At 72.1% G+C, this 57,084-nt stretch carries 49 protein-coding genes (2 of these 49 running past the window's edge); 25 read left to right on the top strand and 24 right to left on the bottom strand.

Annotated elements, in window-relative coordinates; translation table 11 throughout:
• Positions 1-567, bottom strand: partial view of a serine hydrolase gene (locus ACIBSV_RS38470; protein ID WP_395871585.1) — the 5' portion only. It extends 336 nt beyond the left edge of the window; the window shows 567 of its 903 coding nt (coding positions 1-567); its start codon is at positions 565-567; its stop codon lies off the left edge, out of view.
• Between the two features lie 52 nt (positions 568-619).
• Entirely contained in the window at positions 620-1,468 is an 849-nt protein-coding gene (locus ACIBSV_RS38465) for a M55 family metallopeptidase (protein WP_395871583.1), read from the bottom strand.
• Positions 1,469-1,720: 252 nt separating this feature from the next.
• Between ACIBSV_RS38465 and ACIBSV_RS38460 the strand changes: the two genes are divergently transcribed.
• The 7 genes from ACIBSV_RS38460 (at position 1,721) to ACIBSV_RS38430 (ending at position 11,297) form a co-directional block, all read left to right on the top strand.
• Entirely contained in the window at positions 1,721-3,181 is a 1,461-nt protein-coding gene (locus ACIBSV_RS38460; protein WP_395871581.1) for a serine hydrolase domain-containing protein, read from the top strand.
• Positions 3,178-4,749, top strand: coding sequence for an ABC transporter substrate-binding protein (locus ACIBSV_RS38455; protein ID WP_395871579.1), 1,572 nt, complete (start codon positions 3,178-3,180; stop codon positions 4,747-4,749). Before ACIBSV_RS38460 ends, ACIBSV_RS38455 begins: the two co-directional genes overlap by 4 nt.
• The gene (locus ACIBSV_RS38450) at positions 4,746-5,747 is read left to right on the top strand and encodes an ABC transporter permease (RefSeq protein ID WP_395871577.1); all 1,002 of its coding nucleotides are present in this window, start codon (positions 4,746-4,748) and stop codon (positions 5,745-5,747) included. The genes ACIBSV_RS38455 and ACIBSV_RS38450 overlap by 4 nt, the downstream gene beginning before the upstream one ends.
• A 2-nt stretch (positions 5,748-5,749) precedes the next feature.
• Positions 5,750-7,606 carry a dipeptide/oligopeptide/nickel ABC transporter permease/ATP-binding protein gene (locus ACIBSV_RS38445; protein ID WP_395871575.1) on the top strand — a complete coding sequence of 619 codons (1,857 nt, stop codon included), beginning with the start codon at positions 5,750-5,752 and terminating at the stop codon, positions 7,604-7,606.
• Positions 7,603-8,475: an ABC transporter ATP-binding protein gene (locus ACIBSV_RS38440; protein WP_395871573.1), complete on the top strand. Its 873-nt coding sequence runs from the start codon at positions 7,603-7,605 to the stop codon at positions 8,473-8,475. Before ACIBSV_RS38445 ends, ACIBSV_RS38440 begins: the two co-directional genes overlap by 4 nt.
• On the top strand, positions 8,472-9,389 hold the full coding sequence (locus ACIBSV_RS38435) for a GNAT family N-acetyltransferase (RefSeq protein ID WP_395871571.1): 918 nt from the start codon (positions 8,472-8,474) through the stop codon (positions 9,387-9,389). The genes ACIBSV_RS38440 and ACIBSV_RS38435 overlap by 4 nt, the downstream gene beginning before the upstream one ends.
• A gap of 240 nt (positions 9,390-9,629) precedes the next feature.
• Positions 9,630-11,297, top strand: a complete 1,668-nt coding sequence (locus ACIBSV_RS38430) for a PucR family transcriptional regulator (RefSeq protein WP_395871568.1) — start codon at positions 9,630-9,632, stop codon at positions 11,295-11,297.
• Between the two features lie 27 nt (positions 11,298-11,324).
• Here the strand turns inward: ACIBSV_RS38430 and ACIBSV_RS38425 are convergent, their stop codons facing one another.
• The 7 genes from ACIBSV_RS38425 to ACIBSV_RS38395 form a co-directional block, all read right to left on the bottom strand.
• Entirely contained in the window at positions 11,325-11,564 is a 240-nt protein-coding gene (locus ACIBSV_RS38425) for a lipopolysaccharide assembly protein LapA domain-containing protein (protein ID WP_395871566.1), read from the bottom strand.
• A 76-nt stretch (positions 11,565-11,640) separates the two neighbouring features.
• Complete coding sequence (locus ACIBSV_RS38420) at positions 11,641-12,420, bottom strand: SpoIIE family protein phosphatase (RefSeq protein WP_395871563.1); 780 nt, start codon at positions 12,418-12,420, stop codon at positions 11,641-11,643.
• Between the two features lie 264 nt (positions 12,421-12,684).
• A complete protein-coding gene (locus tag ACIBSV_RS38415) occupies positions 12,685-13,317 on the bottom strand; it encodes an AAA family ATPase (protein ID WP_395871561.1) in 633 nt (210 codons plus the stop codon).
• 109 nt (positions 13,318-13,426) lie between these two features.
• Complete coding sequence (locus ACIBSV_RS38410) at positions 13,427-14,623, bottom strand: type III PLP-dependent enzyme (RefSeq protein ID WP_395871559.1); 1,197 nt, start codon at positions 14,621-14,623, stop codon at positions 13,427-13,429.
• Positions 14,620-16,356, bottom strand: a complete 1,737-nt coding sequence (locus ACIBSV_RS38405; protein ID WP_395871556.1) for an IucA/IucC family protein — start codon at positions 16,354-16,356, stop codon at positions 14,620-14,622. Before ACIBSV_RS38405 ends, ACIBSV_RS38410 begins: the two co-directional genes overlap by 4 nt.
• 76 nt (positions 16,357-16,432) lie before the next feature.
• Entirely contained in the window at positions 16,433-18,217 is a 1,785-nt protein-coding gene (locus ACIBSV_RS38400; RefSeq protein WP_395871554.1) for an IucA/IucC family protein, read from the bottom strand.
• Positions 18,214-19,422 (bottom strand): ATP-grasp domain-containing protein, encoded by a 1,209-nt coding sequence (locus ACIBSV_RS38395; RefSeq protein WP_395871552.1) that lies wholly within the window; start codon positions 19,420-19,422, stop codon positions 18,214-18,216. Before ACIBSV_RS38395 ends, ACIBSV_RS38400 begins: the two co-directional genes overlap by 4 nt.
• Before the next feature lie 364 nt (positions 19,423-19,786).
• On the opposite strand from ACIBSV_RS38395, the gene ACIBSV_RS38390 reads away from it, so the two are divergent.
• Complete coding sequence (locus ACIBSV_RS38390) at positions 19,787-20,602, top strand: siderophore-interacting protein (protein WP_395871550.1); 816 nt, start codon at positions 19,787-19,789, stop codon at positions 20,600-20,602.
• A gap of 145 nt (positions 20,603-20,747) precedes the next feature.
• On the opposite strand, the gene ACIBSV_RS38385 is transcribed toward ACIBSV_RS38390, so the two are convergent.
• Entirely contained in the window at positions 20,748-21,041 is a 294-nt protein-coding gene (locus ACIBSV_RS38385) for a hypothetical protein (protein WP_395871548.1), read from the bottom strand.
• Positions 21,042-21,212: 171 nt separating this feature from the next.
• Here ACIBSV_RS38385 and ACIBSV_RS38380 point away from each other — a divergent pair, with 171 nt between their 5' ends.
• Positions 21,213-21,512: a hypothetical protein gene (locus ACIBSV_RS38380; protein ID WP_395871546.1), complete on the top strand. Its 300-nt coding sequence runs from the start codon at positions 21,213-21,215 to the stop codon at positions 21,510-21,512.
• 66 nt (positions 21,513-21,578) lie between these two features.
• Positions 21,579-22,526 (top strand): D-2-hydroxyacid dehydrogenase family protein, encoded by a 948-nt coding sequence (locus ACIBSV_RS38375; RefSeq protein WP_395871544.1) that lies wholly within the window; start codon positions 21,579-21,581, stop codon positions 22,524-22,526.
• A 158-nt stretch (positions 22,527-22,684) separates the two neighbouring features.
• On the opposite strand, the gene ACIBSV_RS38370 is transcribed toward ACIBSV_RS38375, so the two are convergent.
• The 4 genes from ACIBSV_RS38370 to ACIBSV_RS38355 all read right to left on the bottom strand — a co-directional run bounded on the left by ACIBSV_RS38370 (position 22,685) and on the right by ACIBSV_RS38355 (position 27,902).
• Positions 22,685-23,476 (bottom strand): class I SAM-dependent methyltransferase, encoded by a 792-nt coding sequence (locus ACIBSV_RS38370; RefSeq protein ID WP_395871542.1) that lies wholly within the window; start codon positions 23,474-23,476, stop codon positions 22,685-22,687.
• A 47-nt stretch (positions 23,477-23,523) separates the two neighbouring features.
• A complete protein-coding gene (locus tag ACIBSV_RS38365) occupies positions 23,524-24,759 on the bottom strand; it encodes an ABC transporter substrate-binding protein (protein WP_395871540.1) in 1,236 nt (411 codons plus the stop codon).
• A 219-nt stretch (positions 24,760-24,978) separates the two neighbouring features.
• Positions 24,979-25,491 carry a hypothetical protein gene (locus ACIBSV_RS38360; protein ID WP_395871538.1) on the bottom strand — a complete coding sequence of 171 codons (513 nt, stop codon included), beginning with the start codon at positions 25,489-25,491 and terminating at the stop codon, positions 24,979-24,981.
• Entirely contained in the window at positions 25,488-27,902 is a 2,415-nt protein-coding gene (locus tag ACIBSV_RS38355; protein ID WP_395871536.1) for a nitrate- and nitrite sensing domain-containing protein, read from the bottom strand. The genes ACIBSV_RS38360 and ACIBSV_RS38355 overlap by 4 nt, the downstream gene beginning before the upstream one ends.
• Before the next feature lie 1,067 nt (positions 27,903-28,969).
• On the opposite strand from ACIBSV_RS38355, the gene ACIBSV_RS38350 reads away from it, so the two are divergent.
• Entirely contained in the window at positions 28,970-29,437 is a 468-nt protein-coding gene (locus tag ACIBSV_RS38350) for a DoxX family protein (RefSeq protein ID WP_395871534.1), read from the top strand.
• A gap of 50 nt (positions 29,438-29,487) precedes the next feature.
• On the opposite strand, the gene ACIBSV_RS38345 is transcribed toward ACIBSV_RS38350, so the two are convergent.
• Positions 29,488-31,110, bottom strand: a complete 1,623-nt coding sequence (locus tag ACIBSV_RS38345) for a PucR family transcriptional regulator (RefSeq protein WP_395871532.1) — start codon at positions 31,108-31,110, stop codon at positions 29,488-29,490.
• Between the two features lie 163 nt (positions 31,111-31,273).
• On the opposite strand from ACIBSV_RS38345, the gene ACIBSV_RS38340 reads away from it, so the two are divergent.
• The 4 genes from ACIBSV_RS38340 to ACIBSV_RS38325 all read left to right on the top strand — a co-directional run bounded on the left by ACIBSV_RS38340 (position 31,274) and on the right by ACIBSV_RS38325 (position 35,832).
• Complete coding sequence (locus tag ACIBSV_RS38340; protein WP_395871530.1) at positions 31,274-32,803, top strand: purine-cytosine permease family protein; 1,530 nt, start codon at positions 31,274-31,276, stop codon at positions 32,801-32,803.
• 2 nt (positions 32,804-32,805) lie between these two features.
• On the top strand, positions 32,806-33,693 hold the full coding sequence (locus ACIBSV_RS38335) for a nitrilase-related carbon-nitrogen hydrolase (protein ID WP_395871528.1): 888 nt from the start codon (positions 32,806-32,808) through the stop codon (positions 33,691-33,693).
• Positions 33,690-34,652: an agmatinase gene (gene speB, locus ACIBSV_RS38330; RefSeq protein WP_395871526.1), complete on the top strand. Its 963-nt coding sequence runs from the start codon at positions 33,690-33,692 to the stop codon at positions 34,650-34,652. The genes ACIBSV_RS38335 and speB overlap by 4 nt, the downstream gene beginning before the upstream one ends.
• Before the next feature lie 208 nt (positions 34,653-34,860).
• Positions 34,861-35,832, top strand: coding sequence for an aldo/keto reductase (locus tag ACIBSV_RS38325; protein ID WP_395871524.1), 972 nt, complete (start codon positions 34,861-34,863; stop codon positions 35,830-35,832).
• A gap of 169 nt (positions 35,833-36,001) precedes the next feature.
• Here the strand turns inward: ACIBSV_RS38325 and ACIBSV_RS38320 are convergent, their stop codons facing one another.
• Positions 36,002-38,308: a glycosyl hydrolase family 18 protein gene (locus ACIBSV_RS38320; RefSeq protein WP_395871522.1), complete on the bottom strand. Its 2,307-nt coding sequence runs from the start codon at positions 38,306-38,308 to the stop codon at positions 36,002-36,004.
• A gap of 358 nt (positions 38,309-38,666) precedes the next feature.
• Between ACIBSV_RS38320 and ACIBSV_RS38315 the strand changes: the two genes are divergently transcribed.
• Complete coding sequence (locus ACIBSV_RS38315) at positions 38,667-39,191, top strand: hypothetical protein (protein WP_395871520.1); 525 nt, start codon at positions 38,667-38,669, stop codon at positions 39,189-39,191.
• A 41-nt stretch (positions 39,192-39,232) separates the two neighbouring features.
• On the opposite strand, the gene ACIBSV_RS38310 is transcribed toward ACIBSV_RS38315, so the two are convergent.
• Positions 39,233-40,411 (bottom strand): MalY/PatB family protein, encoded by a 1,179-nt coding sequence (locus ACIBSV_RS38310; RefSeq protein WP_395871518.1) that lies wholly within the window; start codon positions 40,409-40,411, stop codon positions 39,233-39,235.
• Between the two features lie 143 nt (positions 40,412-40,554).
• On the opposite strand from ACIBSV_RS38310, the gene ACIBSV_RS38305 reads away from it, so the two are divergent.
• The 3 genes from ACIBSV_RS38305 (at position 40,555) to ACIBSV_RS38295 (ending at position 45,133) form a co-directional block, all read left to right on the top strand.
• Complete coding sequence (locus ACIBSV_RS38305; protein ID WP_395871516.1) at positions 40,555-43,128, top strand: DEAD/DEAH box helicase; 2,574 nt, start codon at positions 40,555-40,557, stop codon at positions 43,126-43,128.
• Positions 43,129-43,384: 256 nt separating this feature from the next.
• Complete coding sequence (locus ACIBSV_RS38300; protein ID WP_395871513.1) at positions 43,385-43,864, top strand: hypothetical protein; 480 nt, start codon at positions 43,385-43,387, stop codon at positions 43,862-43,864.
• 36 nt (positions 43,865-43,900) lie between these two features.
• Positions 43,901-45,133, top strand: coding sequence for a styrene monooxygenase/indole monooxygenase family protein (locus ACIBSV_RS38295; protein WP_395871510.1), 1,233 nt, complete (start codon positions 43,901-43,903; stop codon positions 45,131-45,133).
• Here ACIBSV_RS38295 and ACIBSV_RS38290 read toward each other — a convergent pair.
• On the bottom strand, positions 45,103-46,734 hold the full coding sequence (locus tag ACIBSV_RS38290; protein ID WP_395871507.1) for a flavin-containing monooxygenase: 1,632 nt from the start codon (positions 46,732-46,734) through the stop codon (positions 45,103-45,105). The two genes, ACIBSV_RS38295 and ACIBSV_RS38290, sit on opposite strands and share 31 nt — an antisense overlap.
• Before the next feature lie 190 nt (positions 46,735-46,924).
• On the opposite strand from ACIBSV_RS38290, the gene ACIBSV_RS38285 reads away from it, so the two are divergent.
• The 4 genes from ACIBSV_RS38285 to ACIBSV_RS38270 all read left to right on the top strand — a co-directional run bounded on the left by ACIBSV_RS38285 (position 46,925) and on the right by ACIBSV_RS38270 (position 49,699).
• Positions 46,925-47,584 (top strand): TetR/AcrR family transcriptional regulator, encoded by a 660-nt coding sequence (locus ACIBSV_RS38285; RefSeq protein WP_395871505.1) that lies wholly within the window; start codon positions 46,925-46,927, stop codon positions 47,582-47,584.
• A gap of 260 nt (positions 47,585-47,844) precedes the next feature.
• Positions 47,845-48,939, top strand: coding sequence for a chitinase (locus ACIBSV_RS38280; protein ID WP_395871600.1), 1,095 nt, complete (start codon positions 47,845-47,847; stop codon positions 48,937-48,939).
• A gap of 19 nt (positions 48,940-48,958) precedes the next feature.
• Complete coding sequence (locus ACIBSV_RS38275; RefSeq protein WP_395871502.1) at positions 48,959-49,162, top strand: DUF6196 family protein; 204 nt, start codon at positions 48,959-48,961, stop codon at positions 49,160-49,162.
• Between the two features lie 78 nt (positions 49,163-49,240).
• Entirely contained in the window at positions 49,241-49,699 is a 459-nt protein-coding gene (locus ACIBSV_RS38270; RefSeq protein WP_395871598.1) for a MarR family winged helix-turn-helix transcriptional regulator, read from the top strand.
• Between the two features lie 146 nt (positions 49,700-49,845).
• Here ACIBSV_RS38270 and ACIBSV_RS38265 read toward each other — a convergent pair whose 3' ends face one another.
• Both ACIBSV_RS38265 and ACIBSV_RS38260 read right to left on the bottom strand, forming a co-directional pair.
• A complete protein-coding gene (locus ACIBSV_RS38265) occupies positions 49,846-50,625 on the bottom strand; it encodes an SDR family NAD(P)-dependent oxidoreductase (protein ID WP_395871499.1) in 780 nt (259 codons plus the stop codon).
• A 212-nt stretch (positions 50,626-50,837) separates the two neighbouring features.
• Positions 50,838-51,110, bottom strand: coding sequence for a hypothetical protein (locus tag ACIBSV_RS38260; protein WP_395871497.1), 273 nt, complete (start codon positions 51,108-51,110; stop codon positions 50,838-50,840).
• Between the two features lie 424 nt (positions 51,111-51,534).
• Here ACIBSV_RS38260 and ACIBSV_RS38255 point away from each other — a divergent pair, with 424 nt between their 5' ends.
• Positions 51,535-52,344: an alpha/beta hydrolase gene (locus tag ACIBSV_RS38255; protein WP_395871494.1), complete on the top strand. Its 810-nt coding sequence runs from the start codon at positions 51,535-51,537 to the stop codon at positions 52,342-52,344.
• Between the two features lie 38 nt (positions 52,345-52,382).
• Here the strand turns inward: ACIBSV_RS38255 and ACIBSV_RS38250 are convergent, their stop codons facing one another.
• Positions 52,383-53,588, bottom strand: coding sequence for a methyltransferase domain-containing protein (locus tag ACIBSV_RS38250; protein WP_395871492.1), 1,206 nt, complete (start codon positions 53,586-53,588; stop codon positions 52,383-52,385).
• 179 nt (positions 53,589-53,767) lie between these two features.
• Positions 53,768-54,082, bottom strand: coding sequence for a hypothetical protein (locus ACIBSV_RS38245; protein WP_395871490.1), 315 nt, complete (start codon positions 54,080-54,082; stop codon positions 53,768-53,770).
• An 11-nt stretch (positions 54,083-54,093) separates the two neighbouring features.
• Here ACIBSV_RS38245 and ACIBSV_RS38240 point away from each other — a divergent pair, with 11 nt between their 5' ends.
• Positions 54,094-54,777 carry a LysR substrate-binding domain-containing protein gene (locus tag ACIBSV_RS38240; protein WP_395871488.1) on the top strand — a complete coding sequence of 228 codons (684 nt, stop codon included), beginning with the start codon at positions 54,094-54,096 and terminating at the stop codon, positions 54,775-54,777.
• Between the two features lie 16 nt (positions 54,778-54,793).
• Here the strand turns inward: ACIBSV_RS38240 and nhaA are convergent, their stop codons facing one another.
• Together nhaA and ACIBSV_RS38230 are read right to left on the bottom strand one after the other, a co-directional pair.
• A complete protein-coding gene (gene nhaA / locus ACIBSV_RS38235) occupies positions 54,794-56,680 on the bottom strand; it encodes a Na+/H+ antiporter NhaA (protein WP_395871486.1) in 1,887 nt (628 codons plus the stop codon).
• A gap of 132 nt (positions 56,681-56,812) precedes the next feature.
• Positions 56,813-57,084: the final stretch of a cysteine hydrolase family protein gene (locus ACIBSV_RS38230; RefSeq protein ID WP_395871484.1), read on the bottom strand. Its footprint extends 292 nt past the window's final position; 272 of the gene's 564 nt are visible here — the last part of the coding sequence; its start codon lies off the right edge, out of view — the gene reads right to left on this strand; the stop codon is at positions 56,813-56,815.

The raw sequence follows: 57,084 nt of genomic DNA, 5'->3' as shown, positions 1-57,084 counted from the left end.
GGCGGTGCGCTCGGGGTCGCGCACGGTCACCATGCGCATGCGGTCCGGGGTGACCCGGGCGAGCTGCTCCTCGACGTCCTCGGCAGCCGGGTCGATGCCCAGGTCGGTCACCACGCTGGAGAGCAGTTCCTTGCAGCCGGTGACCGCGGTGGCGCGGCAGTCCAACTCGTCCAGCGTGGCTCGCACGTTCTCCCGGCCGACCAGGCCGAGCACGACGTCGGTGGCTGCGTTGTCGCTCATGGTCATCATCATGGCGGCGAGGTCGCGCGCGCTCATCTCCACGTCGTGCATGCAGCCGTCGGTGCCGATGCCGTCGCCTGCCTTGTCGGCGTCGGTGACCACGTGCCGCCCGGCCCGGTCCAGCCGGCCCGAGGCCGCCTGGCGCGCGTACTCCAAGGCGATCGGGATCTTGAAGACCGAGGCGAGCACGACCTTGTCGTCGGACCCGTAACAGACCTCGTCGTCGCCGTCGAGGTCGCGTACGTGCAGAAAGCCCTCGACCTCGGCCGCGTCGAAGACGGCGCGGATGCTCTTCGCCGGTTCGACCGGATCCTGGTCGGTGATCATGTTCGCTCCGTGAGGGTGGTCGGGTGGCCCCGAGGGGCTCGACGGGGTGTGTTCAGCGTTTGGCGGCGACGTTCGGCAGGTGGGTGGCGGCCGCGTGCGCGCCCACCGTGTACCAGAGGTTGATCAGGTCCATCACGACGTTGGGATCGGGTGCCGCGCATCGCACGGTCAACAGGTCCAGTCGTTCCGCGCCGGGCACGGCGGCGGCGAACTCGGCGGCCAGGGGGAGTTGGAAACCCACCTCCAGGACCAGTTCATCGGGCATCGGCAGGGCTTGCAGCCCGCTCGCGTTCCGGACCGCCAGCGCGGCCTTCTCCCGGATGAGGTCCCGAGCCAGGGAGGGGTGCATGGTGTCCGCCGCGGTCCATCCCTCGGCGGACTTGACCTGCGCGGTGACCACGCCGGGGAATACCCCCTCGGCCACCGAGCAGACGTGGTTGTCACCGGTGACCAGTCCGATCGGCACCCCGTGCTGGGCGGCCAGCAGTGCGATCACCTCGGCCTCGGTGACGTGGCGGTCGCCCAGTTTCACCGAGGTGAAGTTGCCGGAGAAGGTGTGCGAGAGCACGCCGGGCTTGCCGGCCGCCGCGTGGTAGCCGACGAACAGCGCCACCGCGTGCTGCGGGCCCAGGCCGTGCGCCATGCACTGGGCCTTGGGGGTGCCCAGGATCATCCGGGCGCGGGGGTCCAGGTCCTCCGCGATCAGGTTGTCCATCGTGCCGTGGCTGTCGTTGATCAGTACGCGCTCGGCGCCCGCCGCGAACGCGCCTTCGATCGCCGCGTTCGCCTCACCCGTCATCAAGTGTTGCGCCCGGGGGTAGCCGCTGCCCCCGCGCCAGATCTGATCCAGGGTGGCGATGCCCGCCACACCTTCCATGTCGATCGAGATGTACACGTCCATCGGTCGCTCCCGTTCGTCGCGCTGCCCGTGAGCGACCCGACGCGCGCGTCGCCCGACGCCGGGCCGGGCGGTGTGCCGACCGTCGGCCGCCTCTGCCGAGGATTGCCGAGGCGGCCGGGGCTCGGCGTCGGTGATTCGGACAGGTTCGGCGGCGGTTCTTCGTCCACGAGGACGATTCGAGGTTTTCGGGGGCTGCCTACCGTGATCGTCCTCTGCGGCACTCGCCGCCGCCTTCCGAGGAGGTATCCCACGATGGGACGATCCGACGTGCCCGGGTCTGCTGCCCGGACACTGCCGACGCCCGAGTACCTAGCGACCCGACTCGGCGAACTGGCCAAGCGCGGCAACATTCCCGGGGCGAGTGTCGCGGTACGGATGGGCGACGAGACGGTCGTGGCCGCCACGGGCGTGCTCGACGTGGAGATCGGGTACCCGGCGACCCCGGACTCGATCTTCCAGATCGGGTCGATCACCAAGGTCTGGACGGCGACGCTGATCATGCAGCTCGTCGACGAGGGCGTGCTCGACCTCGACGCCCCCGTGCGCACCTACCTGCCGGAATTCAAGCTCGTCGACGAGGCCGCCGCACAGGTGGTGACGACGCGTCAACTGCTGTGCCACACCGCGGGTTTCGAGGGCGACCTGTTCGACGACCACGGTCCCGGGGACGACGCGGTGGCCAAGCTGGTCGCGGACCTGGCCGCGAAGGCCGGGCAACTGTTCGCACCCGGCGAGATGTTCTCGTACTGCAACAGCGGGTTCGTCGTGCTGGGTCGGATCATCGAGGTGCTCACCGGACAGACCTGGGAGGCGACGCTGCGTGAGCGCATAGCGGTGCCCCTGGGGCTGGGCCGGTTGGCCACCAGCGCGAACGAGGCGATCCTGCACCGGGTGGCGATCGGGCACGTGTCCGGGCCGGACGGGACCGCGGTGCGGGTGCCGGGGTGGGAGATGCCGCGCTCCAACGCGCCCGCCGGCTCGACGCTGACCACCACGGCGACCGACCTGCTCGCGTTCGCCGCCGCGCACATCGCCCGGGGACTGCTCCCGGACGGCACCCGCCTGCTGTCGGAGGCGTCCGCGCTCGCGATGCGCGAGCCGCAGGTCCAGGTGCCCGACATCGAGGCGGTCGGCGGCGCGTGGGGGTTGGGCTGGAACCTGTTCGACTGGGTCGGCGGCCCGATCATCGGTCACGACGGCGGCACCATGGGCCAGGCCGCGATCCTGCGGGTGGCCCCCGAGAGCGACGTCTCGATCGCGATCCTCACCAACGGCGGCGATCTGGCCGTGATGTACGACCTGGTCCGCGACGTGTTCGCGACGACCGCGGACGTGCGCGTACCGGAGCCCGTGGTACCGCCCGCCGAGCCCCCGGTGGTGGACCCGCGCTTCTTCGTCGGCCGCTACGCCTCGCAGGCGATGGCGTTGGACGTGGTCGAGTCCGAGGAGGGACTGGAACTGACCATGCGCACGCTCGGCGCCGCCGCCGAGATGCTCGGCGAACAGGTCAAGACCAGCAAGCTGGTGATCCGCGACGCCCGCACGCTGATCGAGGTCGAGGCGCAGGGTGGGCAGCACACGCAGTACGCCTTCCTCGGCGACGGCGACCGGGCCCGCTTCCTGCACATGACCCGCGCGGTTCCGCGCGTGACGGTCGGCGAGTCGGCCGCGGCGAACGGTGCCGTCGAGTGTTCCGCCGGCGGCGCGCGATGAGACGCGTCCCACGCGGGGCCGCAGCGGCCGTCGCGTTGGGTCTGTTCGCCGCCGGGTGCGGAGGGACCGCGAGCGATGGTGGTGCCGGCGACGGTGACACCGTCACGATCGCCATCGAAGGCGACCCCGGCAACATGAACCCGCTGACCGCGCTGACCTCGTCCGCGGTCACGATGAACCGCTACTCCTACGACTCGCTGATCCATGTCGCCAATGACGGGCGGATCGTCTCGGGTGTCGCCGAGAATTGGACCTCCGACGCGACCTCGGCGACCTTCACGCTCCGCCGCGACGTGATGTGCGACAGCGGCCGAGCACTGACCGCCTCCGACATCGCGGCCCAGTACGCCTACATCGCCGACCCGGCCAACAAGTCGCCGCTGTACGGCCTGATGGTGCCTCCCGGGACCGTCGCCACCGCCGACGACGCGGCCGGCACCCTGACGCTGAAGACCCCGGACCCGGCCCCGTTCCTGGTCCGCGGCACCGCGATGTTGCGACTGGTGTGCCCCACCGCCATGAAGTCCCCCGATGTCCTGAGCCACACGTCCGACGGGACCGGACCCTACCGACTGAGCCAGGTGGTCCCGGGCGACCACTTCACCTTCACCAAGCGCGCCGGCTACACCTGGGGGCCGAACGGCATCGGCAACACCGACCTGCCCGACCGAGTGGTCTTCAAGGTCCTCGCCAACGAATCCACCAGGGCGAACCTGGTGCTCGGCGGACAGATCGACATCGCGCCCATCGTCGGCGGCGACCGCGCCCGGCTGACCGCGGCCGGCGTCAAGTCCGTGGTCCAGCGCGACCCCTTGGGGATGCTGGTCTTCAACGAGGCCGCCAATCGGGTCACCGCCGATCCCCTGGTGCGTCGGGCGCTGATCGAGGCGCTCGACCTCAAGCAGATCGGTGCGGTGGCCACCGGCGGCAAGGGTCAACCCGCGACCCGCGTCGGTGTCACGGCGGCGCCGCCGTGCACCGAGGACGCGGTGACCGAGCACCTGCCACGGCACGACGTGGCTCGGGCCGCGGAGGCGCTGCGGTCGGCGGGGTGGAAGAAGTCCGGCGGGCGCTGGACCAAGGACGGCAAACAGCTGTCGATCTCCATGCCCTACCCCGGTGTGTTCGGCAACCAGCTCATCGCCGCCGTCGAGTTGGCGGTCAAGCAATGGAAGTCGTTCGGCGTCAAGGTCAACGCTCAGCCGACCACCGCCGCGACGAACGCCACGATCCTGATGGGCGGTCAGTGGGAAGTCGCGTGGGCACCGCTCTCGGTGACCACACCCGACCAGGCCCTCCCCTTCTTCATGGGAGCCACCCCACCGGACGGGCTCAACTTCGGTTCGTTGGACAACCCCGAATTCAAACGTCTCGTGGCTCTCGCAATGGCCAAGCCGGACACCTCGGGTTGCCCCGAGTGGACCGCGGCCGAATCCGAGTTGATCAAACGTCTCGATGTGGTGACCTTCATGGACTCGTTGACCCCCTATTTCGCTCGGGGCTACAGCTTCGAACTCGACGGTGGCGGTCCCATTCCGACCACCCTTCGCAAGGTCGGTGGCCGATGAGTACCGCAGCCGGTACCGCAACCACGGCCGGCCGGGTGATCGACTTCCGGCTCGGCCCCTGGACCTCCTTCCTCGTGCGCCGTACCGGGCGCCTGGTGGTCTCGCTCGCCGCACTGGTCACCGCCGCCTTCGCGATGATCCACTTCGTCCCCGGCGACCCGGTCCGCGGCGCCCTGGGACTCAACGCCACGCCCGAGGCGGTCGCCGCCCGCAAGGAGCAACTGGGCCTGGACGACTCGCTGATCTCCCAGTACAAGCACTTCGTCGGCGGACTCTTCCACGGCGACCTGGGCGAATCGATCACCGCCCGGGTCCCGGTGTCCCGGATGATCGGCGACCGACTCCCGGCGACCATGGAGATCGCGATCTACGCGTTCCTCCTGGTGATGCTGGTGGCCATCCCGCTGGGCATGGCCATGGCCGTGTGGACCCGCAACGGCCGGCGCCGGCGCGGCGAACTCGCCTTCGCCTCCTCGACCGGGGCGATCGTGGCCATCCCGGAATTCCTCCTCGCGGTCTGCCTGGCCTCGGTGTTCGGCGTCTCGCTGGGCTGGTTCCCGGTGGCGCTGCGCGAAGGCCCGGACTCCTACGTCCTGCCGGTACTCGCGCTGGCCATCACCCCGATCGCCGCACTCTCGCGGATCGTCCGGGTGGAGGCGCTGCGCGTGTTCGAGACCGACTACATGCGCACCGCCCGCGCCAAGCGGCTGCCCGGCCGACTGGTCTACCTGCGGCACGCGTTGCCGAACCTGCTGACCTCCTCGCTCACCCTGGGCGGCCTGCTCCTGAGCGGCCTGCTGGCCGGGACCGTACTGATCGAGAACGTCTTCGCCTGGCCCGGCCTGGGCATGACCATCGTCCAGGCGATCCTGCAGAAGGACTATCCGCTCGTCCAAGGCATCGTGCTGGTCTACGGAGCCGCCGCGCTCACGATCAACTTCGTGGTCGACCTCGCCGTCGCCGCCGCCGATCCCCAGTCCACGATTCGCGGGAGCTGAAGATGGCCAACGCACCAAGACTTCGCCTCGCACTGCGCACCCCGCTGGGGATCACCGCCGCCGTCGCGAGCACGATCATCGCCCTGGTGGCGATCTTCGGACCCATGCTGCTCGGCGACACCGCCGACCGGATCGACACCGACGAGATCGGCCGACACAGCGGCACCGAGCACCTGTTCGGTACCGACGCCCTGGGTCGCGACATCGCCGCCCGCGTGGTGGTGGCCACCCGGCTCACCGTGGAACTGACCCTGTTCGCCACGCTCATCGCGGTCGTCGGCGGCCTGGTCCTGGGCGTCCTGCCGGCCGTCCTCGGCCGCCGCGCCGGTCGCCTGATCACCGCGACGGTCAACCTGCTCGTCGCCTTCCCCGGTCTGCTGTTCGTGCTCTTCCTCGCGGTCATCTTCGGCGTCGGCACCTTCTCCGCCGCCTTCGCCATCGGCCTGGGCGCGGCCCCCAGCACCGCCCGACTCGTGCAGAACCTGACCGCCTCGGTCGCCGGCACCGACTATGTGGCCGCCGCGCGGATCCTGGGCGTCGGCCGCTTCCGGATCATCGTCCGGCACATCCTGCCCAACATCGCCGAACCCGTCGCGCTGTTCGTCTCCACGACCGCAGCCGGCATCCTGGTCGCCTTCTCCGGCCTGTCCTTCCTCGGTCTGGGCGTGCAACCGCCCGACTACGACTGGGGACGCCTGCTCAACGAGCAGCTCGACCGGGTCATGGTGGACCCGATGTCGGCGGTCGGGCCGGGTCTTGCGATCGTGCTCACCGGCATCACCTTCGGCCTGATCGGCGAGGTGGTCGCCAAGGCGAACGCCGGCCGTACCGCGCCGCAGGCCGAGGTCGGCGCGGCCGACCCGGTCACCGAACGGCCCGCCGAGGCGGCCGAGTCGGCGCTGCTGAACATCGACCACCTGCGGGTGCGCTTCCCCGGGCACACCGCCGTGCACGACGTCTGCCTCACCGTCGCCGAGGGTGAAGCGGTCGGCATCGTCGGCGAGTCCGGCTCGGGCAAGAGCCTGACCGCGCTCGCCGCAGCCGGACTCGTCCCGCACCCGGGCCGGGTCAGCGCGGGCACCCTGCGCTTCGGCGACCGGGACCTGAACAAGCAGGCCCCCAAGGGCACCTCGATGGCCATGGTCTTCCAGGACCCGATGGCCTCGCTCAACCCCGCGCTCACGGTCGGCCGGCAACTCGCCGAGGTGGCCGAGGTGCACCACAACGCCGGACGGGCGGCGGCCCTTTCCCGGGCCGTGTCCCGACTGGGCGCGGTGGGCATCATCAACCCCGAACAGCGGGTCCGCAAGCGTCCGCACGAGTTCTCCGGCGGCATGCGCCAACGCGTGATGATCGCGATGGGCCTGATGGGCGAACCCCGGCTGATCATCGCCGACGAGCCCACCACCGCCCTGGACGTGACCGTGCAGGCCCAGGTGCTGGCCCTGCTCCGGGACGTGCGGACCGAATCGGGCGCCGCACTGCTGCTCATCTCGCACGACATCGCCGTCGTCTCCCAGGTGTGCGACCGCGTCGTGGTGATGTACGCGGGACGGATCGTCGAGGAACTGCCCGTCGGGGACCTCGCCGACGGCGTCGCCCACCCGTACTCGGCCGCGCTGATCGGCGCGGTGCCCAGCATGACCACCGACCGGGACGTCCCGCTGGCGACCATCCCCGGCCGGCCGCCGGAGCCCGGCGAGGAGAGCGTCGGTTGCCCGTTCGCGCCGCGCTGCGCCCGGGCGACGGACCGCTGCCGTACCGAGGAGCCGGTCCTGGAATCGATCGGTTCCGGTCGCCGCGTCGCGTGCTGGGACCCGATCACCACCGTCACCCACGAACTGGAGGAGGCACGATGAAAGCCGCGAGCACGGTGGATCCCTCCGCCGCCGAAGCCGCCCCCGGCCCCGCCGGGAGCGCAACGTCCGGTTCGCTCGAACTGCGCAACATCACCGTGCGCTACGGCCGCGGCCGCGGCGCCTCCACCGCCGTCGACGACGTGTCCCTGGAGGTGCCCGCGGGCAGCGTGGTCGGCCTGGTCGGCGGCTCCGGGTCGGGCAAGTCCACCCTGGGTCGGGCCGCGGTCGGCCTGGTCCCCGTCTACTCGGGGCAGGTCCTGGTCGACGGCGTCGACCAGGGCCGCAAGCCCGGGCGCCGACCGATCCAACTGGTCTTCCAGGACCCGTTCGCCTCGCTCAACCCGCGCCTGACCATCGGCGGTTCGGTCGCCGAGGCGGTGCCGCGCACCGACCGGGCGACCCGGGCGAGCGAGGTGGCCCGCTACCTCGACCTGGTCGGCATCGACCCCGGCGTGGCCGGACGCCTGCCGCACGCGCTCTCCGGCGGCCAGCGCCAACGCGTGGCACTGGCCCGCGCGCTCGCCGCCCGGCCCGCCGTACTGGTCGCCGACGAGGTCACCTCCGCGTTGGACGTCTCCGTCCAGGGCGCGGTGCTCAACCTGATCCGCGACCTGCAACGCGAACTCGGCTTCGCGATGTTGTTCATCTCGCACAACCTGGCCGTCGTGCGCTATCTCGCGGACCGGATCGCGGTGATGGACCGCGGCGTCCTGGTGGAGTCCGGCCCCGCCGCCCAGGTCCTGGAGAACCCGGAACACGAGTACACCCGGGCGCTGCTGTCCGGCGTGCCCACGATCGGCGAGCCGCTGCCCGAACGCGCGACGGTCGACCCCGATACCGATGTGGAGACGGAGGCCGCGACCCGATGACCCCGACACCGGCGGGGGCGCGTACCGGCGGCGACCTGTACCGCGCCGACCGCGAACCCGAACCCGACCCCGGTGCGTTGCGCGACCGCGCGGCCGAGGCGGCCGACCGCGCGGCTCGCGTGGCTCGGATCGAGATCCGCGAACTGCACACGCCAGTCGAGATGTCCGACGCGTGCGCCCTGTTCCAACACGTCTGGCAGCCCGACACCCCGATGATCAGCCCCGAGATGATGACCGTGGTCGCGCACTCCGGCGGCTACGTCGCGGGCACCTACGAGGGCGATCGACTGGTCGGCGCGGGCGTGGGCCTGCTCTCCACCGACGGCCTGCACTCGCACATCGCCGGCGTCGACGAACGCTCGCGAGGACGCGAGGTGGGCTACGCGCTCAAGGTGTACCAGCGGGCGTGGTGCCTGACCCGCGGGATCACCCGGGTCACCTGGACGTTCGACCCCCTGGTCGGACGGAACGCCTACTTCAACCTGGCCAAGCTCGGCGCGGTACCCGCGCAGTACCTCGCCGACTTCTACGGGCCCATGTCCGATGCCATCAACGGCGACGACTACTCCGATCGCATCCTGGCCGGCTGGGACCTGACCGCCGACCGGGTGGCCCTCGCCTGCGCGGGGACACCCGGGCCGGTGGACGCCGGGGCCTTGGTGGGGGAGGTGGTGATCGGCCTGGACACGGGTCCGGACAAGCGGCCGATCCCGGGCCGGACCGACGGGGACGTGGTGCTGGTGGCGGTGCCGCGCGACATCGAGGCGCTGCGCCGGACCGATCCGGCGGCGGCGCGGGGCTGGCGCCTGGCGTTGCGCGAGGTGCTCGGCGGGCTGATGGCCGAGGGCCGGGTGGTGCTCGGCTTCACCCGGGACGGACGGTACGTGCTCGGTCGGGGCCCGCGCCCGCGCTGACCCCGCGCCGGGTGCCCGGTCTCGGGGGACGGGCACCCGGCGTCACGATGGACCACGACATCCATCACAAGATCGTTTAGACTCCCGCCACGGAGTGACCGGCGCAGACGCGGTCGGCCCGGAGCGTCCGACGGGGGACTGTGTCGACCGATTGGATCCCCGTGTCATGAACGTGGTGAACGTGTTGGGCCCGCCGCGAATAGCGTCGGGCATTCTCGCCGCCGCGCCGGTGGCCATCCGATGACCGCGCATTCGCGCGCCGTTCTCGGGCGCATCATCGACGACCTCGGCTCCACGTTGTTCGAGGTGGCGGCCGGCAAGCCGGATCCCGACCGCGAGGTCACCGGAGTGCTCATCCACGACCCGCACGACGAACCCTCGCACGCGCCCGGCGCGGTGGTCCTGGGCGTCGCCGTCTACGGATCGCCGGCCATCGTGACCCTGGTGCACCGCGCGGCCGGCCTGGCCGCGCCGGCCGTCGTGGTGCGCGGCCCCATCGTGGTGGACGCCGAGATCGAGGCGGCCGTGGCGAGCACCGGCGTGGTCGTCCTCGCGCTCACCCCCGGTGCCTCCTGGTCCCAGGTCACCACACTGCTGCGGGCGCTGCTCGCGGTGGACGAGGTGGGCACCGCGCAGACCGGCGAAACCCTCGACGGCGCACCGGCCGGTGATCTGTTCGCGCTGGTCAACGCCATCGCCGCGCTCCTGGACGGGCCGGTCACGGTGGAGGACCGCAGCGGGCGGGTGCTGGCCTTCTCCAGCCGTCAGGACGAGGCGGACGAACCCCGGATCGCCACCATCCTGGACCGCCAGGTACCCGCGGAGATGTTGCGCATCCTGGAGGAACGCGGCGCCTTCCACGCCCTGTACCGCAACGAGGGGCCGCTGTACCTGGCCGGTGTCTCGGACCTGCCCCGGGTGGCCATCGCGGTCCGGGCCGGCGACGAGATCCTCGGCTCGATCTGGGTCGTGGTGCGCGCACCGCTGTCCGCCGAGTTGGAGCGTTCGCTGACCGAGGCGGCCAAGGTGGTCGCCCTGCACCTGCTGCGCCGCCGCGCCGGCGCGGACGTCGAGCGCCGACTGCGCACCGACCTGCTCGCCACCGTGCTCGAAGGCGGCCCCGCGGCGGTCGACGCGGCCGGCCGACTGGGTCTGGCGCACCAGCCCGCGTGCGTGCTCGCGCTCGCGGTGGTCGGCGACTCGGCACCCGCGGAGCGCACCGCGGAGGAACACCGGATCGTGGACGCGCTGGCCCTGCACCTGGCGGCGGTACACCCGCGCACGGCCACCGCGCGGCTCGGCGGCTTCACCTACGCGATCCTGCCCACCGAGTCGGACGGCAGGGCGGTCCGGCTGGCGGAGGAGTTCCTGGCCCGGATCGGCGGCCGGATCGAGGCCGTCGTGGGCATCGGGCGGGTCGTCGCGCGCGAGGTGGACCTGCCCTCCTCCCGCGCGGACGCGGACCGCGCGCTGCGGGTGCTGCGCTCGGGCCGCTCGTCGCTGCGGGTGGCCCGACTGTGCGACGTGTACGTGTCCTCGCTTCTGGTCGACGTCGCCGACCGGGTCGCGGCCACCGACGACGCACCGGCGGGGCCGGTGGCCCGGCTGCGCGCCTACGACGCCGAGCACGACACGCATCTCACCGAGACCCTCGCCGCGTGGCTGGACACCTTCGGCGACGTCACCGCGGCCGCGGCGGCCGTGCACGTGCACCCGAACACCTTCCGCTACCGGCTGCGCCGGTTGTCCGAGGTGGGTGCGATCGACCTCGCCGACGGCGACGCCCGCTTCGACGCGATGTTCCAGCTCCGCCTGCACGGCGTGCACCTGAACGGTTCGGCGCAACGCGCGACGGGCGCCGTGGGGCGGCTCACTTCGTCCGCGACGGTGCGGGGGCCGGGGGTGTAGGGCGGGTTCGGGCGCGGGGCTCCGTGCTCACCTGGGCCGGCGGTTCCGCCCGATCAGCCATCCGATGAGCGCCCCGACCACGAAGGAGCCGGCCAGGACGAACCAGAGCGGGGCCTCCACCTCGGGAATCCAGAAGCGGATCGAGGTGGTCCCGGTATTGGCCAGGACGAACCAGACGCTCAGCGCGATCACCACGACGATCACGATCTGCCGCATGGTGACCCGCGAGCCTCGCTCCGCCGTGCCGTGCTTCGAGGTCTTCGCCATGTTCGAACGCTAGGCCCGGCGCGGCCCGGGCGCGCCGTGGGCGAGCCGAACGGGTGGCCCGGCTCCGTCCGCGTGCTCAGCCGCCCGCTCGCTCGGCCTCCAGCAGGAACAGCGCCGCGTCGCCGGCGAAGGACGCGTCGACATGGGCCTCGATGTCGACCGCGAGACGCTCCAGCGCGTCGACGAAGGCGCCGTGCAGCCGATCCGGCGCGCGCCGCGCCACCGGATAGCGCTCGCCGGCGGCGTCGTACGCCTCGGCGAGATCGTCGGTGTACAACAACACGCGCTCGCCGCCGCCGGCCGCGACAATCAGCTCCGTCGGCCGCAGGCTGCCCGGGGTCAGCGCGCCGATCGGCGGGGTGGTGAAGGCCGGTTCGAGGCCGAGCACCTGCCGGCCGACGACCAGGAGCGGGGCCGGGTAGCCGCGATTGACCAGAGCGAGCGAGCCGGTCCCGGCCGCCTCCTCGACGTGGCCGATCAGCAGCAGTCGCACCATGGAGCGATGGCCGCGCAGATGATCCTCGCGCAGGGACATGGCGATCCGGTGCGCGACATCGGGCAGCTCCGGTACGTCGGGCGCCGCCGCAGCGAAGGCGGCGACCACGTCCGCCGTCAGGTCGGGGGCGCACAACGGGTCGCCGGACACATCGCCGAAGAGCACCCGGGGGCCGAACGGCGTGTCCAGGACCCGACCGAACCAGGTGCGCGGGCTCGCGGACGGCGCCGCGGCGATCCGCCGGGTGGCCACTCGCAGCCCGGTGGCCTCGGCCACGGTGGTGGTATGCGGGTGCGGCTCGACGTCCAGCGCCGGCGAGGCGCCGGAGGGGCTGCCCGCCCCGGTGTCGTCTGTACTCACGGGAACTCCTCGCCGATGGGTCACCCGACCAGATTCACCCCACCACCCCCACCTGAAACGAACCCCGACCGACACCCCACCGCATCCCGGTAGAGACGCCGGGCACCCTTGCCGCATCCCCGGGGCGCCGGCGTTCCGTGCCCCCACTTCGACGCCATCTACGATCGGCCGGATCCGCGGGGCTTCTTTCGGGCGCTCGGGGCCTGGGAGTACCGGACGCCGCATCACGCCCAGGAGATCTTTCGCCGCCTGATCGCACCCGGATCAGTCGAAGCGGATGTGCTTGACACCGGTCCAGGCCCGGCGGAGCCGACCGCGCAGGGGGCTGTCGGTGTTCGGGGCCAGGGTCAGACCGGCCGAGTGGGCGATGCGATCGGCGACCCGGGCGACGTCGATGTGGTCGGTGTGGATGTGCTCGGCGAACTCCGGGTCGACCAACCGCTCCAGGCACAGGTCGAGCCGGGAGACCGCGAAGCTCTCCCGACGCAGCGGCGCGTCCTTGCCGCCCACGACCCGGACCGCGTGCCCGAAGCCGCGTTCGCGCAGTCGCCGCAGCACCGTCGCACGCTCCGCCAGCAGTGCGAAGTGCCGCACGTCGTGCCCGCGTTCGCGCAACCGCCCGACGATCTCCCGGAAGTAGCCCGGATCGACCACCGTCATCGGCGCGATCACCGGGCCGTCGTGCCTGGTCAGCGTCAGGTCCAACATCTCGAACACGCCCTGGCGCCAGGCCGGCAGATCCTGGAAGTCGCCGCGCAGCGCCGGCGGCAACATTCGGTGCAGGCCGAAGCCGACCTGCTCCGGGTCGCAGACCACGCTGCCACGCAACCGTCGTCGCAGTTCGTACGCGGTCTGAGTCTTGCCGCCCCCGAACGGGCCGTTGATCCACAAGAGCATGTGCCGACCCTACGGCCTGTCCTCGTTTGCGACGTCCCCGATCCCGACCCGGTGCACCCGGTCCGCGGGCTGCGGATGGGGTCATCGGGCGGGATCACCGGGGGGTGGGTCACAGGTAGTGGAACGTCGGGTGGGGGTGCATCAGGAAGTCGTGGTGGGAGATGTTCCACGCGTACGCGCCGGCCAGCGCGAAGGCGATCCGGTCGCCGACGCGGAGTTCGGTGATCACGCGGTCGCGGGCGAACACGTCCTTGGGGGTGCACAGTTGACCGGTCAACGTGACCTGGGTGTGGTGGATCTCCGGCCGCGGCCACGAGTGCGGCCACGGGCTCGTGGTCGGCACGACCACGCACGGCTGGTCGTGGCCCCTGGCCGCCGGGGTGCGCAGGTGGTGGGTTCCGCCGCGCAGCACGGCGAAGGCCCGACCGCGGCTGTGCTTGAGGTCGAGCACCTCCGTCGCGTACCAGCCGGAGTAGGCGGTCAGCGCCCGCCCCGGTTCGATCCGCACGGTCAGGTCCGGGCGGTCGGCCACGAGCCGGTCCAGGCCGGCGCCGAAGCGGGCCCAGTCGAAGCGGGCGGCGGGGTTCGTGTAGTCGACCGCCATTCCGCCGCCGATGTTCACCTCGGGCCGGGTGATCCCGTGCCGGTCGGCGATGTCGCGGGCCCAGGCGAGGACGCCTTCGGCCAGGGCGAGTTGGCGGTCCGCGTCCAGGCCGCTGGCCAGGTGGGCGTGGATGCCCCGGACCCTGACCCGACCCGCGTCCGGTCCGCGGAGCACGTGCAGGCAGGACTCCACGTCGTCCGGGTCCATGCCGAACGGTCCGGGATCGCCGCCCATGGTGAGCGCCGCGCCGCGCAGGACGTCCGGCCCGAGCGGCAGGTTCACCCGCAGCAGCACGTCGACGTCCTGGTCGGGCCGTGTCCGGGCGGCGAGCGCGACGAGTCGGCGCGCCTCGTACGGACTCTCGACATGAAAGCGTCCGACGTCCAGGTGCAGCGCGGCGGTCAGTTCGTCGACGGTCTTGCCGGGGCCGCCGAAGGCGACCGGCATCGTGGGCAGATGTGCCCGTACGTGCGCGAGTTCACCGCCGGAGGAGACCTCGTAGCCGTTCACGTCGCCGGCGAGCGCGGTCAGGATCTCCGGCGCGGGATTGGCCTTGGCCGCGTAGTACAGCTCGACCCGCGCCGGCAGCGCCGCGCGTACCGAGGCCGCGTGTGCCCGCAGGTGGGTGGTGTCGTGGATGTAGGCGGGGAGTTCGGCGGAGTCCAGATCGGCCACGCGGGTCCGTACGGCCGGTGTGATCATCGTGCGCTCCGGGCGGGTGTGCGGGCGGCGGTGTCGGGCCGGGACGCGGCCAGCGGCGAGGGGATGCGGACGTACTCCGCCTCGCGGTCGGCCCGCCGTTCCCAGCGGGCGAGCAGATTGGCCTTGGCGGGAAGCGGAGCGCCCGCGAGCAGCGCGCGCAGCGGCGGCGGTTCGCCGTGTTCGGTCGCGCAGTCCGCCAGGACCGCCCGCACCCGGGCCCACAGGCGGGTCTCCAGCCGTGGGTACAGGTCGGTCAGCGCGGCGAGGAACTCGGCGATGTTGTTGACCAGCAGGCAGTAGGCCACCCGATCCCAACCGCGCCGGGCGCTGTACGTCATGGGCTCGGCGACCGAGGGTGGCAGCGCGGACAGGGTGGCCGCGTGCGGCCCGGGAAGCAGCTTGGTGCCCTCCATGTCCCGGATCAGTACCTGGCGGGGCCGGCCGGCGTCGTCCACCGCGAGCAGCACGTTCTGCAGATGCGGCTCCAACACCACGCCGTGCTCGAAGTAGGCGGCCAGCACCGGCGGCACCAGCAGCCGCAGGTAGTCGTCCCACCAGCGGATCACCGCGTCCGGCCCGGCGCCGTCCAGCAACCGGGACACGTGCGCGGACCCGGTGGGGTACTCGGCGGCCACGGCGCCGGCCAGCAGCGCCGTCGTGCCCGGCCGCAGCAGCGGGTCGAGACCGTCCCGGACGATCACCCCGAAGCCTTCGAGCAGTTCCGGCGCGACGGCGGCCGACAGGCTGCGGTACGCGGGTTCGCCGAGCATCGCGAAGTCCGGCCGTCGGGCCGCCGTTCGGGCCAGGATCGGGCCCAGCGCGCGGGTCAGCGCGACCGCCCCGGAGAGTTCGTAGGCGGCGTTCCTGCGCACACAGTTGGTGATCCGCACATTCAGACTGAACTTGAGGAAGGCGCCCGCGCCGGCGAGCGTACGCACCGACGCGGTCGGAGTGAACGAGTCGCCGCGCGGGCCCAGGTCGAGCACGTCGCCTCGGTCCAGCGCGGCCCGCAGGCGCGGGTGCTCGGCGAGAAGTTCGTATTGCCACGGGTGCGCGGGCAGCAGTGTGTATCCGGCCGGCACCGGGCCCAGCCGGTCCAGCACGGCCGTCGCCGACTCGGTCAGCCGTTCCTGCGCCACCAGTTCGTTGCGCACCGCCAGATGCCGCAACCGGAACGCGGCCCGGGCCTCGGGCGCGTAGGCCGCCCACGCGGCCGGGTCGGCGCCGCGCGCCTTGGGGGTGGGATGGAAGCGGTGTCCGAACAGCAGGGCCTGCTCCGAGTCGAGGTAGCGCGAGGCGGGTCGTGCGCTCCGGCGGGCCAGTCCCGCGCGCACGCCCGCGTGGCTGGACGCCAGTTGGTCCAGGAACTCGTCGTTGCGCACACCGGTCCGCAGGCCCAGTTCGGCGTGCACGCGCTCGGCCACCTCGGGCCAGGTCAGCACGTGCCAGGTGGAGCCGCGCAGTTCGGCCACCGGGCCGGTGAAGCGATGGTCGCCGAACAGCGAGGCGCGACGCAGGCGGACCCGCAACCGGGTGCCCGAGCGGGCCAGGTGCAACCGCAGGTGCCCGCCGTCGCCGGGCTCGACCACGCTGCGCCCCTCCGGCCGGCAGACCTCCCGATGCAGGCAGTTGAGCAGGGTGTGCACGACGACCTCATCGGCAGTGGGCGGGGCGGGTGGCGCCTGGCCGGTGTGCGCGGGGTCGGTTCGGGGTTGCGCCGACGGCAGCGGCATGGGCGACTCCAACGATTCGAGGGCGAGGCGCGGTGCGCGGTGTACGGTCGGGCGGATCGACGGTCGCGGTCGATCGCTAGGTCGAACGCTGCGCACCACGAAGGTAGTTCGGCCCGGTCGTGTAGTACTTGTTGATATCGGCCGCGCCGGAGCGCTCCTTGGTGAGCAGCGTGCCGGCGGTGATCATCGCCTTGACCGGCAATCGTTGCCCGTCCAGTGCGCGGCGCCGCAGCTCCGGGGGCGCCAGCACGGCCAGCCGCTCGCGCACCAGCCGCAGCAGTCGGTCCCGCTCCGGCGGGGGCAGCGCGAACGCGAGCGCACCGGCGCACAGATGCACGGTTATGGTGAGGAACAGGTCGACGAGCGGGCCGTCGTCGGCGGTGTAGGTGCGCGCGTCCTCGAATCCGCCGTGCGGCAGCGGACAGCGCGCCGGATTGACGCGCGGGCCGTCGTTGTCCTTGAACAGCAGGCGAGCCGGCTGCTCTTGGGTCAGGACCAGGGACAGGTTCTGCGGGTGTGATTCGAGCGCGATGCCGTACCGGAACAGCGTGGTCTGCCAGTCCAGGAGCAGCGTGAGGTAGGCGTCGAGCAGCGCGAATCGATCGCCCGCGTGGAATCGCTCGGCCACCCGGTCCAGGACCAGGGTGCCGTCGGGTCCTCGGGCGAGCAGTGCGGCGAGCGGCAGCACGAGGGTGTGCTCCAGGTCGGGCGGATGCCGGCGCACCAGCACGCCCAGCAGTTCGTGGTCCGCGTGCAGGTAGCTCTGTTCGTCGGCGAGCAACACCCGGTCGCGAAAGCGTGGTTCCCGGCGCAGTACCTCGGCGAGCAGTCGTCGGCCGGCGGCACCGTCGACCAGGGTGCCGGGTTTGATGGTGCGCCGGTTGCGCACGCCGAGGGTGGCGATCGGCAGCGGGAGCTTGAGATGCACGGCCGGGTCGCGGGTCACCGCGACGGTGCGCATCGACAGGGTCGGGCGCACGTCCAGATACGCCCGGTCGGTCGGCACGGCCGGGTCCGGGAGCCGGTCGAACGTCAACGGGTGCACGGGCAGGGCGAGATGGCTGCCGGCGAGGTCGGGCCGGCCGAGGTCGGCGGGGGTCGGCCACCAGGGCGGCAGGGTCCCGGCGCGGGTGGTGGCGTCGTGCGGGAGCAGGGCCCAGCGCAGACGGAAGCTCGGGTGGTGTTCGGGCGCGTACCGGCGCAGCGCGGTCTCGGTCAGGCCGGAGCGGGCGCGCGCGGTGGGGTAGAGCGGATGGTCGACGTGCGCGGCCAACGTGTCCAGGGCCGGGCCCGAGCCGAGCCCGGTCCACGCGCTCGGGTCCGGGCCGTACCGGTCGGCGAGCCCGGCGCGAACGGCCGGGCCGGTGTGCGCGAGCAGTCGGCCGGCCCGGGCGGCCTGCCGGCATTCCTCGGCGAAGTCGTCGAAGCCGGACCGGTCCCGCGGATCCGCCCAGTCCCGCAGGATCGCGAGCAGTCGGTCGGTGTCGGTCACACGCGCGCCGTCCCGCGACGCCACCAGGAGCGGCGCGCGGGCGGCGTACTCGCACTGGAACCCGTCGGCGCGCACCGGCAGCAGCAACGCGTCGGTGCCGGTCCGCGCGGTCAGTCGCAGCCAGGTCCCGTCCGGTCGTTGTTCGGGTACGGCGGTGCCGCGCAGGCCCAGGACGTCCTCGCGCAACACGGTGTCCAGCACCCGACACAGCAGCTCGCCGTCGAAGCCACCGGGCCCGTCGACCGCACAGGCGGCATCGGCCGGATGGGCCGCGGCCGTGTGGAGCGGCGGTTCGCCGGCGGCGGCGTCGAGCGGCGCGTCCGCGCCGGCCGAGGGTGGCGGCGGTTCGCCGGCGGCGTGTTCGGTCACGGCGTGATGCTCCACTGCCGGCCGGTCAGGAAGTCCTCGGCGGCCCGGTCGACGGCGGCCCGGTCGGTGCCGATGGTGCGCAGCACTCCGAGGTAGTCCCGGTTGGACCCGTACACCGGGTGTCGCTCGCCGATCGCGCGCAGCGGGTGGTAGTCCACGCGGGTGTCGCCGGCCGGGTCGGAGCGCACGCGGTCCGGGCCCGCGGTGAGGGTGCCCGCACGGTCGGCGCACGGATAGTCCACCCGGGCGTGCCGGCCGGCGCGCGCGCCGAGGTCGGCGGGCAGGTCGATGCCCAGGTGCACGCGCAGGATGTGCTCGAACAGCGGGATGCCGAGCACGTCCCGCAGCAGCAGGTCGCATTGGTCGCCGATGGCACGGTAGTTGACCTCGATGATCCGGGGTCGCCCGTCCTGGACCACGAATTCGGTGTGGCACGCACCGAAACCCACTCCCAGCGCGTGGAGTTGGGTGAGCACGGCGGCGGTGGTCGCGGCGGGCGGTTCGGGCACCAGATCCAGGCGTGTCTCGACGAAGTACGGCGGTGGCGACAGTCGGGTGTGGAAGCCGCCCAGGACCCGGATGCCGTGCCGATCGCCGAGCGTCTCCAGGGTGTGCAGTTCTCCCGGCAGGAACTCCTCGACCAGCAGCGCCGCCGCCGGTCGGCGGGCCTGGATCTCGGCGCAGCGCTCGAGCAGTTCCGCGTCGTCGGTGACCAGGACCACGTCCTCTCCGGCGACGCCCTCGCGCGGTTTGACCACGCACGGATACGGCGGTGTGAGGTCGAACAGGTCGGCGACCGGCTGCCCGGGCGCCAGTTCGGCGGCCCAGACGGTGTCCGTGCCGGTATCGGCCAGTCGGCCGCGCATCCGGGCCTTGTTCTTGGTCCGCAGCGCGGCCTTCCAGTCCTTGGCCGGGAGGTCGAAGTAGGAAGCGGCGAGGGCGGCTTGCACCTGGAGGTGGTCGCTGTTGGTGAAGATCGCGTCCGGACGATGTGCGCCCGAGATCCGGTCTATCACCGCGCGGAAGTCGCGGACGTCGCAGTCCAGCACCCGCACCCCAGTGAGCGCGGCGCACAGTTCGCGGTGTCGCGCGGCGTGCGCGGGGTCGGCCAGCAGGGTGACGTGCAGTCCGAGGCGATGGGCGGCGGGCAGGAATCCCTCGGTCACCGAGTCGGTGGGATTGAGCGCGAGCAGGTACAGCCGCATGCGTGATCGCTCCCCCTGGGACATGTCGACCCGGACACGGCGAACCGGGCACCTCGACCCGGGCACGTCGAACGGGAACATCGACCGGAGCGTCGATCCGGACCCGTCCACCCGGACGCCCCACAACTTAGGGTAGGCATACTTGCCGGCCAAATCCGGTCGGTCCCAGGGCCGTTCGGTGCGCCCCGGGAGTTCCCGGCTTCGTCCGGCGCGTCGGCGGCGGCCGGCGGGAGTCTGTGGTTAGGTTAACCTAACCGCGACATCGTCTCGGGTCGTCCGTGGCCGACCGTGTCCGAGAGGGCGAGTTCCAATCTCCACCGAACGTGAACGCCGGGCGCAGCTCTACCGGCCCTTCCAGCTCACCGTGGTCCGCAATACGCCGATCACCCGCAACGCCACCCGGATCACCCTGACCGGCCCCAGGTTGGCGCACTTCGTCCCGGGCGGGCCCGACCAGCGGGTCAAGCTCTTCGTGCCGCGCGAGGGCCGGCCCGCGTCCCGGATCACCCGGGACGACCTGACCTGGCGCGAGGCGTGGACGCGGATCCCCGAGGCCGACCGGCCGTACCAGCGCACCTACACCGTGCGCGCGCACCGGTCGGATCCGGTCGAGATCGACATCGACTTCGCACTGCACGCGCCGGGGGGACCCGCCTGTCGCTGGGCCCGCGCCGCGCGTCCCGGCGACGCCATCGAGCTGCTCGGGCCGACCGCCGAGCGCAACGGCGGCTACAGCTTCGAGCCGCCCGCCGGGCGCCGGCTGCTGCTGGCCGGTGACCACGCGGCGCTGCCCGCGATCGGTTCCATCGTCGAGTCGCTGCCGCCGGACGCACGCGGGCACGTCTTCGTCGAGGTGGCCTCCGAGGCGGATCGCCAACATCTCGCGGCGCCGCCCGGGGTACGGGTGGACTGGATCCACCGCGGCGACGCACCGGTCGCCGAGAACCGGTTGCTGGACGCGATCCGCGACGCCCACCTGCCGGTCGAACACGGTTACGCGTGGCTGGCCGGTGAGGCCGGTCGGGTGCGCGCGCTGCGCCGCCACCTCAAGGACGAGCGCGGCATGGACCACCGCTCGATCGCCTTCATGGGCTACTGGCGCATGGGGCACACCGAGGAGACCGCGCACACCGAGCCCACCGCCCGCGCCGAACCCCCGGTGGCACAAGCGGCGCACTGACGTACACAGCGCACCGTCGGCATGCCGAGGGGGAGGCCGACCACACGCGCGCCGAGCGGCACGCGGAGCGGAACGCCGATCAAGCGCGTCGAACGACCCATCGACAGGCGCACCGCGCGTCGGCCCACCCATGGTCGGCCGCTGCTCACCGGTCTCGTGCCGACCAGGTCCGCTCGCCGCGCATCCGCCGCGCGATGACCACAAGATCGATCCAGGCGATCAACGCCGTCACCGCGCACGCGATCGCGGCGACGATCCACAACGTGCGCACCTCGCTCGTGGCATCCGTCGAGGCCGCCCACGCGCACAGCGCACAACCGACCACGAAGAACGGCAGCGCGATCCTGGACATGACCCTGCGTGCGGCGAGGTCGCTGCGTGGATGGGCCGCCTCGCTGCCGGGAGGGCGCTTGGCCGGAGCGCGATGTCGCGCGTTCATACCTTTCGCATACCCGACCACCGAACCGGTACGCGAATCGCGGCCGATGCCGTCCGCGGCGTTTGCGGGCGCCGGCGCACGAGAGGAGCCTGGAAGCGTACGCGACCGAGTCCTCATGAGTGCCCGTGGTGAGCGCCGAACACGGTCCGTACGCGAGACCGGGTGAGATCGATGCGCATGTTCCTCCAAGCACGCATGGACACCGAGGCGGGCAACCGGGCGATCGCCGACGGGTCGTTGGCCAAGACCATCCAGGCGATCGTCGGGCGACTACACCCCGAGGCGGCCTACTTCACCGCCGTCGAGGGCGACCGCTCGTGCCTGTTGGTCTTCGACATGCAGGACTCGTCGCAGTTGCCGGGCATCGCGGAGCCGTTCTTCTCGATGGGCGCCAAGGTGAGCGTCAAGCCGGTGATGAACCTCGAAGACCTGCAGAAGGGTCTGGGCGCGCTCGACGGCTCCGCCCGATAGGGTCGGACGGGCGAGCCGACCGGGTGATCCGCGCTCCGGCGGTCGCCGGACGCGGGGGGACTACAGGTGTTTCGGGTCGCCGTCATCGACGACTACCAGGGGCCGGCCGCGGCGCTCGACTGCTGGTGCAAACTGCCGGAAGGCACCGAGGTCGCGTTCTTCCCCGACCACGTGACCGACGCCGAGGCGCTGGTCGAGCGGTTGGCGCCGTTCGACGCGGTGATCGCGATGCGCGAGCGTACCCCGTTTCCCGCCGGGCTGCTCGCGCGACTGCCGGGCCTGCGGCTGCTGGTCACCACCGGGATGAACAACGCCGCCATCGACATCGAGGCGGCCCGGGCGCAAGGCGTGACGGTGTGCGGCACGCGGTTGTTGCCGCATCCGGCGGCCGAGTTGACCTGGGCGCTGATCCTCGAGTTGGCCCGCCGTACCGGCGCCGAGGAGACGAGCCTGCGCGCCGGCGGATGGCAGTGCGGCATCGGGTCGGACCTCGCCGGATCCACCCTCGGGGTGATCGGTCTGGGCAAACTGGGCGCGCGGGTGGCCACGATCGGCGCGGCGTTCGGGATGCGGGTACTGGCCTGGAGCCAAAACCTGACGGCCGAGCGTGGCGCGGAACTCGGTGTGGAGGTGGTCGCCAAGGACGAACTCTTCCGCCGCGCCGACTTCGTCTCCGTGCATGTGCGCCACAGCGAGCGGACCAGGTCCCTGGTCGGCGCGGCCGAACTCGCCCTGATGCGCCCCACCGCGTACCTGGTCAACACCTCCCGGGCCGCGATCGTGGACCGAGCCGCCCTGCTCGCCGCGCTGCACGAGGGTCGGATCGCCGGTGCCGCGCTGGATGTGCACCAGGTGGAGCCGCTGCCCGCCGACGACCCGATCCTGGACGCCCCCAACACCATCCTCACGCCGCACATCGGCTATGCGACCCAGGGCAACTACACGCTGGCGTACACCGACGCGGTCGAGGACATCGCCGCGTTCCTGGCCGGCCGACCGGTGCGCGAGTTGTAGTCCCGGCCCCGGCGGAGCGCACGATCACCGTTCACCGATTGTCCTGTCGGCCGTACAGAGCGTCACCTCGGCTCGTTCGAGGGCAGGTGCCCGGGCGCAGACGACTTCGCCCCCTGTCGGAGCGTCGACAGGGGGCGAGGTCGGTGCGCCGTCCCGGGTCAGCCGGCCGCCGGTTTGGTGCCGATCGTGGAATACAGCCGCCAGCCGGTGGTGACCAGGCCCGGCCGGCCGGCGACCTCCTGGAAGCGGTCCAGGATGTCGTCGTCCAGGCCCGACTCGGCGAGCCGAGACCGGAGTTGCCGGGCGTTGCAGGCGTACAGGCGGTGCGCGAGGCCGGGTCCGGCGCAGTCCGCGTCGGAACGGGTCACCCGTACGTCGGTCAGCCCCGCCTCGACGAACGCGTCCTTGGTCGCCGCCGCCCATTCCAGGTCGGCGCCCCGGCTGCGCAGTTCGGCCAGGATGCCCGCCACGACCTCGGTGAACACCTTCTCGTCGGCGGGGTCGGCGCAGGCCAGGACGCGTGGTGGCTCGGGGCAGTACCAGTCCTCGACGACCAGGACACCGCCGGGTTCCAGCGCGTCGACCAGGCGCGACAGGATGGCCCGGCGCTCGGGTATGTGCAGCAGGACCAGTCGCCCGTGGATGCCCCGGTAGGGCCGGCGCGGCAGTTCGTCGGTGCGCAGGTCCAGCGGGAAGGTGCGGATCGGCGCGCCGTCGACGGGAGTGGCGAGCGGGCGCGCGTCCAGGTCGGTGGCGTGCACGACGCCGATCGGACCGATGCGGCGGGACAACTCCCGGGCGATGCTGCCCAGTCCGTAGCCGATCTCCAGCCATTCCTGGCCGGTCGGGTCGTCGAGGGAGTCCAGCACCATCCGGGTGCTGGGGTCGAGCAGGCTCTGCAAAGTCTCCAACTGGAAGGTGATGTCGTCGGCTTCGGCGAACGCGTACAAGAGCCCTCCTGGGGTGGGTGGAGCGGTGGGGAAGGGGACCGGCGGGATCAGCCGCCGAGGACGGCGAGCTGCTCGACCGCCACGTTGGCCCGCTTGGGGCCGTCGTTGCGCACCTCGAAGCGGTACCACTGCTGCACCGGCGAGTGCGTGGCCGGGTTGAGCTGCATCACGCCGCGGGGGCTGTCGATCTGCCCGACGTTGCCCAGCGCGGTGTTCACCGCCTCGGGGGTGAGCGTCTTCTTCTCGGCGCGGACTGCGGCGATGGCGGTGTCCAGCGACCGGGCGATGTCCCACGCGGCGACCGCGTAGATGGTCGGGCTGCGGTCCGGGTGGCGCTGCTGCCACGCGGCGACGAACGCCCGGTTCGCCGGGTTGTCCAGGTCCGCGCCGTAGGTGGCGAAGGTGGTGATCCCGGCGGCGGCGTCGGCCTGCGCGTCGAGTTGGCGGCCCTCGGTCAGCGGTCCGCTGCCGTACAGCGGGAGCTTGGCCGCCTCGGAGGCCTTGTACTGCTTGACGAAGTCGACCGCCGCGGTGCCCGCGTAGAACGCGTAGACGGCCTTGGCGCCGCTCTGCGCGATCTTGTTCAGGTAGGGCAGGAAGTTCTGGGTGGCCGGGAAGGGGGTGAAGGTGGTCTTCCCGTCCGGGTTGGCCAGCGTGCCGCCGGCTTTGGTGAACGACTCGGTGAAGCCCTTGAGTTGGTCCCAACCGCCCTGGTAGTCCGGGCCGATCGCGTAGACCGGGCCGTTGACGTGTTCCTTGACCCAGGGACCGGCGGCGGCGCCGGCCTCGTAGGACTGGGTGTTGAACGACCAGACGTGCGCGGTCAGTTTGGGATCGGGGAACTCGGGTCGGCCCGCGACGCCCATCAGTGCCGTGTTGTTGGCCGCCGCGATCGGCAGCACACCGGCCACGCTGCCGCCGCTGACGATGCCGGTGATCGCCAACACGTTCTGCTGCTTGACCAGTTCGGTCGCGGCCGGGACGGCGGTCGGCGGGCCCGCGCCCTCGTCGCGCACCACGATCTCCGCCTTGAGCCCGCCGAGCTTGCCGCCGTGCGTGTCGCGGTACAGCTCCAGCCCCGCCCGGGTGTCCTCGCCGACGGCGGCGTAGGGACCGCTCGCGGGGGTGAGCAGGCCGATCTTGGCGACGGCGTCGGATGCCTTGCCCTTGTCGTCACCGGCCGCACTGCCCGAGCACGCCGACAACACCAGGAGTAAACCGGTGGAGGCGATGGCCAGCGGGACGCGGGTGCTGCGGAACCGTCTACTGGTGCTGCTGCGCATGTCGGTCTCTCTCTCGGCAGGTTCGCGATACGGGGGTTCGAACTCTCCGGGTGTGGCTGCCGGTTCACTCACGCGACGAGGTGGAAGGCGGTCTCGGGGCGCGCGGGTGCCGGGCGGGGCGGACGCGCCGGATCGGCCGGTGGGCCGGGGCGCGCGAATACTCCGGACGACCCGGGCGGATGGCCGGGGCGCCCGGCGGGGGCAGCCGGGATCGTGGGGTCAGAAGACCCGGCTGGGAGCCGGCATGCGGGCGGGTTGCGGCTGGAGGCCGCGACCGCGCGCGAGCGGGGTCAGGGACGGGCCGACACGCTCCATCAGCGCGTGCATCGCCCGGATCAGGTTGCCGACGTCGGCGTTCCAGGTGGTCGCCACGATCAGCGCGGAGGGGTGCACCTGCCCGTCCGGTCCCGGACTGGTGTTGCCCATGGTGAGCAGCAGCCCGTGCTCGGCCTGCGACATCAGCACACTGACCGGGCCCAGCCCCATCAAGTCGGCGCTGTAGTCCTGCATGAGCAGGGCACCGGGCGCACTCGACGCGATCTTCTCCGCGTTCGCGATCCACGCCGCCTGCGCGGCGGCGTCGGTACGGATGCGACCGGGCAGCGCGGCCTGGGCCACCAGCAGCGAGTCGCCGCTGGCGGCGACCGCGTGCAGCACGTCGGGAGCGTGGTCGTGCACGAACTGGCGCATGAAGTCGTCGAGCACGCTCTGGTCGACGGCGGGCTCGGTCATGGGGATTCCTTGGGGGTCCGGGTGAAGGGCAGGTCGCGGGCGCCGCGCCCGAACGAGGCGGCGGCGGCGCTGGCCTGCGCGATGTCACGGGTGGGTGGGGCGGTACGACGGAACTGGGTCGCCTGTCCGGTGCGGCGTTCGCGGCGGGGCAGGCCCTGCGCGGTCAACTCGGGCGCGTAGTTCGCGGGGAGCGGGCCGCCGACGACCGGGGCGGACGCACTCGGATCCGCTCCGTGCGGGTGGCTGCCGTTGGCGGCGCCGCCGTTCGCGGCGTTGCCGTTCGGGCCGTGGCCGTTCACGCCGGCGCCGATGGCGATCGGGCGCGCGGGGCCGATCTGCGGGGTGCCCGGTCGGGTGACGTGCTCCACCCGGCGTCGATGGCGGCCCACCGAGGCGATGATCGCGTGCGGCAGCACGATCTCGACCACCGTGCCGCCGTCCGCGCCCGGTTGCAGCTCCACCGCGATCTCCAGCGGGCGGGCCTGGAGCGCGACCACGGTCAGGCCGGTCTGGCGCAGCGAGGGCAGTGCGTCCACGTCGGCGCGCAGCCGCCGGTTGAGCAGTTCCGGGTCGCGGTGGCCCACGCCCTGGTCCCGCACGCGCACCAGGACGCCCGCCTCGGTGCGCTCCGCGGTGACCTCGACCTCGTGCCGACCGGAGAAGCGGGCCGCGTTGTCGACGATCTCGCCGACGATCTGGGTCACCGCGCCGACCGTGTCGCCGGCGAGCGTGACGGACGTGGGGATGCCCTTGAACGCGATGTCCGGCAGGCGTTCGTAGTTGGTCACCCGCTGGGCGCCGGCCCGGACCACCTCGTACAGCGGGGTGTCGGGCCACAGCCGGTTCGGCGGTTGCCCACTGAGCACCGCGATCGAGTCGGCGAGCCGCTTGGTGCCCTCGTTGCCGTGGTCCACCTCGAAGACCGTGCCCAGTTGATCCACCGTCAGATTGGATTCCTGGAGCCGGTCCAGGGCGCTGCTGACCCGGCTGGTCTGCACCCGGATGCGTCGGGCGACGTCGCCGAGTGCGTCGTTGTACTCGCGCTGGGCCAGCACCAGCGACGCGCTGTGTTCGACCGTGCTGTAGGCGAGCCGGGTCAGCGCGCGGGCCAGGTCGGCGATCTCGTCGGCGCCGCGCTCGCGGTCCGGCTGCGGGCCGAGCATCTTGACCGCGTACGCCGCACCGCTCTCGTGCGGGCCCAACGCGTCGCGGCGGCGCAGGTCGGCCTCGACGGCGGGCAGCGTCTTCTGGGTCATCTCGGTGACCCGCTCGGCCAGGGTCCGCAGGCGCCGGTGCAGCAGGCGGCCGAGCCAGGCCGCGGCCGCGGCGGCGGCGAGTACCGCACCGATCAGCACCGCGCCCTGGACGCCGGCCAGCCACCACCGGTCGCCGGTGACGTCGGCCACCTCGCGCGCGATGTCGGCGTCGGCCCGCTGCTCCACCGACCACAGGCGGTCCGCGCGTTCGGCCAACGCGGCGCGCCAGACGTCCGGTTCGAGCGATTCGCGGCCGAGCGCGTCCTCGGTCTGCGCGACCCGGATCATCTCGAAACCGGCCAGTGCCCGGGCGAGGCGGTCGCGCCAGCCGGTCGGGGCGGTGACCGCGAACGCCTCCAGCGCCTGGTCGTGCGCGGCGCGTGCGGTGGAGGCCGCCTCGAGTGCCGGCCCGCCCAGTGGTCCGGCGCCGAGCGAGCGCAGCACGGTGACCTGTTGCTGGCCCAGCGCGGCCCGGGCCTGGGTCAGCGAGGTGATCGCGCGCAGTCGGGCGGCGATGTCGGTGGATACGCCCGGGTCCAGCGCGACCCGGGCGCGCAGGTCCACGGTGGTGCCGATCCAGGCCCAGTAGCGCACGGCCGCCGCCGAGGTGGCCACGCCCCGCCGGTCGATCTGGGTGCGCAGGCCCGGCAGGCCGCGCAGCGCGGTGTCCACCGCGGTCAGTGCGGCGCGTTCGCCGGCGGAGGCGGGTTCGAGGTCGCGGCGCCGGTTCTCGTAGCGGCGGATGGCGGTCTCGCTCGCGTCGATCGCGGTCCGGTAGTCGGCGCTGGTGATCGGCCCGGGGCCGCGGGAGAGCAGGGTCACCGCTGCGGCGCTCTCCGCCTGGAGTCGGCGCCCCACCTCGCCGGCGTCGGCGGAGACCCGGACCAGGTCGTGCGCGTGGTCGGCGGCCTGGGCCTGTTCGACCATGGTCAGGATCGCGGATCCGGCGAAGAAGACCATGCCCGCCGAGGGCACGACGACCATGAGCGTGATCAGGCCGCGCACCCGGGGGCGAATCCGGGCGGCGATTCGGATCCGCAACGGGGGCCGCGCCGAGTCGACCGAAGGCCGCGCCGAGTCGACCGGGGGCCGCGCGGAGTCGGCGGGCTGCGCGGGCGAGTCGGCGGTCGCCGGGCGGGAGCGACGTATCTTCATCCGAGTTCGCCTCTTCGGCCGGGCCGGCCGGATCGTGCGTACCCGGACGGGCGCGGGTTCGCCGGGTGTGCGGGGGTGCTCGCCCGTCGGGCGGCGCGGGCCGGGGCGGGTCGTTGGGGTCGACCGGGCCGGGTCGCGTCGGCGACGTGAGGGGGACGGCGGAGTAATCGCAACACGGGCAGTGATCCCTGAAGGATGGTCGGTGGGAGGGAGTTCGCGACGATGGTGCTCGCGAGGGGCGGGCCGTCGGGGGCGGGCGCGACCGACCTGGCACGGTGCGGGTGATCGGAACGGGTCCCGATGCCCGGGCCCTTCGCGGTCGGGCGCGCCGGCGTCGGCGGGCTCGTGGGGTGCCGGTGCGATCGGGGCAGGCGGTACCGGCGCCTCCGCTTCCGGTTCGAACGCGGTTGGATCGCCGTACGGTGAACGCCGATTCGATCCGGCCCCGGCTTGCGATCAGCGGGCGTCCGCGCGCGCGTCATGGGCGGCCGGGGGACGCGCGCACGCGCTAGCCGGCGCGGCGCGGCCGGTTCACCCGAGCCGAACTCGCGGTCGGCAAACCGGCGTTCGGGTCCCGGAGCGGCGTCCTCGAACAGCTCGCCGACCGTTCCGGGATCGTTCGGTCGCGAGCATTCGACGCAAAAACGCCCATGAACGGATCACTCCTCGCAAGGGGGTGCGGGGTCGACCAGGAAGCGCCCGATTGCGGCTGGGGCAACTGTTCGCATCGGTGCGCACACACACTGTCCCTGCGAATCCACCGGACGTCAAACGAAACTTGGGTGTCGGCCCGCCTCTGTTGTCACTGTCACGGTCGGGATCGACGCCCTTTGCCCCGGCGGCAGTTCGCCGCCGAGGGCGGTTCGGCGCGCCGAGTGGGGGCGGATCGCGGCGGTCGACGGGGGAGGACGCGCGCGGTGCAGGGTCACCGGTTGGTGGGGTGCTGTCCACCCGGGCCACTTGCCATTTTGTGCCGATCGAGAAGCTCGGCATTGTCGCTGTCGGGACGGCCCGTCAAGACTGGTCTGGACCAATCTCCCGCACTCCGTCCCCCCAGGAGCCGTCCGATGTCACCCATTCCGCACGCCTTCGTCGAGTCCGCCAAACCCCATGTACTGGGCCTGTTCCGGATCGTCGTCGGGCTGCTGTTCACCTGCCACGGCACCGCCTCGCTGTTCGGCTTCCCGGACGGCGGGCGCGGCACCGTGCCCTCCGGCGAGTGGCCGGGCTGGTACGCGGCCGTGATTCAACTCGTGGGCGGCGGGCTGGTGTTGCTCGGGCTGGGCACCCGGGCCGCCGCGTTCGTCTCGTCCGGATCGATGGCGTACGCCTACTTCACCGAGCACCAGAAGCTGGATCTGTGGCCGATCCAAAACGGTGGCGAGGCGTCGGCGATGTTCTGCTGGGCCCTGTTGCTGATCGTGGTGTTCGGGTCGGGCAGCTTCGCGCTCGAGCGACTGTTGGCGCGTGGCGGCGCCGACACCTCGAACGCGCCGGCCCCGTCGAAGGAGTCCGCACCGGCGGCGCTGCGATGAGCACGGCCCCCCGGTAGCGGCGACCGGCGCCCCGGGGCGGTGCGCGAGGTTCAGCCCAGACTGTCACGGCGGATGCGGGCCGCCAGCCACAGATCGAAGCGATCGTCACCGTCCTGCGGGCGCCGGCCCGTCAACCGCATCGCCTTGTCCACCCGATTGCGCACGGTGTGCCGATGCACGTCCAGGCGCCGACTCGTCTCGTCCCAGGAGCCGCCGGTCTCCAACCACACGGCCAGCGTCGCGGCCAGTTCGCCGCCGGGGTCGGCGGCGTCGATCGGCCCCAGCACCGCGTCCGCGTAGCCGGCCAGCGTGCGCGCGTCGGCCAGACCGAGCAGCAGCCTGCTCGCGGTGCCGTGCCGAGCCTCCACCGGATGCCCGGCGGCCCGGCTCACCGCGAGCAGGCTGCGCGCCTGCCGGATCGAGGACCCGGCCGCGTCCGGCGCGGCGGCCGGGCCGATGCCCGCCGCCCGACCCGGGGCGAAGCGGCCGAGGATGGCCCGTACGTCCAGCTGGGCGCCCAGCACCGCCTCCACCGCGCCGCCCGCCACCCGGACCAGGCCGCCGGGCAGGGCCAGTGCGAGGTCGGCCGCGAGCTCGGCCGCGTCGAGGTGCCCGGTGTCCGCGTCCGCCGGATCCGGATCCAGGCCCACCACCACACCGCGCACCTCCCGCGCCGCCAACCCGGCTGCGGCGAGCACGTCGCGCGCCTGCTCGGCGGTGGTGCCCGGGGCCAGCAACCGACCGAGCAGCGCGGCCCGACGCCGACGCACCGGTTCGTCGGCCAGGTGCCGGCGCTCCAGCTCCAGGGACAGCAGCGACACCAGGCCGGACACCAGCAGTCGGGCCGCCGACTCGACCGGACCGGCCAGCACCAGCAGCCCGCGCAGCCGCCGGGCGCCCAACGGCTGCACCTCCACCCGTACACCCTGTGCGTCGCTGCTGCTGCCGCTGCCGTGCAGGCCCCGGGCGGCCACCTTCCGGATCAGGTCGGTGCTCGCCGCCAGCAGCGCCACCGCGTCCGCCGAGCCGTCGGCGCCCGGCGCCTCGGGCGGACCGGCCAGGCTGTCCGCGACCAACCGGCCCACCGGGTCGGCGACGATCGCGTCCACACCGGTCGCGGCCCGCCAGGCGCGCAGCGTGGCCAGCACACCGTTGCCGGAGGCCGCCGCGATGGTCAGCCGGCGCTGCGCCTCGAACGCGTGCTCCAGGGCCAGCCGCTGACGGGCGGCGCGGGCCTCGAACACGGCCTTGGTGACCGCGATGAAGGGCACCTCGTCCGGGACCGTGAGCAGCGGCAGGCCGGCCGAGCGGGCGGCCCGGATCAACGGCTCGGGCGCGCTTTGGTGCGGCAGCTCCCGACCCAGGCCCAGCACCAGGGCGCACGCGCCCGCGCCCGCGACGTCGCGCACGTACGCGGCGCAGGCCGCGTCGGTCATCGGCAGCAGCAGGCCGATCGTCATCAGCAGCTCGCCGCCCTGGAGCCAGTGGCCGGGAGTGAGCAGCTCGGACACGTGCGCGGCCTCCACCCTCCGGTCCAGGTGCTCGGCGCCGGCGGCGACCGCCAGGCGCAGGTCGGGCAGGGCCACCAGATCAAAGATGCGCAGGGCGCCGGAGAAATCGGGCATGGCGGACCGGCCGGTGGGTGCGGAGGGCGGGATCGTCGACGAGGGCATGGACATAGTGTCCACCCGTCTCCATCAGATTCGACATGATATCGATCGTTTACGGTTGTTAACCGGGCGTACCTTCAAGCGTCATCCCATCGATCACGCTTCGTCCCCCCGACCGTCGTCCCCGACGCGTCGACCGAACGGGACCAGGACCGCAGGAGAGCCCATGGACGCCACCAGGCCACCGCGCGCGGCCCCCGCCACCGCCCGCCACGCCGCCGTCCCGGCGGCCGGGCCGGTCGCGACCGGCCCCGGGGCGGACACCGCGCCGCGTCCCGGGGGTGTGGCCATCGAGACCCGCTCGATCGACTACGTCCCGGCCCGCGAGCGGCACGGCAAGGTGTGGCACCAGGGCCCGTTCTGGTTCACCGGCAACTTCGTGCTCACCACGATGGTCACCGGCTTCATCGGTCCGGCCCTGGGCCTGGGACTGGGCTGGTCGGTGCTGGCCGTGGTGCTCGGCGCGTGCTTCGGCACCTTCTTCATGGCCTTCCACGCCAATCAGGGTCCGCGGATGGGCCTGCCGCAGATGATCCAGTCCCGCGCCCAGTTCGGCATCCGCGGCGCGATCGTCCCGTTCGTCGCGGTCGTGTTCGTCTACGTCGGCTTCAACGTGTTCAACGTGGTGCTGGCCACCGAGGGTCTGCAGACCGTGCTGCCGGGCGGCTCGACACTGTGGTACGCGGTACTGATCTCGATCGCGATCGTGCTCGCCGTGGTCGGCCACGACCTGCTGCACCTGGTCCAGCGCTGGCTGACCTACGCGCTGATCGCGGTCTTCGGGGTGCTCAGCGTCGGCGCGATGGTCAACCTCGACGTGGCCACACCGGCCGGCGGCGGCGGGATGTCCTGGACCGCGTTCCTGGTGGTCTTCTCCGGCGCGGCCGGATACCAGATCAGCTACGCCGTCTATGTCTCGGACTACTCCCGCTACCTGCCCGCCGATGTGCCCGCGCGCAAGGTGATCTGGTGGACCTACGCGGGCGCGGCCGGCTCGGCGGCGTGGCTGATGTCGCTGGGCGCGCTGCTCGCCTCCGCGCTGCCGGACCCGGACGCGATCGGCGCGGTGCGCCGGGTGGGCAACGACATCGTGCCCGGCTTCGGTACGTTCGCCGTGCTGGTCTCCTCGCTCGCGCTGATCAGCATCATGGCGGTGAACGCCTACGGCGCGATGCTCACCACCACCAGCGCGATCGACGCCTTCCGGCCGGTGCGGCCGACGGTGCGGGTCCGGGTGGCCGGGATCGTGGCGATCGAGGCGATCGTCTTCGTGGTCGCGATCGTGCTCCCGGACGACTACCTGGGCAGCTTCAACGACTTCGTGCTGATGATGCTCTACTTCCTGATCCCCTGGACGGCCGTCAACCTGGTGGACTTCTACCTCGTCCGGCGCGGCCACTACGCGGTCACCGCGATCTTCGACCCGCGCGGCATCTACGGCCGGTGGTCCTGGCGCGGTCTGACCGCCTACACCGTCGGCTTCGCGGCGATGATCCCGTTCTTCAAGACCAGCTTCTTCACCGGACCGGTGGCGGACGCGCTCGACGGCGCGGACCTGTCCTTCGCGGTCGGCCTGCTGGTCGGCGGCGCGCTGTACGCGTGGCTGTGCCGCGATCTGGACCTGACCGCCGAACGGGCCGCCGAGCGCGCGAGCGAGGCCGAGCTCGAAGGCGCCGACGCGCCGCGGGGGGTGTGAACGTGACCGAGACCGTGGTGGCCTGCGCGCAACTCGCGCTGTCCGTCGGCGACGTGGCCGGCAATCGCCGCGCGGCGCTGGCCGCGATCGAGCGGGCCGCCGAGGCCGGCGCCGAGGTGTTGGTCCTGCCCGAACTGGTGAACAGCGGCTATGTGTTGCGCGACGCGGCCGAGGCCGCGGCGCTCGCCGAGCCGGTGGACGGGCCGACCGTGACCGGCTGGCGGGACGCGGCCCGGCGACACGACCTGATCGTGGTGGGCGGCTTCGCCGAGCGCGACGCCGACGGGGCGATCCGCAACTCGGCGGTCCTGGTCGACCCGAGCGGCGTACGGGCCCGCTACCGCAAGGCGCACCTGTGGGGTCGCGAGAGCGAACTGTTCGTCCCCGGAAGCGAGTTGCCGCCGGTGGTGGACACCAGGGTGGGGCGGATCGGGGTCCTGGTCTGCTACGACGTGGAGTTCCCCGAATGGGTGCGCACCGCGACACTGCGCGGCGCGGACCTGCTGTGCGCGCCGGTGAACTGGCCGTTCGCGCCCCGACCCGCCGACGAGCGGCCGGCGGAGGACATCCGGGTGCAGGCGAACGCCGCGGTGAACCGGGTGTTCGTCGCCGCGTGCGACCGGGCCGGCCCCGAACGCGGCACCTCGTGGGTCGGCGGCTCGATCATCGTCGACCCGGACGGCTTCCCGCTCGCCGGTCCACCGGCCGAGGACGCCGAACACCTGCTGCTCGCCCGCTGTCGGCTCGCCGACGCCCGGGACAAGCGGATCGGCGCGCACAACGACGTGTTCGCCGACCGCCGACCGGAGTTGTACGCACCGATCGTGAACCCCGCCCCCGGCCCCTCCGCCTCCCTCGACGAGCACACCGATGAAAGGACCGAGCGATGACCGGCGCCCCCCGAGGACCCATCGACGCCACGCGTGTACCCCGCTTCGCCGGCCCGGCCACGTTCGCGCGGCTGCCGCGAGCCGACGAGGTCGAGCACGTGGACGTCGCGGTGGTGGGCGTGCCGTTCGACAGCGGCGTCAGCTACCGCCCCGGCGCCCGGTTCGGCCCCGCGCACGTACGCGCCTCGTCCAAGCTGCTGCGGCCCTACAACCCGGCCCTGGACGTGTCGCCGTTCGCCGAGCAGCAGGTCGCCGACGCGGGCGACATCGCGGTCAACCCGTTCGACATCGGCGCCGCGATCGCCGACCTGGAGCAGGCCGCCCGCGCCTTCTCCGCGCGCGGCACCCGGCTGCTGACCATCGGCGGCGACCACACCATCGCGCTGCCCCTGCTGCGTGCGGTGGCCGCCGAGCACGGCCCGATCGCGGTGGTGCACTTCGACGCGCACCTGGATACGTGGGACACCTACTTCGGCGAGCCGTACACGCACGGCACGCCGTTCCGCCGCGCGTCGGAGGAGGGCCTGCTGGATCCGACCCGCTGCCTGCACGTGGGCATCCGCGGGCCGCTGTACGGGCCCGACGACCTGCGTGAGGACGGCGTGCTGGGCTTCCAGGTCGTGCACAGCGACGACTACCAGGACGCCACCGTCGCCTCGGTGGTGGAGCGCATACGCCGCCGCCTGGGCACCGGTCCGGTCTACGTCTCGGTCGACATCGACGTGCTCGACCCCGCGCACGCGCCCGGCACCGGCACGCCCGAGGCGGGTGGGCTGACCAGCCGCGAACTGCTCAACACGCTGCGCGGCCTGGTCGGCCTGAATGTGGTCGGCGCCGACATCGTCGAGGTCGCGCCCGCCTACGACCACGCGGAACTGACCGGCATCGCCGCCGCGCACGTGGGCTACGAACTGCTCTCCGTCCTGGCCCGCAACCGCCGCGACGGCCTGTCCGGCTGACCGCGCGGACGCCCGCGTCGAGCCGACGCCGACGAACTCGACGCGCGGGCGCGGCGACCGCTCACGGGGGCGGTCGCCGCGCGGGATATCTTCGTGTTCGTCGCGGCCGGTGGGCGGGGTCTCGCCGGTGCCACGCGGCAGGCGCGCACGGCGCGTGGGCTGCGGCCCGCGGGGGCGTACGAGAGCACGAGGAAGAGGACGGCACGGGATGAAGTACGTGAAGCTCGGCAGCACGGGGTTGGACGTCTCGCGGATCTGTCTCGGCTGCATGAGCTATGGCGTGCCGGAGCGGGGCACGCACCCCTGGACGCTGCCCGAGGAGGCCGCCCGCCCGCTGATCCGACAGGCCGTCGAGGCCGGGATCAACTTCTTCGACACCGCGAACGTCTACTCGGACGGTACCAGCGAGGAGATCGTCGGCCGGGCGCTGGGCGAGTTCGCCCGCCGCGACGAGATCGTGATCGCCACCAAGCTCAACGGCCGGATGCGGCCCGGACCCAACGCGGCGGGGTTGTCCCGCAAGGCCGTACTGACCGAGATCGACAACTCGTTGCGCCGGCTGGGCACGGACTACGTGGACCTGTACCAGATCCACCGCTGGGACACCGCGACGCCGATCGAGGAGACCATGGAGGCGCTGCACGACGTGGTCAAGGCGGGCAAGGCCCGCTACATCGGCGCCTCGTCGATGTACGCGTGGCAGTTCGCCAAGGCCCAGTACACCGCCGAGCGACACGGTTGGACCAGGTTCGTGTCGATGCAGAACCACCTCAACCTGCTCTATCGCGAGGAGGAGCGGGAGATGTTGCCGCTGTGCGCCGACCAGGGCGTGGGGGTGATCCCGTGGAGCCCGCTGGCCCGGGGCCGGCTCACCCGCGACTGGGGCGCGGACAGCGCGCGCAGCGAGACCGACGAGTTCGGCAAGACGCTGTACGGCGAGGCGGACCGGCCGATCGTCGAGGCGGTCGCCACGATCGCGGCCGAGCGCGGCGTCTCGCGTGCGCAAGTGGCGCTGGCCTGGATCGCGAGCCGGCCCGGGGTGACCGCGCCGATCGTCGGCGCGGGCAAGCCCGGCCACATCGAGGACGCGGTGGCGGCGCTGTCGCTGTCGCTGACCGAGGACGAGATCGACCGCCTGGAACGGCCGTACACACCGCGACCGGTCGCGGGTTTCGCCTGATCCGGACCCCCGGGCGGGCGGCTCGTTGCGCTCGTACCTCGCGTGCTTCGGGCGCGGGGCCGAACAGAGCCGTACCGCCGTCCGGAGGGGACCGGACGGCGGTACGGGGATCGGACGTCGAGACGACTGTCCCGGCGCCGGCCTTGCCTGTCGTGCCGACTGCCGCGCGCTACTTGAGTCCGTTGTCGAGCGCGGTGATCAGGGCTCCGTTCGCGGTGTCGCCGGACATCTCCCAGATCATCGCGCCGAGTAGGTTCTTGGATTTGAGGTAGGCCGTTTTTTTGGCGATCGACCACGCGTCGTCGAACGTCCACCACTGGCCGCCGGCCCCGGTATAGCCGTAGGTCGAGACGGATTGTTCGTCGTGGTAGACGGTCAGATTGGGCACACTGGCAAGGAGGTTCGAGTAGCCCCTGGTCCCGGCCTCCTCGGCGAACTGGCCGGGTGCCGCCCCGCCGGCCGCCTGCCATTCGCCGTGCGCGCCGCCGTCGGCGACGGCCTGCCAACCTCGGCCGTAGAACGGGAATCCGATGGTCAACTTGCGTGGGTTGACGCCGGCGTCGGTGTAGATCTTCACCGCGTCGTCGATGCTGAAGTGGGTCGGATACGGGTCCTGCGCGTCGGTGTACAGGTTGGCCTGGTCACCGGTGCGGTTGGGCTCCCAGGAGTTGTCGCTGCCCGCGCCGTGGAAGTCGTAGCCCTGCACGTTGGCGACGTCCAGGTAGTCGAAGATCTTCGAGACGTCCCAGCCCTGGTTCACCTTGACCGGATCGGCCGGGGTGAACGCGGTCAGCAGCTTGCGCGGACCGGCCGTCGCGTCGAGTTGCTTGCGGAACTCGGCGAGCAGCAGGGTCAGGTTCTGCTTGTCGTTGACGTTGTAGTGGTTGCCGGCGTGGCCGTCGGGCGAACCGGGCCACTCCCAGTCCACGTCGATGCCGTCGAAGACCCCGGCGCCGGTGCCCGGGCCGCCCGCGCCGTTGTAGACCGGCAGGTCGCCCTTGATCCAGATGTCGATGCAGGACTTGACCAGCTTCTGCCGGGACGCCTCGGTGGCCGCCGCGTCCGAGAAGAACTTGGAGTACGTCCAGCCGCCGAGCGAGACGACCACCTTCAAGTGCGGGTACTTCGCCTTGAGTTGCTTGAGCTGGTTGAAGTTGCCGCGCAACTTGGCCCAGCCGTCGTCGGCCACCCCGTTGACCGATTGCGCGGCCGACATCGGCCGGGCGTAGTCGGCGTCCGCGTCGCCCGCGCCGGTGCCCTGGTCGGGGTCCTGCGGGTTGGCGGTGGTGCCCTTGGTGACGCCGGCCATGCAGGTCAGGTTGACCGGATCGATGTTCTCGAACGCGTAGTTGATCACGTCGAGCTTGGCCGCCGAGCCGGAGGTGTCCAGGTTCTTCACGAAGTACTGGCGCCCGTAGATGCCCCACTGCACGAAGTAACCGACCCGCAGGTTCTTGCCCGCGCCGGCGATGTCGTCGGTGGTGACGTCGAGCGCGTTGGACGCGGGCGAGGCGTTGTCCGCCGCGTCCCGGGCCTTGACCGTGAAGGTGTACTTGGTCACCGGGGACAGCGCCTCGATCGTGGCCGCGGTGGTGCCGGCCGGGACGGTCTTGGCCAGGGTGCCGTCACGATAGACGTCGTACGCGGCCACGCCGACGTTGTCGGTCGACGCGGTCCAGGCCAGCGCGACGGTGGAGGAGGTCTTGCCGGTGCTGCGCAGGGTGCCCGGCGCGGTCGGCGGGGTCGGATCGCTCGCCGGGTCCACGGTGGTCACCGTCGTGGGCGGACCGAGCGGGCCGAGGTTGCCCCGGGTGTCCTTGGCCCGGACCGCGTAGGTGTACGCGGTGGCCGGCGTCAGGCCGGTGAGGGTGGCCGAGTTGGTCGGCACGGTCGCGACCGTCGTGCCGCCCGAGACCACCTCGTAGCCCGCCACCTGGTAGTCGCCGCCGGTCGCGGCGCTCCAGTCGAGCGCGATCGAGCGCGCGGTGACGGTGGTGGCCCGCGGGGCGCCCGGCGCGGAGGGCGGGACGTCGGGCGTTCCGTCGCACTTGTCGCCGTTGACGGTGCAGTGCAGGGGCGGCCCGGCCGGGCCGTTGCCGATGAACCAGTAGCTGAACGGGTCGGTGCTGCCGCCCGCCGCGATGGTCCCGTTGTAGTAGGCGTTCTTGACCGAGACGTGGCTGCCGGTGACCGTGGCGTCGCCGTAGTAGTTGCCGGTCACGGTGACGCCGGCGGGCAGGTCGAACTCCAACTGCCAGCCGGTCACGGCGGCGGTGCCACCGTTGTGTACGACGTAGGTGCCCTTCCACCACGAGCCGTTGTCCTGGATGGAGAACGTCGCGGTGAGTTTGCCGGCGGCCTGGGCGGAACCGGCGGACAGCCCGGTGAGCACGGCCAAGGGCAGGACGAGGACGGCGAGCAGGGCCAGGGCCCGGCTGCGGAATCGGCTGCGGAATCTGCGCTTGTGAGGGGACATGGCTCTCTCCCTGTGTGCGTGGTACAGGGCGGTACGGAACCGTGCACGCGCGCGCCTCACCGGGGTGATCACGATCGGCGATGTGGGACATCCACCGTGATCCGAAGCAGTCGCATGGCGGATTGGTCTGGACCAAAACGCCTCTTGGAAGGTAATTGGTCTGGACCAGGACGTCAACAGCCGAAGTCCGTTGCAAATGGCAGCCGTTGGGAGCCGCTGGACGCGCACGGGCCGGATGCGGGCAAGGAGGCGAGCCGCCGACGCAGGCGGGTGCGGTCGTGAGCCGGGTGGTTGGACTACCGTGGCGGTGTCGGGGCCGAACGTGTCGCGACAAACGCGCGAGAACGGGATCGGATCGTTGAGCGAGGAAGAGCCGAATCGACCGCGGGACGCCGACGAGACGTTCGCGCGGGTCCGGGCCGGACACGTGTTGCGTACCGAGCCGCACCCCGACGCGGCCGGGCCCTCGGGCGCCGACGCCGATCCGGACGTCGCCGAGGTGCTCGCTTGGTGTACGTGCCTGCTGTGGCGCTCGCGCCTGCCGTGGCCGGCGCACGAGCACCGGCGTGCGTTCGACGAGCACCTGGCCCAGGTCCGCCGGGCCGTCCGGGCCCTGCCCGCCGACCTCGTCGACGGCCGGTTCGCCTACCTGCCCTGCGTGGACGAAGGCGCCGCGCTCGCGGTCGCCGCGACCTGGATCGACCTGGGCAGCGCCCGCAGCCGCCTGTTCCTGGACGGCACGGGCGTGGTGATCGCGTTCGCCGACGTACAGTTCCCCACCGAGGTCGCGCTGTGGGCGCTGCGCAACGACCACGCCGACCCGTCCGCCGCCTACCTCCTGCACGCCTTGGAGTACGCCGCCCGGCAGCGCCCACCGCAGTAGTGAGCGTGCCGGTCCGGCGCCCCAGGGACCGAAGACACTCCCTAGGCTCGGATCGAGGCCGCCATCCGGGCGACCGCCTCGGTGAGGATGTCGGGGTGGGTGGCCAGGTTGAATCGGGCATGCCCCGCGCCGCCGGTGCCGAAGTACGTGCCGCAGCTCAGGGCGACCCGACCGCGTTCCAGGAAGCGTGTCGCCGGGCTGTCGCCGAGGCCGAGTTCGCGGCAGTCCAGCCAGGCCAGGTAGGTGCCCTCGGCCGGGGTGTAGCGCACGCTCGGCAACCGGTCGGCGAGCAGTTCGGCCAACAGGCGCCGGTTTTCGTCGAGCCCGACCAGGAGTGCGTCCAGCCACCCGACGCCGTCGCGCAGCGCCGCGGTGTGCGCGATCACGCCGAGGTGGCTGCAACCGTCGGCCGCCTCCGCGGGCATCCGGGCCAGGTCCTCGGCGGCGGCCGGACCGGCCACCGCCAGCGCGGCCTTGAGCCCGGCCAGGTTCCAGCCCTTGGAGGCGGACATCAGCGACAGGCCGTTCTCCGCGCCGGGCACGCTCAGGTACGGCACGAGAACGTCCGGCGAGGCCAGCGGCGCGTGGATCTCGTCCACCACGACCCGCACCCCGTACTCGGCGGCCAGCGCCGCCACCGCGGTCAGCTCCGCCTCGGTGTGCACGGTGCCGGTCGGGTTGTGCGGGTTGCACAGCAGATAGGCGACCCGCTCGCCGGTCGCGCCGGCCGCGCGGAAGGCGGCTTCCAGGACATCGAGGTCGATCCGGTGATCCGCGCCGAGCGGGGCCTCGACGACCTGCCGGTCCATATGCGTGACAAACGCGTAGAACGGCGGGTACACCGGCGAGTTGACGATCACCCGACCACCGGGGTCGGTGACCAGCCTGAGCATTTCGACCACACCGAGCATCACGTCCGGCACGATCGCGGTGCGTTCCACCGCGAGGGTGCGCCAGTCCCAGCGCTTGGCGGCGAAGTCGGACAAGGCCTGGGCGTACGCGGTACCCGTGGCATAGCCGGTGTCGCCGAGGCGGACCGCGTCGATGATCGCCTGCGCGACCGGCTCGGCCGGCAGGACGTCCATCTCGGCGACCCACACCGGCAACACGTCCTGCGGGTACACCCGCCACTTCTCGCTGGTGCGCTGCCGCAGCTCGGCGAGCGAAAGCGCGCGCAACGGGTTGGCGTGCTCGGGTATGTACCGCGGCAGGCTCTCCATGGATCCCACCATAGGCGAGGCGTCCGGCGGGGCCGCAGCCTGTGGCCGGGGTGCGTCGGGCGTGCGCCGGCCCAGCCGGTGCGTCGCCCGGCGCCGTCGGGGGATTCGCCCACCGAAGTCGGCACCGGCCGGCAGGATGCTCGGTGTCCGGCCTCAAGCCGGACGACGGGGCGGTGATGTACCGGATGACGGAATGCTCTTTCGTCGAGTTCGTGCGCACGGCGACGGGATCGGTGCCGTACGCGTATCAGGAAACCCTCGCGCGGGACGATCTGCCGCAGGTGTTGTGCGTGCCGACCGGGTGCGGGAAGACGGTCGCGGCCGTATTGCCGTGGTTGTGGCGGAGGTTGGCGCATCCCAGGTCCGCGGTGCGCCGGGCGACACCCGGCCGGCTGGTCTACGTGTTGCCGCTGCGCTCCTCGGTCGAGCAGACCCATCGGCTGATCGGCGCATGGATCGAGCGGCTCGGCCACGCCGGGGACGTCGACGTGCACGTGTTGTCCGTCGGGGCCGAGCCCGAGGCCGACGACTGGCAGGTGCGGCCGGCCCGGCCCACCGTCCTGATCGGGACCCAGGACCTGGTGTTGTCCCGCCTGTTGATGCGCGGCCAGGGCGAAGGGCGGGCGTCCTGGCCGCTGTCGTTCGGACTGCTGCACGCCGGCACCCGGTTCGTCTTCGACGAGCCCTACCTGATGGGGCCGGGGTTGGAGACGTCGGCGCAACTTCAGGGTTTGCGCGACGAGTTGGGCACGGTGGGCGGCTCGTCGACGATGTGGATGACGGCGATGCCCGATCCGTCCCGGCTGGGCACCCCGGACCACCCCACGGTGGCCCGCGTGGTGAACGCGCTGGACCTGCCCGTCGAGGCCGAGTTGGCCCGACGCCTGGAGGCGGTACGCACGATCGAGTTCGCCGCCATGCCCGCGATTCCCGAGTCCTACCCGACGGCCGTGGCCGAGGAACTGCTCCGCCGGCATCGGCCGGGGACTCGAACGATGGCGGTCCTGAACACGGACGAACGGGCCGACGCGGTACGGGCGGCGCTGGACGTCCTGGCGACCGGACGGGCGCTCGCACCCGAGGTGCTCGGCCTGCACGCGCGCTTCCGCCCGCCCGAACGCGCCGCGCTGATCCAGCGGTTGGCCGAGGAGCCGGGGCCGGCCGGGCAGATCGTGGTGACCACCCAGGTCGTCGAGGCCGGCGTGGATGTCACCGCGCGGGTGCTGCTGACCGAGGTGGCCCCGTGGCCGTCGATCGTGCAGCGGGCCGGGCGGTGCAATCGCGACGGCCGAGAGTCGGATGCGCGCCTGGTGTGGACGTGGCCGCCGATGGACCGGGCCGGCGGGGCCGGACACGTGCCCTACGCCGGTGCGGATCTGCGGTGCGCGGCAAGGGCGTTGACCGATCTGGAGGGGCACGCGGTGACCACCGCCCGGTGGCCGCGGATCGCGGTGGCGACGGGCGCTCCGGTACGGTACGTGTTGCGGCGCGCGGACCTGATGCGGCTGTTCGACACGCTGCCGGCGCCGGACGCCGACGAGGCGGGGGCCGACGAGGTGGCTCGCTGGATCCGGGACGACGCCGATCCGCACGTCGCGGTGGCGTGGCGGCACTGGCCGAACGGCCGCCCCGACGAGCGCGAGCCGTACCCCCGCCGGGTGGAGATGTGCCCGGTGCCGGTCGCCGAGGTGGCCGACGCGCTGGCCCGCCGGCCGAGCGGGTGGTGGGCCTTCGATCGGGCCGGCGGTTGCCGGCCGTTGACGGCGGCCGACCTGCGACCGGGCGCGGTGGTGCTGGCCGCCGCCGAAGTCGGCTGCTACCACGCGGCATCGGGCTGGGGGAGCCGGCACCCGGGGCCGGTCCCGGTCGTTCGCCTCGACAACGGCCTCCGCGACAACGGCCTCCGCGACGACCGCCTCCGCGACGACGTCGCCCCGGCCGACGTCGAGCGGCCCGAGGAGCCGTGCGCGCAGCGCTGGGTCGACCTGCCCCAACATCTGGCCGACGTCGAGCGCGACGTGCGTACGGTGGCCGGCGAGCTGGCCGAGACGGGGTTCGTGATCCCCGGACACCTGGTCACGTCCGCGGCGCTCGCCGGGCGGTACCACGACCTGGGCAAGGCGCATGCCGCGTTCCAGGCAATGTTGTGCGACGACTGCCCGCCCGGCGCCGAACCACCGGGCCCGGGCCCATGGGCGAAGTCCGGCCACGACCGGGGCACGCACTCGCGCGCGCACTTCCGGCACGAACTGGTCTCCGTGCTGGCCCTGTTGCACCCCGAGGTCCACCTGCTCACCGGCGTGCCCGACGCGGACCTGATCACCTACCTGGTCGCCGCGCACCACGGGCAGGTCCGGGTGGCGATCCGGCCGATGCCGGACGAGGTGGAACGCGCGGTGCCGCGCGTGCTCGGCGTCGAGACCGGCGACCGGTTCGGCCCGGTCGAGGTGCCCGGCGACCGCCGAGTGCCCGCGATCGTGCTGGACCCGACCGTGCTCCTCGCGGGCGGCACGCACGTCGATCCCCGCGCGGGCGCCTGGGGAGCCCCGGACGCCTCGCGGGCCCCGGGCACGTCCGCGGCCTGGACCGCGCGCGTGCTCCGGCTGTGCGACGCCCCGGGACTGGGCCCCTTCCGCCTCGCCTTCCTGGAGGCCCTGGTCCGGGTGGCCGACCGTCGGGTCAGCCGCTCCTACTGCCGGCCCGCGCCGCCGCCCTGACCGCTCCCATCGCCCCCACCGGCCCCGCGCCGTCGATGGTGTGCCGATGGATTCCGCCCCGGATGCCCCGGCTGGGATCGAGGCCGCCGGATCGTCGTCGCAGGGAGGGCCGCGTGAGTACCGACCGCGCACGACGCGTCGAAGTACCGTCGGACCTCCCGTCCGACCGGACCCGGCGGGTGCCCACTACACCTCGGCGTTCGAGCTGCCCACCTCGACGGCACGCTCGTGGACGCCCGAACAATGGGCCCGCGCCGTGTTCGAGGGTGCCCCGCTCGCCCTGCGTGGCGTGCTGCTCACCGGATGGACCGCGGTGCTGCGCCTGCGGTTGGGCCCGAGACCCTCGCCGAAGCACATCCTGGGTTGGCCGATCGCGGCGGCCGACGCCGACTCGATCACCGTGACCGCCCGCTCGCGCCTGATCACCGCGCACAACATCGTGCTCGTGCGCGACGTGAGCGTCGTGTGGACCACGGTGGTGCGCTTCGAGCGGCCCAATCATGCGACCGATCCGGGGCGCCGCCGCGCCGATTCACCACCTGACGATCCCCTGGCTGCTCCACCGCGCCCGCCGCGACGCCCCGCCCGCCTAGGCCCTGCCCGGCGGATCCTGGTGGATCAGGCCGCGTTCGACCAAGCAGCTTCGGCATCAGCCGTGTTCGCCTCCCCCGCCGCAGGCGCGATCAGGTCCGGGATACCGAGGGCGCCCGTCCGGGCACAGGATGCGTGGTCATAACATGCATTCGACCGTGAACCGGAAGGAGCGTCATCCGTGCGCAGGATCCTCGTCGTCGGTGCCGGCCACTCCGGGCTTCAGCTCGCGTTGGGGCTCCAGGACCATGGCTACGACGTCACCGTGATGACCGAGCGCACCCCGGAGGAGATCCGGGCCGGCCGGGTCAGCTCGACGCAGATGATGTTCCCGTCGCAACTCGCCCTGGAGGCGGCGCAGAACCTGGACCTGTGGGACGACCAGGTGCCCAAGCTGCCGCACACCGGGTTCACCATCCCCGGCCCGGACGGTGTGCCGTTCGTCGACTGGCTCGGCGACATGGGCGGGTCCGAGTCGGTCGACCAGCGGTTGAAGATGTCCACCTGGCTGGAGCTGTTCGCCCAGCGAGGCGGCCACGTGGTGCTGCATCCGGTCTCGGTCGGCGACATCGATTGGTACAGCCGGAACTACGACCTGGTGATCGTCGCGGCGGGCAAGGGCGAACTGGTCACCATGTTCGACCGCGATCACGAGCGCTCGGTGCACACCGTTCCGCAGCGCCGGCTGGCCGTTTCCTACCTACACGGCGTCACGCCGCGCCCGGAGGTCGGCCGCCAGGCGGTGCACCTGAACGTGATCCCGGGACTGGGCGAGTTGTACTACCTGCCCGGCCTCACGCTGACCGGGCCGTGCGAGATCGTGCTCGTCGAGGCGATCCCGGGCGGTCCGTTCGACCTGTTCACCGGCGTTCGCGACGCGCAGGAACACTGGGCGCTGACACTGGAGTTGATCCGCACGTACGCGCCGTGGGACTACGAGCGCACGCGCGCGGCCGAGTTGACCGACGCACTCGGCGTGCTCAGCGGCTCCTTCACCCCGGTGGTGCGCCGCCCGGTTGCGGAACTCCCCTCGGGCGGGCTCGCGTTGGGCATCGCGGACGTGGTGGTGGCGAACGACCCGATCAGCGGTCAGGGCGCGAACAGCGCGGCCCGCGCGGCGGCGGTGTACCTTGCCGCGATCGTCGAGCACGGCGACAAGCCGTTCGACCGGGACTGGATGCTGGACACCTTCGAGCGGTTCTGGGCGTACGCCCGCCACTCGGTGAAGTTCACCACCGCGCTGCTCGCGCCGCCGCCCGAGCATGTGGTGCGGCTGCTCGCGGCGGGCAACGACAACCGGCACGTGGCGGATCGGGTGGCTCGCGCCATCGACACCCCGGCCGACTTCGAGAACTTCCTGTACGAGCCGGACCGGACGGACGCCTATCTGCGCGAGGTCGGCGCGCCGGCCTGATCGACCGCCGGGCGCGGACGGGTGGCCGTACGGGCGAAGCGCATGCCGCGATCCCGGAGCGAGCCGTGCTTGAGCATCAGCACGTCGCGTGGATAGTTCTGGTGCAGCCGCCACGGCGTGGTCGGCCCCTGCTTGGGCAACTTCGCGGTGGCGCGCAGCACATAGCCGGACTTCAGGTCGATCAGCGGCTCCAGCGGTGCGTCGGCCGAGGGGGCCTGTGGCAGGCAGACCCGATAGCCGTGCGCGTCCATGTGGTTCAGCAGCCGGCAGACGTACTGGCTGACCAGGTCGCATTTGAGCGTCCAGGAGGCGTTGGTGTAGCCCAGCGCGAGCGCGAAGTTGGGCACGCCGGAGAGCATCATGCCCTTGTAGGCCACCGTTTCGGACAACTCGACCGGGGTCCCGTCCACCCGCAGCGTCATCCCGCCGATGGCGAGCAGGTTCAGACCGGTCGCGGTCACCACGACGTCGGCGGCCAGTTCGGCGCCGGAGTTCAGGCGCAGGCCGGTCTCGGTGAAGCCGGCTATGGTGTCGGTGACGATCGAGGCGCGTTCGCCGTGCAGGGCGGTGAACAGGTCGCCGTCGGGGACGAAGCACATCCGCTGGTCCCACGGGTTGTAGCGCGGGGCGAAGTGGGTGTCCACGTCGTAGCCCTCGGGCAGTCGGCGGATCGCGTCCTTGCGCAGCAACGACCTCATCAACGCCGGTGCCCGGCGCGAGACGTGGAACGCGAGCATGGCCATGCCGACGTTCTTGGCCCGGATCAGCGGATAGGCGAACCGATCCGGCAGCGCCCGGCGCAACCGGGCGCCCAGTACGTCGCGCGAGGGCAGCGCCATCACGTAGCCGGGCGAGCGCTGGAGCATGGTCACGTGTGCGGCCGTGCGGGCCAGCGACGGGACCAGGGTGACGGCGGTCGCGCCGCTGCCGATCACCACCACCCGTTTGTCGGCGCAGTCCAGGTCCTCGGGCCACGCCTGCGGGTGCACGACCCGACCGGCGAAGTCGGCCAGGCCGGGGAAGTCCGGGGTGTAGCCCTGGTCGTAGCGGTAGTAGCCGGTGCATACGAACAGGAACGAGCAGGTCAACTCGACGCTTTCGGTCGCGGTCCCACCCGGCTCCCGGGTCGTGGTCCCACCCGGCTCCCGGGTCGTGTTCGCACTCGCGTTCCGGGCCGCGGTCCCGTCCCGGTCGTGCTGCCGGTCCACGCCGGATTCGCCGCCGGTGGGCGTACGTTCGGCCCGGACCGTCCAGCGGGCCGTCTCGCCGGACCACTCGGCGTCGAGCACCCGGTGGCCGAAGCGCACCAGTTCGTCCACGCGGTGCTCGCGCGCGGTGTCGCGTATGTAGTCCCGGATCGCCGCGCCGCCGGCGATCGACTCGGCGGCGGTCCACGGGCGGAAGGAGTACCCGAGCGTGTGCATGTCCGAGTCGGAGCGGATCCCGGGGTAGCGGAACAAATCCCAGGTTCCGCCGATCGCGTCGCGACCCTCCAGGATCAGCACGGACTTGCCCGGCGAACGCTCACGCAGGTGGCACGCGGCCACTATCCCGGAGAGACCGGCACCGACGATCAGGACGTCGACGTGTTCCGTGGCCATGCCAGTCCCCATTTCGCGACCGGGCGCCGCCGAGGGCACCCGGGACCGGGCGGTGCGTACGACACCCCGGACCACACGCCACGAACGACACACGCGCCTGCCGGGTGATGGTGGCCCACCCACGTTATCGACGTGTTGTCGATCCGGTCAACACAGTGTCGAGTCCGTGGGTCGGCGGTAGGGTTCGGGGGTGAGCGACGCGTCCGCGCAGGACACCACCCGTCCGCGCCGGGGCCGGCGCGAGTCCCGCCCCTCGGGCGCCGACCGGGAGCAGGCGATCCTGGCCACCGCCGAGCGACTGCTCGGCGAGCGCGACCTGAGCGGCATCTCCGTCGACGACCTGGCTCGTGGGGCGGGCATCTCCCGACCCACCTTCTACTTCTACTTCGCCTCCAAGGAGGCGGTCCTGCTCGCGTTGATCGACCGGGTCGTCGCCGAGGCCGACGCGGCCTCGACGGCCGCGCCGGACGGGCCGCCCCGGGACCGGACCGCCCACTGGCGCACGGCGATCGACGCCTTCTTCGCCACCTTCCGGGCACATCGCGCGGTGACCCTCGCGGCCGGTCGGGCCTGCGGGACCAACGTCGAGGTGCGTGAGCTGTGGGCTCGGGTGATGGAGACGTGGGTCCGCCAGGCGACCCGCGCGATCGACGCCGAACGCGAGCGCGGCCTGGCCCCCGAGGGGCTGCCCGCGCGCGACCTGGCCATCGCGCTCACCTCGATGAACGAACGGGTGCTGCACGCGACGTTCGCCGCCGAACAACCCGCCCTGGCCGAGGCCGACGCGGTCGACACGCTGCTCGCGATCTGGATCGCCACCATCTACCGGGCCCCCGCCCCACCGCGCTGATCCCGAGGCGGGCCGCGTCCTGGTTCCGCGACGGCGGCGCCCCGCCGAGGTGCGGTCGAACGATCGGGCGCGCGGGGGCATTTGCCGGACTTTGCCAGTGGTCCAGACCTATTGACCGTAAGGTCTGGACCACTTTACCGTCGTGGCAACCGCACCACGTGAGTCTCCGGGCCCGTCCCCGCCCGGGAGGTAGGCGTGCCACGCAGGACGTTCCTTCCGTGCCCGGCCGCGCTCGAAGTGCCGAAAGGGAATCGAGCATGATGGGTCGGACGTCACGCCTGCTGGGAGCCGCCCTGGCGGTCGCCTTCACCGTCGCCGGATCGGTCGCCGCCGCACCGAACGAGGGTGACGCCAAGAACACTTCGCACCGGACGAGCACCGCGAGCGCATCGCTGGGCAGCGTCTGCGCGGTCAAGCCGAAGCCCGCGGGCAAGGTGCTCCAGGGCTACTGGGAGAACTGGGACGGCGCCGTGAACGGTGTGCATCCGCCGTTCGGATGGACCCCGATCACCAATCCGCAGATCGCCGCGCACGGCTACAACGTGCTCAACGCGGCGTTCCCGGTCATCCTCAACGACGGCACCGCTCTGTGGCAGGACGGGATGGACTCGACCGTCAAAGTCGCCACACCGACCGAGATGTGTCAGGCCAAGGACGCGGGCGCCACCATCCTGATGTCGATCGGCGGCGCGGCGGCCGGCATCGACCTCAACTCCCGTGCCGTCGCAGACCGGTTCGTCGCGACCATCGTGCCGATCCTGAAGACCTACAACTTCGACGGCATCGACATCGACATCGAGACCGGCCTGGTCGGCGGCGGCAACATCAACACGCTGTCCACCTCGCAGGCCAACCTGGTGCGCATCATCGACGGCATCCTGGCCCAGATGCCGGCCGGCTTCGGCCTGACCATGGCACCCGAGACCGCCTACGTCACCGGCGGCAGCGTGACCTACGGCTCGATCTGGGGCGCGTACCTGCCGATCGTGAAGAAGTACGTGGACAACGGTCGACTGTGGTGGCTGAACATGCAGTACTACAACGGCAACATGTACGGCTGCTCCGGCGACTCGTACTCGGCCGGTACGGTCGCCGGCTTCACCGCGCAGACGGACTGCCTGAACCGGGGCCTGGTCATCCAGGGCACCACGATCAAGGTGCCGTTCGACAAGCAGGTTCCCGGCCTTCCCGCGCAACCGGGCGCCGGCGGCGGCTACATGACGCCCAGTCAGGTGGCCCAGGCGTGGAACCGCTACAGCGGCGGCCTCAAGGGTCTGATGACCTGGTCGCTGAACTGGGACGGATCCAGGAGCTGGAGCTTCGGCAACAACGTCAAGGCCCTCCAGGGCCGCTGACCCGGCACCGACCTGTGCCGTGACACACCGTCCGCCCCGGTCGATCCGGGGCGGACGGTGTGTCACGGCGTACTGCCGCGACCGCGAACCGGCAAAGGTTTTCGTGGTCTGCGGCAACAACCGCCGGCACGGCGGCATTCACGGCCATGGGGGCTGTCCGATGCGGTTGCTCCCGGACGCCGTTGCCGTGATCGAGTCGCTGTGCGCGACGTGTTGGCCATAACGCGCGGCCCGGCGTCGGCTCGGACCATGCCTTCCGAGGGTGCCGTATTCTGGACGAATGGGAAAGACCGTGGGTGAGATGGGGGTCGTCACCGCCTTGGTGCGTTCCGCATTCCTGGTGAATGCGGTGTATGCCGAATCGGGCCGGGAACACGGACTGACCCCACAGCAGGGACAACTGCTCTGCGTGCTGATGCCGCAGCCGTACGGCATGGGCGAACTGGGCGAGATGCTCGGGCTGGCGAAGTCGAGCCTGACCGGGTTGGTGGATCGCACGGTGCAGCGCGGGTTGGTGCGGCGCGAGTCCGACCCGCAGGACCGACGCGCGGTGCGCATCGGGCTCACCGAGGAAGGCGCCCACCTCGCCGAGGAGTTCTACGCCGAGACGTGCCGCCGGGTGGACACGCTGCCGGCCGGCCTCGCCGCCGCCGATCGGGCCAGGCTCGCCGAACTGCTGAGCCGACTGGTGCTGGACAACCAGGTGCCGGCGGTGTTCATGGAGTTGGACGAGGGCCGCTCCGTCGCGATCGGGCGCTGAGACGACGGCGCCCGCGCCGGTCTCGGGAGGTGCCGAACACGGTGAATCGGCCGATGGACAGATCCGCGCCCCTGTGTTCGGCGACCATCCGAGCCGGCAGCACGATGGGTCGTGGTGCGAATGGATAATGTAGGAGGCTCGACCGGTCAGGTCCGCAGGTGCGAGGCGCCGTTGAGGTCGAGGATGGTGCCGGAGGCCCACTCGGCGTCCGGGGAGGCCAACCACACGACGGATGCCGCGATTTCGGCGGGGTCGGCGACGCGACCGAATGGGCTCTGCGCGCGGATGGCGGCGCCTTCGGCCCCCGACAGGCGGTTCGCGACCCGGTCGGTGTCGATGAAGCCGGGGGCGATCGAGGCGACCGCGATGCGATGCGGGGCCAGTGCCACCGCCAGGGATTGGCCGAGCGCGTGCAGGCCGGCTTTGGTGGCGCCGTAGGCCGGATGGTCCGGCTCGCCGCGGAACGCGCCGCGCGAGCCGACGTTGACGATCCGCCCGCCGCTGCCGCGCCTGATCATCCCGCGGGCGGCGAGGTGGCTCAGCCCGGCGGCGCCGACCAGGTTCACCGCGACGTGCCGCTGCCAGGCCGCGACCCACTCGGCGTACCCGGTGTCGGCCGGCGGATGCGGGGTGTTCACGGCCGCGTTGTTGACCAGGACGTCGATCCCGCCCAGCGCGTCCTCCACCTCGGCCACCAGTCGCTCGACCTCGTCCGGCACCGCCAGATCCGCGCCGACCAGTACGTGACCTCCACCCGGCAGGTCCGCCAGGGTGGCCTCGGCCTCCTCCCGCCGCGACCCGTAGTGCACGGCCACCCGGTCGCCCTGGGCCGCGAACGCGTGCGCGATCGCCCGCCCCAAACCCCGTGCGGCACCACTGACCAACACCCGCCTGCCGGTTGCCGGAAAACCCTGTTCGTCGGACACGACGCCCTCCTCGGTTGTCTCGAAGGCGACCGAGCCTAAAGGGTGCCCGCAACCGAGCCGTTGTCCGGCCGGGCAATCGCGGCATGCCCGCTCACACGAGGGTGTCGAGGCGATCCGCCATGATCGGGTCTCGTTGGTGATCGGTCCGGGACGGCGGCCCGGTCCCGGCGACTCGTGACGATGCTCCGGTTCCGTCGATCGGGTCCCGCCGCTCAGGTCCCGTCGATCTGCAATTCGACGAACACGTCCGGATCGAAGGGGACCCAGCGGGCCGGGCGGTCGCTGCCCACGATCCGCAGCCGGCACCAGTCCTCGCCGCGGCCGCCGTGCCATCGGGCGTTGATCCGCCCGAGTGCCCAACTGCCGTCGCGATTACGGATCTCCACCGGCTCGTACACCCGACGGATCTCCGCGTCCGGCGGAGTCTGTACCCACTCGGCCCCGGGGCCGTCGGCAGCGGGCCGCTCTCGATGATCATTCGGCACAGTTCCACCCCTGATCCGCAGGCGAAGGAGCGGCCCCGTTCGCGTCGAGGCCACCGAAACCAGGCTTCTACACATCTGTAGAAACCATACATGAAGCCCGCCCGGCTTTCGCCGTCCCCTCGCCCCGACCGGCGGCCCGGGTGCGCGGTCGCCACGGCCGCCGCAACGGGCCGCCACCACAAGCAGGTTCACTGTACGTCCATCCAACGAGTACGCGACGTGTCCGGTGTCGGCGCGCGCCGGCACCGCGTGAGTGCCACAGTGGCGGTAAAGGATCTTCGTGTGGCCCGGTCGCAGGCACGACCGGCGAAACGAGCGGCCTCGGATCCCGAGATCGCCCGCCATCGCGGGTCGTCCGGCACGCACTACGCAGCGCGCCGCCGCGACGGTGCACGGATCGAACCGTTCGCGAGCGAGGCGACGCATGGCAACCAAGCGCACACCCGTCGTGTTCATCCATGGCCTGTGGCTGCATTCGACCAGTTGGCGAGGCTGGGCCGAGCGGTTCCGCGAGGCGGGCTACGAGCCGCTCACGCCGGAGTGGCCCGGGGTCCCCGAGACCGTGCTCGCGGCCCGCAGACAGCCCGAGGCGCAGGCCGGCATCGGCCTCGCCGAGATCTCCGAGGCGCACGTGCGAATCATTAGGGAGTTGGAGACCCCGCCCATAGTGGTCGGCCACTCCGTCGGCGGATTCATCGCCCAGCACCTGCTCGGGCAGGGGTGGGCCGCTGCGGCGGTGGCGATCTGTCCCGGCCAGATCAAGGGCGTGAAGGCGATCGCACCCGCGCAGGCGAGATCGGCCTTCGCGTTCCTGCGCAACCCCGCCAACACCAAGCGCGCGGTGTCGCTGAATCAGGCGCAATTCCGGTACGGCTTCGCGAACGCCGTCTCCCTCAAGGAGTCCGACGACCTGTTCGCGGCGTGGACGATTCCCAGCCCGGCCCGACCGTTGTTCCAACTCGCGCTGGGCAATTTCACGCCGAACTCCGCCGCCAAGGTGGCCACCGACAACGAGACCCGCGGACCGCTCCTGCTCCTGTCCGGAAAACTGGACCACACCGTCCCCGACGCGCTGACCCGCTCGACGCTCAAGCAGTACCGCAAATCCGGTGCGAGCACCGACTATCAACGCTTCGACGACCGGGGCCACTCGCTGATCGTCGACCACGGCTGGCCCGAACTCGCCGAGACCTCCCTCGCCTGGCTCACCAAGTCCGGTTTCCCGGAGACCTGACGCTCGGGCCCCGGGAGTCCGGGACGGGGGGAGCGGCGTCACCGCGACGCGGTCGGCGGCCAGTCGGTGGCCGGAGGGATCAGCGGGCGGGTGGGAGTCAGGTGCCAGGGCTGCTGGTCGACGGTGCGGTCGTCGGCCAGCGACACGGTCAGACCGAAGTCGTGGATGGTGGGGCGGCCTTGGGCATGCCACCAGTACCAGGTCGCCTCGACCTCGTCCCACAGTCGGCGCGGACCGGATTGCCGCACGGTGGGCGGATCGCCGATGGCGAAGTCGGCGGCGGCGATCGAGTGGCCGCGGCCGGTGTCCGCGCCGTAGAGCCACAACGTGCCGCCGAGCGCGCCGTGCAGGATCGGTCGGGCCAGGCAGTCGGGCACGCACAGGCCGAGCACCAGGGCCACCGGGTCGAACGGGCCGCCCACCACGTCGTCATAGCCGAGCGAGGTCGTGGTCGGCCGCGCGTAGGCGGCCCAGTCCTCGGGCAGCGCCGCGCCGCCGTAGCGTCCCCAGTGCGGACGGTGTGCGCGCAGCTTCATGAAGGCGGTGGCCAGCGTGAACGGCCCACTCGCGGCTTGCCGTTCCGCGTCCACGACCAGGCGCAGCGCGCAGTCGCCGCTGCCGTAGTCGGTACCCCACGGCAGCACGATCACCGCGCCTGGCGCGGCCTGTTCGATCCACGCGGGTGGCACGCGCCGGACACCGGCGGTGACCTGGATCCGCTCGTACGGGCCGCCCTCCGCGTAGCCGTGGGTGCCGTCGCCGGTGATCACCTCGACGAGGTCGCCGAATCCGGCCGCGTTCAGGTTCTCCCGTGCCCGGTAGGCGAGTTGCGGGTCCACCTCGATCGAGGTCACCCGGCAGCCGCGGGCCGCCAACAGGCCGGCGCTGTAGCCGGTCCCGGTGCCGACCTCCAATACCCGCATCCCGGGCGCCGCGTCCAGGTCGTACAACATCTCCGCGAGCGTGGACGGTGTCGAGGACGACGATGTGGCCAGCCGCCCGGCGGTGGCCCCGGTATGTCGGCCGTCGTCCCACTGGGTCACCAACGCCCGGTCGGAGTACACCGCTCGGCGCCACGCCTCCGGATCGCGGTCGCGGTCCAGCGGGGCGTCGCTGTCGTCGGGCCAGATCCGGGCCGGGACGAAATCCTCGCGGGCCACCATGCCGAACACCGACTCCCAGCCCGCCGGAAGTACGTCCTTGCCCTTCAGTAACGCCGTGAGCGTGTCGGGCCCCACCGTCATGACGCGGGCCGTCGATCGGATAAGACGGACTGACCAGCCATCGAAAGCCAACCTTTCCGGGAGCGATTACGCAACGTACCCTAGAAACCCCGAAGCGTAATCGTCAAGGCAATCAAGGAACTTGCCGTCCCAACGAGGCAGCCCCCGCCCGAGTGCCCGGACTGGCGTTTCCCGGCGGTTCAGATGCTGTCGGCAACACGGCGGTTGCCGCCGTTGAGTTCCTGCCACCGGCGGTAGACGTCGACGGCGGCGGCTTGCGGGTCGTGTCGCATCGGCAGTCGGCGCCGCTCCCAGGGCTTGGCGAACTCTTCGTAGAAGGTGTCGAGTTCGAAGTACTTGCGGTCGTCGACGTAGTGCGGCTCGTAGGCGTCGCGGGTGGTCAGGTACGCCGTCAAGGTCGGCGTCACCGCCAGCCGCAGGCTGCCGCGCGCGAGGTCGGCCACGTCGTGCACGGCACGCTCGGCGGCGGCCAGGTCGCGCAGCGCTCGGCCCACTGGCCGAGGAGATGTACGCCCGGCATCCGGGCATCGCCCTGGACGTCGTGGAGACCACCCAGGACCGGATCGAAGCCGGGCTGCCCGCCGACGAGTTCGACCTGGGCATCGCATTCGCCGGCGCGCACCCACCCGGCGTCGGCGCGACTCCGCTGTGCGTCGAGCGACTGAGCCTGGTCGTCGGTACGGGAACCGGCGCGGATCCGGACACCACGACCGGTCGTCCCGCCGCTCCGCTCTGGGTGCGTGACCTGGCCGGGTACGAACTGGCGCTGCTCAGACACGACTTCGTCACCCGAGGGCACGTGGACGCCTACCTCGCGCGGCACCGGGTGCGACCTCGGATCGCCGTGCAGGCGAACTCGATCCAGGCCCTGATCGAGATCGTCCGGCGCACCCCGTTGGCCACCGTGCTTCCCGACGCGATCACCCACGACCATCCCCACCTGCGCCCGGTCGCCGTCGACCCGCCGCTGCCGGTGCGCACGGTCACCGTGCTGCACCGCGAGGGCGCCTACCGCAGCGCCGCCGCGCGCGCCTTCGCGCGGGTGACCCGGGACGTGGTCCGGGCCCGGAAGTACACGCTTCCTGAGACCGAGACCGAGACCGAGACCGGGACCGGGACCGAGACCGGGACCGGGACCGGGAGCAAGACCGAGACCGAGACCGGGAGCGAGACCCGGACCGGCGACTGAGCGGGGACCGCAGAACTCAGCGGTCCATGAAGGCGCGCTCCTTGGCCGCGTGGACCGCCGCCGTGAGCCCGGCGATGTCGTACGGGCCGTGGTGTCGACGGCCGTTGACGAAGAAGGTCGGCGTGCCGGAGACCCCGCTCAGGTCCGCCGATTCCTCGTCCTCCGCGATCCGGTCGGCGCCGCGATGGGTGCGCAGCGCGATCCGGAACTCCTCCACATTCAGGCCCAACGCCTCCGCGTGGGCGACCAGATCGCCGGGCCGGAGCGCGTCCTGGCTCTGGAGCAGGCGGTCGAGCATTTCCCAGAACGCACCCTGCTCGGCGGCGGCCTCGGCGGCGATCGCGGCCGGCCGGGCCCTGGGGTGCACGTCGGGCAGCGGGAGGTGGCGCCAGACGTAGCGCACGTCGCCGAAGTCGGCGAGCAATTCGCGGACCACCGGTTCGGCCAGGCCGCAGAACGGGCATTCGAAGTCGCCGTACTCCAGCAGCGTCACCGGGGCGTCGATCGGACCGCGGATGTGGTCGCGCTCGGGATCCACCGGTACGGCCAGGTCGACCAGGCTCTGCGCGGTGCCCAGCAGCGCCCGCGTGCGGGCCGGACGCGGCAGCGCGGCGATCACCAGCGAGACCAGCCAGGTCACCACGAACGAGCACACCACGGCGCTGAGTACGCCCACCTTGGCCTCTTCGAGCCGCTCGCCCTCGAAGGCCAGTGTCGCGATCAGCAGCGACACGGTGAAGCCGACCCCGGCGATCGCGCCGCCGCCCACCACGGCTCCCCAGCCGACCGGCGGGCGCAGCCGGCCGCCGCTGAGTCGGGTGGTCAGCGCGGACATACCGATGATGCCCACCGGTTTGCCCACCACGTAGCCGATCAGGATGCCCAGCGTCACCGGCGAGGTGAAGGCCCGCGAGATCAGCCCGGCGTCCAGCGTGATGCCGGCGTTGGCCAGTGCGAACAACGGGACGATCACATAGCTGGTCCACGGGTGGTACATGCGCTGGAGACGCTCGTTCGGCGACAGGGCCGCCGCCATGCCCAGCCGGGCGGTACGTTCCAGTTCCGGCGTGGGCTGTTCGCGGAACGAACGGAACAGACCGGTGGCCCGCTCCAGTTCGGCCCGAGACGCCGGGTAGGCGAAGGTCAGCAGGCCCATCACCAGGCCGACCACCACCGGGTCCACGCCCGACTTGAGCACCGCCACCCAGGTGATCACGCCGAGCACGCCGTACGCGCTGCCGCGCCGCACCTTCGCGGCGCGCACCAGCACGATCAGCACCAGCATGGCCAGCGCGATCATCAGCGCGGACATGTCGATGTCGTCGCTGTAGGCGACCGCGATCACCACGAGGGCGACGAAGTCGTCGACCACGGCGACGGTCAGGATGAAGGTGTGCAGACGCCGAGGGAAGCGGCTGCCGAGCAGTGCGAGCATGCCCAGCGCGAAGGCCGTGTCGGTGGACATCGCGGCGCCCCACCCGTGGGCCGAGGACTCGCCCGCGTTGATCGCCAGGTAGATCAGCACAGGTACCGCCATGCCGCTGAGGCCGGCCAGCAGCGGCAGGGTCAATCGGCGGCGTTCGCGCAGTTCGCCCATGTCGAACTCGCGCCGGGCCTCCAGGCCGACCACGAAGAAGAACAGGGTCATCAGGCCGCTGTTGACCCACTCGCGCAGATCCAGCGACACGCCGGAGTCGCCGAGTCGCACGGACAGGTGGGTGTGCCAGAGCGAGGCGTAGGAGTCGGCGTCGATGTTGGCCCAGGCCAGCGCGGCCAGGGTGGCGGCGAGCAGCACGGTGGCGCTGCCGCTCTCGGTCCGAATGAACGCCCAGCGCGCGGTGCGCGCTCCGCCCTCGTCGAGCGACTGGCCGGACAGGCCCTCGTCGCTGGTCGGCTGCGTCATCCGTGTGCCCCCTGTGTCCCTGTCGCGCTCCCCGGCTGAACCGGGTCAGAGGATATCGGCAGCGACGCACCAAATGATCTTTCCGCCGCGCCCCGCCGGTGTCCTGCCGCCGCCGCTTCCGAGGAGGAGCAGTCAGGGCCGGGCGATGGCCTCGACCCAGTCGTCTACGGTGACGGCGTTCACCCATTGGGGGAAGAGCGTTTCGGTGAGGAATCGGTGGACCTCGGGGTCGGTGTCGAGGCAGGCGTCGACCAGGACGGTGAGGCGGAAGTCCAGGTCGTTGGCCCGGCACACGGTGTGCAGCACCACGCCGCTGGTGGCGATGCCGGTGAGCACGAGGCTGTCGATGTCGCGGGCCCTGAGCACCAGGTCGAGATCGCTGCCGGAGAACGCGCTGCCACGCC

Origin of the sequence: Embleya sp. NPDC050154, assembly GCF_044460165.1 — a bacterium.
Classification (GTDB): Bacteria; Actinomycetota; Actinomycetes; order Streptomycetales; family Streptomycetaceae; genus Embleya.
Note: the sequence above shows the minus strand (reverse complement) of the source record. Positions and strands in the feature narration are given on the sequence as shown.

Excerpts from the sequence above, each read along its gene's own strand:
- ACIBSV_RS38465 (WP_395871583.1), bottom strand. The coding sequence starts at position 1,468 with ATGGACGTGTACATCTCGATCGACATGGAAGGTGTGGCGGGCATCGCC.
- ACIBSV_RS38460 (WP_395871581.1), top strand. The coding sequence starts at position 1,721 with ATGGGACGATCCGACGTGCCCGGGTCTGCTGCCCGGACACTGCCGACG.
- ACIBSV_RS38455 (WP_395871579.1), top strand. The coding sequence starts at position 3,178 with ATGAGACGCGTCCCACGCGGGGCCGCAGCGGCCGTCGCGTTGGGTCTG.
- ACIBSV_RS38450 (WP_395871577.1), top strand. The coding sequence starts at position 4,746 with ATGAGTACCGCAGCCGGTACCGCAACCACGGCCGGCCGGGTGATCGAC.
- ACIBSV_RS38445 (WP_395871575.1), top strand. The coding sequence starts at position 5,750 with ATGGCCAACGCACCAAGACTTCGCCTCGCACTGCGCACCCCGCTGGGG.
- ACIBSV_RS38440 (WP_395871573.1), top strand. The coding sequence starts at position 7,603 with ATGAAAGCCGCGAGCACGGTGGATCCCTCCGCCGCCGAAGCCGCCCCC.
- ACIBSV_RS38435 (WP_395871571.1), top strand. The coding sequence starts at position 8,472 with ATGACCCCGACACCGGCGGGGGCGCGTACCGGCGGCGACCTGTACCGC.
- ACIBSV_RS38430 (WP_395871568.1), top strand. The coding sequence starts at position 9,630 with ATGACCGCGCATTCGCGCGCCGTTCTCGGGCGCATCATCGACGACCTC.
- ACIBSV_RS38425 (WP_395871566.1), bottom strand. The coding sequence starts at position 11,564 with ATGGCGAAGACCTCGAAGCACGGCACGGCGGAGCGAGGCTCGCGGGTC.
- ACIBSV_RS38415 (WP_395871561.1), bottom strand. The coding sequence starts at position 13,317 with ATGCTCTTGTGGATCAACGGCCCGTTCGGGGGCGGCAAGACTCAGACC.
- ACIBSV_RS38410 (WP_395871559.1), bottom strand. The coding sequence starts at position 14,623 with ATGATCACACCGGCCGTACGGACCCGCGTGGCCGATCTGGACTCCGCC.
- ACIBSV_RS38405 (WP_395871556.1), bottom strand. The coding sequence starts at position 16,356 with ATGCCGCTGCCGTCGGCGCAACCCCGAACCGACCCCGCGCACACCGGC.
- ACIBSV_RS38395 (WP_395871552.1), bottom strand. The coding sequence starts at position 19,422 with ATGCGGCTGTACCTGCTCGCGCTCAATCCCACCGACTCGGTGACCGAG.
- ACIBSV_RS38385 (WP_395871548.1), bottom strand. The coding sequence starts at position 21,041 with ATGAACGCGCGACATCGCGCTCCGGCCAAGCGCCCTCCCGGCAGCGAG.
- ACIBSV_RS38380 (WP_395871546.1), top strand. The coding sequence starts at position 21,213 with ATGCGCATGTTCCTCCAAGCACGCATGGACACCGAGGCGGGCAACCGG.
- ACIBSV_RS38365 (WP_395871540.1), bottom strand. The coding sequence starts at position 24,759 with ATGCGCAGCAGCACCAGTAGACGGTTCCGCAGCACCCGCGTCCCGCTG.
- ACIBSV_RS38360 (WP_395871538.1), bottom strand. The coding sequence starts at position 25,491 with ATGACCGAGCCCGCCGTCGACCAGAGCGTGCTCGACGACTTCATGCGC.
- ACIBSV_RS38355 (WP_395871536.1), bottom strand. The coding sequence starts at position 27,902 with ATGAAGATACGTCGCTCCCGCCCGGCGACCGCCGACTCGCCCGCGCAG.
- ACIBSV_RS38350 (WP_395871534.1), top strand. The coding sequence starts at position 28,970 with ATGTCACCCATTCCGCACGCCTTCGTCGAGTCCGCCAAACCCCATGTA.
- ACIBSV_RS38345 (WP_395871532.1), bottom strand. The coding sequence starts at position 31,110 with ATGCCCTCGTCGACGATCCCGCCCTCCGCACCCACCGGCCGGTCCGCC.
- ACIBSV_RS38340 (WP_395871530.1), top strand. The coding sequence starts at position 31,274 with ATGGACGCCACCAGGCCACCGCGCGCGGCCCCCGCCACCGCCCGCCAC.
- speB (WP_395871526.1), top strand. The coding sequence starts at position 33,690 with ATGACCGGCGCCCCCCGAGGACCCATCGACGCCACGCGTGTACCCCGC.
- ACIBSV_RS38325 (WP_395871524.1), top strand. The coding sequence starts at position 34,861 with ATGAAGTACGTGAAGCTCGGCAGCACGGGGTTGGACGTCTCGCGGATC.
- ACIBSV_RS38320 (WP_395871522.1), bottom strand. The coding sequence starts at position 38,308 with ATGTCCCCTCACAAGCGCAGATTCCGCAGCCGATTCCGCAGCCGGGCC.
- ACIBSV_RS38310 (WP_395871518.1), bottom strand. The coding sequence starts at position 40,411 with ATGGAGAGCCTGCCGCGGTACATACCCGAGCACGCCAACCCGTTGCGC.
- ACIBSV_RS38290 (WP_395871507.1), bottom strand. The coding sequence starts at position 46,734 with ATGGCCACGGAACACGTCGACGTCCTGATCGTCGGTGCCGGTCTCTCC.
- ACIBSV_RS38280 (WP_395871600.1), top strand. The coding sequence starts at position 47,845 with ATGGGTCGGACGTCACGCCTGCTGGGAGCCGCCCTGGCGGTCGCCTTC.
- ACIBSV_RS38270 (WP_395871598.1), top strand. The coding sequence starts at position 49,241 with ATGGGGGTCGTCACCGCCTTGGTGCGTTCCGCATTCCTGGTGAATGCG.
- ACIBSV_RS38255 (WP_395871494.1), top strand. The coding sequence starts at position 51,535 with ATGGCAACCAAGCGCACACCCGTCGTGTTCATCCATGGCCTGTGGCTG.
- ACIBSV_RS38250 (WP_395871492.1), bottom strand. The coding sequence starts at position 53,588 with ATGACGGTGGGGCCCGACACGCTCACGGCGTTACTGAAGGGCAAGGAC.
- ACIBSV_RS38240 (WP_395871488.1), top strand. The coding sequence starts at position 54,094 with ATGTACGCCCGGCATCCGGGCATCGCCCTGGACGTCGTGGAGACCACC.
- nhaA (WP_395871486.1), bottom strand. The coding sequence starts at position 56,680 with ATGACGCAGCCGACCAGCGACGAGGGCCTGTCCGGCCAGTCGCTCGAC.